The sequence below is a fragment of the Streptosporangium carneum genome (assembly GCF_027922005.1).
GTDB lineage: Bacteria > Actinomycetota > Actinomycetes > Streptosporangiales > Streptosporangiaceae > Streptosporangium > Streptosporangium carneum.
On sequence record NZ_BSEV01000005.1, the window covers coordinates 1 to 56205 of the forward strand.

The 56205-nt window shown below is 71.1% G+C and carries 54 protein-coding genes (1 of these 54 only partly in view); 37 read left to right on the forward strand and 17 right to left on the reverse strand.

Going from position 1 to position 56205, the window contains the following annotated elements; translation table 11 throughout:
* The 6 genes from infB to PKF00_RS13605 all read left to right on the forward strand — a co-directional run.
* A partial coding sequence (infB, locus tag PKF00_RS13580; RefSeq protein WP_271217835.1) for a translation initiation factor IF-2 occupies window positions 1-1975 on the forward strand: 1975 nt, incomplete at its 5' end.
* Between the two features lie 128 nt (window positions 1976-2103).
* On the forward strand, window positions 2104-2403 hold the full coding sequence (locus PKF00_RS13585) for a DUF503 domain-containing protein (protein ID WP_271217836.1): 300 nt from the start codon (window positions 2104-2106) through the stop codon (window positions 2401-2403).
* Between the two features lie 68 nt (window positions 2404-2471).
* Window positions 2472-2954 carry a 30S ribosome-binding factor RbfA gene (gene rbfA, locus PKF00_RS13590; RefSeq protein ID WP_271217837.1) on the forward strand — a complete coding sequence of 161 codons (483 nt, stop codon included), beginning with the start codon at window positions 2472-2474 and terminating at the stop codon, window positions 2952-2954.
* Complete coding sequence (locus PKF00_RS13595) at window positions 2951-3949, forward strand: DHH family phosphoesterase (RefSeq protein WP_271217838.1); 999 nt, start codon at window positions 2951-2953, stop codon at window positions 3947-3949. The genes rbfA and PKF00_RS13595 overlap by 4 nt, the downstream gene beginning before the upstream one ends.
* A 151-nt stretch (window positions 3950-4100) precedes the next feature.
* Entirely contained in the window at window positions 4101-5000 is a 900-nt protein-coding gene (truB, locus tag PKF00_RS13600; RefSeq protein WP_271217839.1) for a tRNA pseudouridine(55) synthase TruB, read from the forward strand.
* Between the two features lie 74 nt (window positions 5001-5074).
* Window positions 5075-6490 (forward strand): leucyl aminopeptidase, encoded by a 1416-nt coding sequence (locus PKF00_RS13605; RefSeq protein WP_271217840.1) that lies wholly within the window; start codon window positions 5075-5077, stop codon window positions 6488-6490.
* Window positions 6491-6590: 100 nt separating this feature from the next.
* Here the strand turns inward: PKF00_RS13605 and PKF00_RS13610 are convergent, their stop codons facing one another.
* A complete protein-coding gene (locus PKF00_RS13610) occupies window positions 6591-7403 on the reverse strand; it encodes a FadR/GntR family transcriptional regulator (RefSeq protein ID WP_271217841.1) in 813 nt (270 codons plus the stop codon).
* 132 nt (window positions 7404-7535) lie between these two features.
* On the opposite strand from PKF00_RS13610, the gene PKF00_RS13615 reads away from it, so the two are divergent.
* The 7 genes from PKF00_RS13615 (at window position 7536) to PKF00_RS13645 (ending at window position 14889) form a co-directional block, all read left to right on the forward strand.
* The gene (locus PKF00_RS13615) at window positions 7536-7859 is read left to right on the forward strand and encodes an oligopeptide/dipeptide ABC transporter ATP-binding protein (protein WP_271217842.1); all 324 of its coding nucleotides are present in this window, start codon (window positions 7536-7538) and stop codon (window positions 7857-7859) included.
* Between the two features lie 32 nt (window positions 7860-7891).
* On the forward strand, window positions 7892-8845 hold the full coding sequence (locus tag PKF00_RS13620; RefSeq protein WP_271217843.1) for a bifunctional riboflavin kinase/FAD synthetase: 954 nt from the start codon (window positions 7892-7894) through the stop codon (window positions 8843-8845).
* Window positions 8846-9117: 272 nt separating this feature from the next.
* Window positions 9118-9387 carry a 30S ribosomal protein S15 gene (gene rpsO / locus PKF00_RS13625; protein ID WP_271217844.1) on the forward strand — a complete coding sequence of 90 codons (270 nt, stop codon included), beginning with the start codon at window positions 9118-9120 and terminating at the stop codon, window positions 9385-9387.
* Between the two features lie 315 nt (window positions 9388-9702).
* Complete coding sequence (locus PKF00_RS13630) at window positions 9703-12033, forward strand: polyribonucleotide nucleotidyltransferase (protein WP_271217845.1); 2331 nt, start codon at window positions 9703-9705, stop codon at window positions 12031-12033.
* The gene (locus tag PKF00_RS13635; RefSeq protein WP_271218144.1) at window positions 12033-13340 is read left to right on the forward strand and encodes a M16 family metallopeptidase; all 1308 of its coding nucleotides are present in this window, start codon (window positions 12033-12035) and stop codon (window positions 13338-13340) included. The genes PKF00_RS13630 and PKF00_RS13635 overlap by 1 nt, the downstream gene beginning before the upstream one ends.
* Before the next feature lie 229 nt (window positions 13341-13569).
* Complete coding sequence (dapB, locus tag PKF00_RS13640; RefSeq protein WP_271217846.1) at window positions 13570-14307, forward strand: 4-hydroxy-tetrahydrodipicolinate reductase; 738 nt, start codon at window positions 13570-13572, stop codon at window positions 14305-14307.
* Window positions 14308-14379: 72 nt separating this feature from the next.
* Entirely contained in the window at window positions 14380-14889 is a 510-nt protein-coding gene (locus PKF00_RS13645) for a GNAT family N-acetyltransferase (RefSeq protein ID WP_271217847.1), read from the forward strand.
* A gap of 122 nt (window positions 14890-15011) precedes the next feature.
* Here the strand turns inward: PKF00_RS13645 and PKF00_RS13650 are convergent, their stop codons facing one another.
* Both PKF00_RS13650 and PKF00_RS13655 read right to left on the reverse strand, forming a co-directional pair.
* Window positions 15012-16793: a sensor histidine kinase gene (locus PKF00_RS13650; RefSeq protein ID WP_271217848.1), complete on the reverse strand. Its 1782-nt coding sequence runs from the start codon at window positions 16791-16793 to the stop codon at window positions 15012-15014.
* The gene (locus PKF00_RS13655) at window positions 16790-17476 is read right to left on the reverse strand and encodes a response regulator transcription factor (RefSeq protein ID WP_271217849.1); all 687 of its coding nucleotides are present in this window, start codon (window positions 17474-17476) and stop codon (window positions 16790-16792) included. Before PKF00_RS13655 ends, PKF00_RS13650 begins: the two co-directional genes overlap by 4 nt.
* Window positions 17477-17566: 90 nt before the next feature.
* Here PKF00_RS13655 and PKF00_RS13660 point away from each other — a divergent pair, with 90 nt between their 5' ends.
* The 4 genes from PKF00_RS13660 to PKF00_RS13675 all read left to right on the forward strand — a co-directional run bounded on the left by PKF00_RS13660 (window position 17567) and on the right by PKF00_RS13675 (window position 20904).
* Window positions 17567-18289: a L,D-transpeptidase gene (locus PKF00_RS13660; protein WP_271217850.1), complete on the forward strand. Its 723-nt coding sequence runs from the start codon at window positions 17567-17569 to the stop codon at window positions 18287-18289.
* A gap of 29 nt (window positions 18290-18318) precedes the next feature.
* On the forward strand, window positions 18319-18528 hold the full coding sequence (locus PKF00_RS13665) for a hypothetical protein (protein ID WP_271217851.1): 210 nt from the start codon (window positions 18319-18321) through the stop codon (window positions 18526-18528).
* A 145-nt stretch (window positions 18529-18673) separates the two neighbouring features.
* Window positions 18674-19339 (forward strand): thiaminase II, encoded by a 666-nt coding sequence (tenA, locus tag PKF00_RS13670; protein ID WP_271217852.1) that lies wholly within the window; start codon window positions 18674-18676, stop codon window positions 19337-19339.
* A 20-nt stretch (window positions 19340-19359) separates the two neighbouring features.
* A complete protein-coding gene (locus PKF00_RS13675; RefSeq protein WP_271217853.1) occupies window positions 19360-20904 on the forward strand; it encodes a PucR family transcriptional regulator in 1545 nt (514 codons plus the stop codon).
* A 232-nt stretch (window positions 20905-21136) separates the two neighbouring features.
* On the opposite strand, the gene PKF00_RS13680 is transcribed toward PKF00_RS13675, so the two are convergent.
* Window positions 21137-21577 (reverse strand): MarR family winged helix-turn-helix transcriptional regulator, encoded by a 441-nt coding sequence (locus PKF00_RS13680; RefSeq protein WP_271217854.1) that lies wholly within the window; start codon window positions 21575-21577, stop codon window positions 21137-21139.
* Window positions 21578-21655: 78 nt separating this feature from the next.
* Here PKF00_RS13680 and PKF00_RS13685 point away from each other — a divergent pair, with 78 nt between their 5' ends.
* Window positions 21656-22252, forward strand: a complete 597-nt coding sequence (locus PKF00_RS13685; protein WP_271217855.1) for a TIGR03086 family metal-binding protein — start codon at window positions 21656-21658, stop codon at window positions 22250-22252.
* A 136-nt stretch (window positions 22253-22388) separates the two neighbouring features.
* Here PKF00_RS13685 and PKF00_RS13690 read toward each other — a convergent pair whose 3' ends face one another.
* The 6 genes from PKF00_RS13690 to PKF00_RS13715 form a co-directional block, all read right to left on the reverse strand.
* On the reverse strand, window positions 22389-23390 hold the full coding sequence (locus PKF00_RS13690; RefSeq protein WP_271217856.1) for an adenosine deaminase: 1002 nt from the start codon (window positions 23388-23390) through the stop codon (window positions 22389-22391).
* Complete coding sequence (locus tag PKF00_RS13695; RefSeq protein ID WP_271217857.1) at window positions 23387-25141, reverse strand: adenine deaminase C-terminal domain-containing protein; 1755 nt, start codon at window positions 25139-25141, stop codon at window positions 23387-23389. The genes PKF00_RS13690 and PKF00_RS13695 overlap by 4 nt, the downstream gene beginning before the upstream one ends.
* 31 nt (window positions 25142-25172) lie before the next feature.
* On the reverse strand, window positions 25173-26534 hold the full coding sequence (locus PKF00_RS13700; RefSeq protein ID WP_271217858.1) for a purine-cytosine permease family protein: 1362 nt from the start codon (window positions 26532-26534) through the stop codon (window positions 25173-25175).
* Window positions 26535-26809: 275 nt separating this feature from the next.
* On the reverse strand, window positions 26810-27688 hold the full coding sequence (locus PKF00_RS13705; RefSeq protein WP_271217859.1) for a 1,4-dihydroxy-2-naphthoate polyprenyltransferase: 879 nt from the start codon (window positions 27686-27688) through the stop codon (window positions 26810-26812).
* A gap of 89 nt (window positions 27689-27777) precedes the next feature.
* The gene (locus tag PKF00_RS13710; RefSeq protein WP_271217860.1) at window positions 27778-28389 is read right to left on the reverse strand and encodes a GNAT family N-acetyltransferase; all 612 of its coding nucleotides are present in this window, start codon (window positions 28387-28389) and stop codon (window positions 27778-27780) included.
* Between the two features lie 128 nt (window positions 28390-28517).
* Window positions 28518-29054, reverse strand: a complete 537-nt coding sequence (locus PKF00_RS13715; RefSeq protein ID WP_271217861.1) for a CGNR zinc finger domain-containing protein — start codon at window positions 29052-29054, stop codon at window positions 28518-28520.
* A 167-nt stretch (window positions 29055-29221) separates the two neighbouring features.
* On the opposite strand from PKF00_RS13715, the gene PKF00_RS13720 reads away from it, so the two are divergent.
* The gene (locus PKF00_RS13720) at window positions 29222-29527 is read left to right on the forward strand and encodes a hypothetical protein (RefSeq protein ID WP_271217862.1); all 306 of its coding nucleotides are present in this window, start codon (window positions 29222-29224) and stop codon (window positions 29525-29527) included.
* A 107-nt stretch (window positions 29528-29634) separates the two neighbouring features.
* Here the strand turns inward: PKF00_RS13720 and PKF00_RS13725 are convergent, their stop codons facing one another.
* Window positions 29635-31032 (reverse strand): aminotransferase-like domain-containing protein, encoded by a 1398-nt coding sequence (locus tag PKF00_RS13725; protein ID WP_271217863.1) that lies wholly within the window; start codon window positions 31030-31032, stop codon window positions 29635-29637.
* Window positions 31033-31114: 82 nt separating this feature from the next.
* On the opposite strand from PKF00_RS13725, the gene PKF00_RS13730 reads away from it, so the two are divergent.
* The 3 genes from PKF00_RS13730 (at window position 31115) to PKF00_RS13740 (ending at window position 33048) form a co-directional block, all read left to right on the forward strand.
* Window positions 31115-32002 carry a DMT family transporter gene (locus tag PKF00_RS13730; protein WP_271217864.1) on the forward strand — a complete coding sequence of 296 codons (888 nt, stop codon included), beginning with the start codon at window positions 31115-31117 and terminating at the stop codon, window positions 32000-32002.
* 154 nt (window positions 32003-32156) lie between these two features.
* Window positions 32157-32627 (forward strand): peroxiredoxin, encoded by a 471-nt coding sequence (locus PKF00_RS13735; RefSeq protein WP_271217865.1) that lies wholly within the window; start codon window positions 32157-32159, stop codon window positions 32625-32627.
* A 118-nt stretch (window positions 32628-32745) separates the two neighbouring features.
* Window positions 32746-33048, forward strand: a complete 303-nt coding sequence (locus tag PKF00_RS13740; RefSeq protein ID WP_271217866.1) for a putative quinol monooxygenase — start codon at window positions 32746-32748, stop codon at window positions 33046-33048.
* On the opposite strand, the gene PKF00_RS13745 is transcribed toward PKF00_RS13740, so the two are convergent.
* Window positions 33045-33410 (reverse strand): hypothetical protein, encoded by a 366-nt coding sequence (locus PKF00_RS13745; protein ID WP_271217867.1) that lies wholly within the window; start codon window positions 33408-33410, stop codon window positions 33045-33047. The genes PKF00_RS13740 and PKF00_RS13745 overlap by 4 nt on opposite strands.
* Before the next feature lie 654 nt (window positions 33411-34064).
* Here PKF00_RS13745 and PKF00_RS13750 point away from each other — a divergent pair.
* Both PKF00_RS13750 and PKF00_RS13755 read left to right on the forward strand, forming a co-directional pair.
* Entirely contained in the window at window positions 34065-34472 is a 408-nt protein-coding gene (locus tag PKF00_RS13750) for a helix-turn-helix domain-containing protein (protein WP_271217868.1), read from the forward strand.
* On the forward strand, window positions 34472-34912 hold the full coding sequence (locus PKF00_RS13755; protein ID WP_271217869.1) for a DUF6941 family protein: 441 nt from the start codon (window positions 34472-34474) through the stop codon (window positions 34910-34912). Before PKF00_RS13750 ends, PKF00_RS13755 begins: the two co-directional genes overlap by 1 nt.
* A gap of 78 nt (window positions 34913-34990) precedes the next feature.
* On the opposite strand, the gene PKF00_RS13760 is transcribed toward PKF00_RS13755, so the two are convergent.
* Complete coding sequence (locus PKF00_RS13760; RefSeq protein WP_271217870.1) at window positions 34991-35716, reverse strand: GntR family transcriptional regulator; 726 nt, start codon at window positions 35714-35716, stop codon at window positions 34991-34993.
* Window positions 35717-36147: 431 nt separating this feature from the next.
* Here PKF00_RS13760 and dapA point away from each other — a divergent pair, with 431 nt between their 5' ends.
* From dapA to PKF00_RS13800, 8 genes are all read left to right on the forward strand, one after another.
* Entirely contained in the window at window positions 36148-37074 is a 927-nt protein-coding gene (gene dapA / locus PKF00_RS13765; protein WP_271217871.1) for a 4-hydroxy-tetrahydrodipicolinate synthase, read from the forward strand.
* A 151-nt stretch (window positions 37075-37225) separates the two neighbouring features.
* Entirely contained in the window at window positions 37226-38911 is a 1686-nt protein-coding gene (locus PKF00_RS13770; RefSeq protein ID WP_271217872.1) for a ribonuclease J, read from the forward strand.
* A gap of 237 nt (window positions 38912-39148) precedes the next feature.
* Window positions 39149-41674: a DNA translocase FtsK gene (locus PKF00_RS13775; protein ID WP_425582272.1), complete on the forward strand. Its 2526-nt coding sequence runs from the start codon at window positions 39149-39151 to the stop codon at window positions 41672-41674.
* Between the two features lie 82 nt (window positions 41675-41756).
* Window positions 41757-42500 (forward strand): helix-turn-helix domain-containing protein, encoded by a 744-nt coding sequence (locus tag PKF00_RS13780; protein WP_271217873.1) that lies wholly within the window; start codon window positions 41757-41759, stop codon window positions 42498-42500.
* Between the two features lie 69 nt (window positions 42501-42569).
* Entirely contained in the window at window positions 42570-43979 is a 1410-nt protein-coding gene (gene rimO, locus PKF00_RS13785; protein WP_271217874.1) for a 30S ribosomal protein S12 methylthiotransferase RimO, read from the forward strand.
* Window positions 43980-44004: 25 nt separating this feature from the next.
* A complete protein-coding gene (gene pgsA, locus PKF00_RS13790) occupies window positions 44005-44610 on the forward strand; it encodes a CDP-diacylglycerol--glycerol-3-phosphate 3-phosphatidyltransferase (protein WP_271217875.1) in 606 nt (201 codons plus the stop codon).
* Complete coding sequence (locus tag PKF00_RS13795; RefSeq protein ID WP_271217876.1) at window positions 44607-45110, forward strand: CinA family protein; 504 nt, start codon at window positions 44607-44609, stop codon at window positions 45108-45110. Before pgsA ends, PKF00_RS13795 begins: the two co-directional genes overlap by 4 nt.
* Before the next feature lie 204 nt (window positions 45111-45314).
* Window positions 45315-45674 (forward strand): helix-turn-helix domain-containing protein, encoded by a 360-nt coding sequence (locus PKF00_RS13800; RefSeq protein WP_271217877.1) that lies wholly within the window; start codon window positions 45315-45317, stop codon window positions 45672-45674.
* Window positions 45675-45682: 8 nt separating this feature from the next.
* On the opposite strand, the gene PKF00_RS13805 is transcribed toward PKF00_RS13800, so the two are convergent.
* From PKF00_RS13805 to PKF00_RS13815, 3 genes are read right to left on the reverse strand one after another with little or no spacing between them, the layout of a single operon-like run.
* On the reverse strand, window positions 45683-46462 hold the full coding sequence (locus PKF00_RS13805) for a DNA-formamidopyrimidine glycosylase family protein (protein ID WP_271217878.1): 780 nt from the start codon (window positions 46460-46462) through the stop codon (window positions 45683-45685).
* Window positions 46463-46472: 10 nt separating this feature from the next.
* On the reverse strand, window positions 46473-46922 hold the full coding sequence (locus PKF00_RS13810) for an RrF2 family transcriptional regulator (protein ID WP_271217879.1): 450 nt from the start codon (window positions 46920-46922) through the stop codon (window positions 46473-46475).
* A gap of 20 nt (window positions 46923-46942) precedes the next feature.
* Window positions 46943-48619 carry a condensation domain-containing protein gene (locus PKF00_RS13815; RefSeq protein WP_271217880.1) on the reverse strand — a complete coding sequence of 559 codons (1677 nt, stop codon included), beginning with the start codon at window positions 48617-48619 and terminating at the stop codon, window positions 46943-46945.
* A 315-nt stretch (window positions 48620-48934) separates the two neighbouring features.
* Between PKF00_RS13815 and PKF00_RS13820 the strand changes: the two genes are divergently transcribed.
* The 3 genes from PKF00_RS13820 (at window position 48935) to PKF00_RS13830 (ending at window position 52175) form a co-directional block, all read left to right on the forward strand.
* Window positions 48935-50113, forward strand: a complete 1179-nt coding sequence (locus PKF00_RS13820; RefSeq protein WP_271217881.1) for an ROK family transcriptional regulator — start codon at window positions 48935-48937, stop codon at window positions 50111-50113.
* 191 nt (window positions 50114-50304) lie between these two features.
* A complete protein-coding gene (locus tag PKF00_RS13825) occupies window positions 50305-51465 on the forward strand; it encodes a class I SAM-dependent methyltransferase (RefSeq protein ID WP_271217882.1) in 1161 nt (386 codons plus the stop codon).
* The gene (locus PKF00_RS13830; protein ID WP_271217883.1) at window positions 51465-52175 is read left to right on the forward strand and encodes a PIG-L deacetylase family protein; all 711 of its coding nucleotides are present in this window, start codon (window positions 51465-51467) and stop codon (window positions 52173-52175) included. The genes PKF00_RS13825 and PKF00_RS13830 overlap by 1 nt, the downstream gene beginning before the upstream one ends.
* Window positions 52176-52434: 259 nt before the next feature.
* Here the strand turns inward: PKF00_RS13830 and PKF00_RS13835 are convergent, their stop codons facing one another.
* Window positions 52435-53985, reverse strand: a complete 1551-nt coding sequence (locus tag PKF00_RS13835; protein WP_271217884.1) for a glycoside hydrolase family 3 protein — start codon at window positions 53983-53985, stop codon at window positions 52435-52437.
* A 210-nt stretch (window positions 53986-54195) separates the two neighbouring features.
* Here PKF00_RS13835 and PKF00_RS13840 point away from each other — a divergent pair, with 210 nt between their 5' ends.
* Both PKF00_RS13840 and PKF00_RS13845 read left to right on the forward strand, forming a co-directional pair.
* A complete protein-coding gene (locus PKF00_RS13840; RefSeq protein ID WP_271217885.1) occupies window positions 54196-55593 on the forward strand; it encodes a condensation domain-containing protein in 1398 nt (465 codons plus the stop codon).
* Window positions 55590-56205, forward strand: partial view of a non-ribosomal peptide synthetase gene (locus PKF00_RS13845; protein ID WP_271217886.1) — the beginning only. The gene runs 3656 nt beyond the window's last position; only the first 616 of its 4272 coding nucleotides appear in the window; it begins with the start codon at window positions 55590-55592; its stop codon lies off the right edge, out of view. The genes PKF00_RS13840 and PKF00_RS13845 overlap by 4 nt, the downstream gene beginning before the upstream one ends.

A 56205-nucleotide genomic window follows, 5' to 3' on the forward strand; every position in this document is an offset into this window, starting at 1 on the left:
CTTCGCCGGTCGTCCCGGTGGCGGCGGTGGCCGTGGCCGTGGCGGCGGCACCGCGGGCGCCTTCGGTCGTCCCGGAGGCCGTCCGACGCGTGGCCGCAAGTCCAAGCGTCAGCGGCGTCAAGAGTTCGACAACATGCAGGCCCCGGCGATCGGCGGCGTGCAGGCTCCGCGTGGCGGCGGTCAGACGATCCGCCTGTCGCGTGGCGCCTCCCTGGCGGACTTCGCCGACAAGATCGGCGCGAACCCCGCGTCCCTGGTGCAGATCATGCTGCACCTCGGCGAGATGGTGACCGCCACGCAGTCGGTCAACGAGGAGACGCTGCAGCTGCTCGCCGCCGAGCTGGACTACAACCTGCTCGTCGTCAGCCCGGAGGAGGAGGACCGCGAGCTTCTCGAGTCCTTCGACATCGAGTTCGGCGAGGACGAGGGCGACGAGGGCGACCTGGTCGCGCGTCCGCCGGTGGTGACCGTCATGGGTCACGTCGACCACGGTAAGACCAAGCTGCTCGACGCCATCCGGCACACCAACGAGGTCGCGCGCGAGGCGGGTGGCATCACCCAGCACATCGGCGCCTACCAGATCGCCACCGAGCACGAGGGCGAGGACCGGAAGATCACCTTCATCGACACCCCGGGTCACGAGGCGTTCACCGCCATGCGTGCCCGCGGTGCCAAGGTGACCGACATCGCCGTCCTGGTGGTCGCGGCGGACGACGGTGTGAAGCCGCAGACCATCGAGGCGCTCAACCACGCCCAGGCGGCGGACGTGCCGATCGTGGTCGCGGTCAACAAGGTCGACAAGGAGGGCGCCGACCCCAACAAGGTCAGGGCCCAGCTCACCGAGTACGGCCTGGTCGCCGAGGAGTACGGCGGCACCACGATGTTCGTCGACATCTCCGCCAAGAACGGCACCGGCATCGACAACCTGCTCGAGGCCATCCTGCTCACCGCGGACGCCGAGCTCGACCTGCGGGCCAACCCGACGATGGACGCCCAGGGCGTCGCGATCGAGGCGCACCTCGACAAGGGCCGTGGCCCGGTCGCGACCGTGCTGGTCCAGCGCGGCACGCTCAGGGTCGGCGACTCGATCGTCTGTGGCGAGGCCTTCGGCCGCGTCCGGGCGCTGCTCGACGACAACGGCAAGCTGATCGACGAGGCGGACCCGTCGCGTCCGGTGCTGGTCCTCGGTCTGACCGCGGTGCCGGGAGCCGGTGACAACTTCATCGTCGTCACCGACGACCGGATGGCGCGCCAGATCGCCCAGCAGCGGGCGGCTCGCAAGCGCATCGCGGACATGGCCAGGTCCGGCCGCCGCCGCACCCTCGAAGAGCTCTTCAGCGAGATGGAGAAGGGCCAGGTCGACGAGCTCAAGCTCATCATCAAGGGTGACGTCTCCGGTTCGGTCGAGGCTCTCGAGGACGCCCTGCTCAAGATCGACGTCGGCGACGAGGTGCGCCTGCGGGTGCTCCACCGCGCCGTCGGTGCGATCACCGAGTACGACGTCAACCTCGCGGTCGCGGACGACAACGCCGTCATCATCGGTTTCAACGTGCGTCCCGAGGTCAGGGCGCGCGACCTGGCCGAGCGCGAGGGCGTCGACATCCGCTACTACTCGGTCATCTACCAGGCGATCGAGGAGATCGAGGCGGCCCTCAAGGGCATGCTCAAGCCGGAGTTCGAAGAGGTCCAGATGGGCACCGCCGAAGTCCGCGAGGTCTTCAAGGTGCCGAAGATCGGCAACATCGCCGGTGCGCTGGTCCGTTCGGGCACGATCGTCCGCAACAGCAAGGCACGCCTCATCCGTGGTGGTGTCGTCATCTCCGACAACCTCACCGTCTCGTCGCTGCGTCGTTTCAAGGACGACGCGACCGAGGTCCGCGAGGGCTACGAGTGCGGTATCGGTGTCGGCTACAACGACATCAAGCTCGACGACGTCATCGAGACGTTCGAGATGCGGGAGAAGCCGCGCGTCTGATGCTCCGATCCGGCGAGGAGGACCGTTCGCCGGCCGTCGGAACCGCCCACGATGTGGGCGGGGCCTTCGGTCGGCGGGCGGCCTCCGCGCCGTCGGCGCACGGTGACGTCCGTGGCGAGTGACTCAACATGTATGTAGGTGCCCTGACACTGGACATCCTGCTCGGCGACGTTCATTCGCTGAAGCAGAAGCGCTCCGTGGTGCGTCCCATCATCGCCGAGGTGCAGCGACGGTTCCCGGGTGTGGCCGTCGCGGAGACCGGCCATCTGGATCTGCACCGCCGTACCGAGATCGGGATCGCCGTGGTCTCAGCGACCGCCGCCAACTGCGGCGCGGTGCTGGACGACTGCGAGCGCCTGGTCGCCTTCCACCCGGAGATCGAGCTGCTGTCCGCCAGACAGCGGCTCTACAACGAGGACGAGGACTAGCCACAGGACGGCCGGTCGCGGAGTGAGCCTTCGTGTCCGGTCGTTACTGTGAGAAGGGGGGAGCGAATATGGACGCCGCACGCGCACGTAAGATCGCCGACCGGATCCAGCAGGTCGTGGCGGAGATGCTGGAGCGTCGGATCAAGGACCCGAGGCTGGGCTTCGTGACCGTCACCGACGCGCGGATCACCAACGACCTGAGCGAGGCCACGGTGTTCTACACCGTGTTCGGCTCCGAGGCGGAGCGGGCCGACTCCGCGGCGGCGCTGGAGAGCGCCAAGGGGCTCATCCGTTCCGAGGTCGGCCGTCAGACGGGGCTGCGCCACACGCCGACGCTGACCTTCACGCACGACCCGCTCCCCGACAGCGCCCGCCATCTGGACGGCCTGTTCGCCGAGGCCAAGGCCAGGGACGCCGAGATCGCCCGCAAGGCCGAGGGCGCGCAGCACGCCGGGGACGCCGACCCGTACCGCAGGCCGGAAGAGGACGAGGACGGGTTCGAGGACGGCGAAGAGGAGCCGTCTGAGCACGCGGGACGCTCCGCGACGTGACGCCCGACGTGCGTGGTGGAGGCTCGGTTCCAGGTCGTGACTGGGACCGGGCCGTCGGGCTGGTCTCCTCCGCCGACGAGGTCGCGCTGGCCTGCCACATCTCGCCGGACGCCGACGCGCTCGGCTCGATGCTCGCCCTCGGGATGGCGTTGCGCGCGCGGGGCAAGCGGGTCACCGCCTCCTTCGGGGAGCGCAGGTTCAGGGTGCCCCGGCTGCTGCGCTTCCTGCCGGGGCAGGAGCTGCTGGTCGAGCCCGGGGCCTATCCGCCCTCACCCGAGCTGATGATGACGTTCGACGTCCCCATCGCCGACCGGCTCGGCGTCCTGGCCGCGAACGCCGGCAAGGCGCGAGAGCTGGTCGTGGTCGACCACCACGCCTCCAACACCGGGTTCGGCACGCTCAACCTGGTCGACCCCGGCGCGGCGGCCACCGCCGTGCTCGTGGAGGAGCTGCTCGACCGGCTCGGCCTGCCGGTCGACAGGGACGTCGCGACCTGTCTGTACGCCGGGCTGGTCACCGACACAGGTTCGTTCAGGCACTCCTCGACCACCCCCGAGGCGCACGCCATGGCCGCCCGGCTGCTGGCCACGGGGCTGGATCCCGAGGAGATGGCCAGGGAGCTGTGGGACCGCTCCCCGTTCGGCTACCTCAGGGTGCTCGGCGCCGCTCTGGACAGGGTCGAGCTCGACCGCTCCACGGGGCAGGGGCTGGTCTGGACGTTCGTCACCCGGGCCGACCGGGCGGCGTACGGCCTGCCGTACGACGAGCTCGAGGGGATCATCGACGTGGTCAGGCGCACGGACGAGGCGGACGTCGCCGTGGTCCTCAAGGAGGACGACGACGGGGCCTGGCAGGTCTCGACCCGTTCGAAGGGCGGGGTGGACGTCTCGCGCGTCTGCGCCGCGCTGGGCGGCGGCGGACACGCCAAGGCGGCGGGCTTCACCTCCCACCTGCCGGTCGAGCAGACCATGGCGAGCTTCCGCGCCCTGCTGTAGCACCCGCGGAGTCCGCGGCCAGGGCTTCGCGCCGCCACGCGTCCTTCGCCGGGGCGGATGGCCGTCGCCCCGGCGCGGGCTCCCCGGCTCCCGGAGAGCCCGCGCCCGGGTTCCCCGTTCACTTCCACAGCTTCTTTGATGAGGACCTCCCATGAGCACGCCTCGCGCCAAGCGCACCCCGCCGCCGAGCGGACTGATCATCGTGGACAAGCCCGCCGAGTGGACCTCGCACGACGTCGTCGGCAAGATGCGGGGCGTCGCGGGCACCCGGAAGGTCGGTCACGCGGGCACCCTCGACCCGATGGCCACCGGGGTGCTGGTGCTCGGCGTGGAGAAGGCGACCAGGCTGCTGGGCCACCTGGCGCTCACCGAGAAGGGCTACGACGGGACGATCAGGCTCGGCCAGTCGACCAACACCGACGACGCCGAGGGGGAGATCACCGCCTCGGCCTCGGCGGCGGGGGTCGGGGAGGACGACGTCAGGAAGGGCGTCGCCGCCTTGACGGGACGGATCATGCAGATCCCTCCGCAGGTCAGCGCCATCAAGGTGAACGGCGAACGCGCGTACAAGAGGGCGAGGGCGGGTGAGGAGGTCGCCCTCGAGGCGCGTCCTGTGACCGTCTCCGCCTTCGAGGTCACCGAGGTCCGCCGCGAGGGCGACCTGGTCGACGTCGACGTCTCGGTGACCTGCTCCAGCGGCACCTACATCCGGGCGCTGGCCCGTGACCTGGGGGCCGCGCTGGGCGTCGGCGGCCACCTGACCTTCCTGCGGCGCACCCGGGTGGGACCGTACGACCTGTCGACGGCCCGGACGATCGAGCAGCTCTCCGCCGACTGCGTCATCCTGCCGATGGCGGAGGCGGTCGCGGCGGCCTTCCCGCGCCGTGACGTGACCGAGGAGGAGGCGGTCCTCGTCGCGCACGGCGGGCGGCTGCCGTCGCTGCGTCTCGGCAAGGGGCCGATCGGGGTGTTCGGCCCGGACGGCACGCTGCTGGCGCTGGTCGAGGAACAGGGGAGAATCACCAAATCCCTGGCGGTCTTCGTTCCCTGACCCGACGCTTCGCGCGGCGAGATGGTGCTTTATGGTTCATGAACCGAACCATTTAGCGCTGTTAGGAGTGCCTCATGGAGGTGTCCCTCTCCTGTCTGCCCGCCGCCGAGATCACCGCCGACCTGCTCGTCGTGCCGGTGCGCGAGGGGCACGACCCGGGGCTGGGCCTCGGCGGAGTCCTCGAGCAGGTCAGGTTCACCGGCCAGACCGGTGAGGAGCTGTTGCTGCCCCGCAGGGACGGCGACGCCTTCACAGCGGGCGCCGTCCTGCTGGTCGGCGTCGGCGCGGGCGGCGACGAGCACGCGGTACGGCGTGCGATCGGCCGCGTCGCGCCCAGGCTGGCCGACTTCCCCACGGTGGCGATCGCCTTCCCCCACGTTCAGGCGGTCGTCGAGGGCGTGCGCCTGGGCGGCTACCGTTTCGACGGCTACAAGAGCGCGCCGCCGCGGCAGGCGCTGCGAGAGGTGATCGTCCTGGCCGGTGAGGAGGGCGGCGCGGAGCGGGACGGGCTCGCGCGGGCGCGGGTCGTCGCCGACGCGGTGACCTTCGCCAGGGACCTGGTCAACACCCCCGCGGGCGACCTGGTCCCGATGGACCTGGCCGAGCGGGCGCGCGCGATGGCCGAGACCTGCGGCCTCGGCGTGCGGGTGCTGGAGGCGGCGGAGCTCGGGGAGGGTGGTTTCGGCGGGATCCTCGGCGTCGGCGCGGCCAGCGCGAACCCGCCGTGCCTGATCGAGGTGAGCCACCCCGGTGACGGCGTCAGCGGCACGGTCGGCCTGGCGGGCAAGGGCATCACCTTCGACTCCGGCGGGCTGGCCATCAAGAGCCTCAAGGGGATGTCCACCATGAAGTGCGACATGGCGGGAGGCGCGACCATGCTCGCGGTCGTCCAGGCGGCCGCCCGCCTCGGGCTGCCGGTCGGGGTCACCGCCGTGGTGCCCGCGGCGGAGAACATGGTCAGCGGGACGGCGACCCGTCCGGGGGACGTGCTGACGCACCGCAACGGGCGCACGACCGAGGTGACCGACACCGACAGCGAGGGCCGCCTCGTGCTGGCCGACGCGCTCGCCTACCTGGCCGAGGGCTCTCCCGACGTGCTGATCGACGCGGCCACGCTGACGTATTCGGTGATGCACGCGCTCGGCGAGGAGGTCACCGGGGTGCTCGGCAGCGACGGGGAGCTGGTCGGCGAGCTGGTGGCGGCCGGCGCGCGGGCCGGGGAGCCGATGTGGGAGCTGCCGCTCTGGGAGCCGTACGCCGAGCGTCTCAGGTCCGAGGTGGCCGACGCCAAGAACGAGGGCGGCAGTTTCGCGGACGCGACGATCGCCGCGCTGTTCCTGCGTCCCTTCACCGCGGGCCTGCCCTGGGCGCACCTGGACTTCGCCGCGACCGCCTACCGCGACAGGGCGACCGACCTGGGGCCCGCAGGGGCGACGGGTGTGATGGTCCGCACGCTGATCGGCTATCTGGAGTCCCGTTCCGGGGCCTGAGCCGTACGCGGGCGGCCCGGGGCTCTCCTGGACCGCCCGCGCCCAAGGCCCGGCCCCCGGCGGCCTCGGCGGGTCGCCTGCCGGGTCTTCCTGCCGTGTGTCAGCCGGACGGGCGTCCCTGGGCGCGTCCGAGCATGGCGCGCATCATGTCCGAGGTGAGGGTGAAGTGCTCCTCGGCCAGGGAGCCCGCCTGCTCGGCGTCGCCCGCCTCGATGGCCTCGTAGATCTTCCTGTGCTCGATCAGCGCCCGCTGGTAGTCCTCGGGGTCGTCCTCCCCGTACGGTTCGACGGGGAAGCCCAGGCTCACCCGCGTCAGCATGTCCCTGCTCAACTCGACGATCTTCGGATTGCCCGTCGAGGCCAGCACGGCGGCGTGGAAGGCGGCGTCCGCGGCCTGCTCCTCGCCCAGCGTGCGCGCCCTGGCGTAGCCGTCCAGCGCCACGCGCATCGCGGCCAGGTCCTCCTCGGTACGACGCAGCGCCGCGGCCCGCGCGACCATCCCCTCGACCAGGCAGCGCAGGTCGAACAGCTGCTCCAGCTCGGGCCAGCGGGGCAGGAGCGTCCGGCGCACCGCGGAGGCCGTCGCCTCGGTCCAGCTCGTCCTGACGTACGCGCCGCCGGTCCGGCCGCGTTTGATCTCCACGATGCCGACGGCCTGGAGTCTGCCGATGGCCTCGCGGACCGTCGCGCGGCTCACGTCCAGGATCGAGGCGAGCTCGCGCTCTCCGGGGAGCCGCTCGCCGGGCAGGTAGTCGCCTGTCGCGACGGCGGTCATCAGCCGGTCGGCCACCTCGGTGGCCACCGAGTGCACCCTGACGGGGCCGAGGGCTGCGGGCCGGGGGGCGCCGTCCAGCACCTGGTTCAGCATGCGGGAGAGGTCGTCGGTGGTCGGGGGGGTCGCGTCGGGGGGCACACCCGGCACGTTACACAACCTGGTGATCCTATAAAAGGTATTATGTTCAGGCCATTAATCCTTAATATGTCTACAAGCGGACATTCGCCGCATCTGGCGGCATGCTTCCCCCTTGCTGTATGGAGGATCGCGGTGGCCACCCCTGAACCGACCACCCAGGGCTTCGCCCCCTTCGGAGAGTGGCGGACCTGGTATCGCGTCACCGGCGACCTGACCGCGGGCAGGGCCGCGGGCGGTGTGGCGGACAAGGCCCCGCTCGTCGTGCTGCACGGCGACGTGCCCAGCCCGATCGACCGGCCGACCGGCTGTTCCCTCCGTCCCCGCTGCCCGATCGCCCAGGAGCGCTGCCGGGTGGAACGCCCGGCGCTGAGCCGTGTCGGCGGACGTCAGGTGGCCTGCCGCTTTCCAATGCGCTCCCCGATTGGAGCCGAAGCCGGGGAGCATGGCAGGCTTTAGGGGTCGATCCGCTACAACGGGAAGAGGTCGCGGTGCGAGCCTGGCACGGATTGGACGACGTGCCCGAAGACTGGGGCAGGTCCGTCGTCACGATCGGCGTCTTCGACGGGGTTCACCAGGGGCACCAGCAGATGGTGGCCAGGGCCGTCTCGATGGCGGGGGAGCTCGGGCTCCCCTCCGTGGTCGTGACCTTCGACCCGCATCCGGAGGAGGTCGTGCGGCCCGGCACGCATCCGCCGAGGCTGACGACGGCCAGGCACCGCACCGAGCTGCTCGCCGGTCTCGGCGTGGACGCGGTCTGCGTGCTGCCGTTCACGCTGGAGTTCTCCCGGATGAGCCCGGACGAGTTCGTGCAGACCGTGCTGGTCGACCGGCTGCACGCGGCGGGGGTCGTCGTGGGGGAGAACTTCCGTTTCGGCCACAAGGCGTCCGGTGACGTCGAGACGTTGCAGACCCTCGGTGAGAAGTACGACTTCGTGGCGGAGGCGGTCCCCCTGGTGAGCAACGGCGACACCATCTCCTCCACCCTCATCCGCGAACGGCTCGCCGCCGGCGACATGGAGGCCGTCGCCGTCGCGCTCGGCCGTCCGCACCGGGTCGAGGGCGTGGTCGTGCGCGGCTACCAGCGCGGCAGGCAGCTCGGCTTCCCGACGGCCAACGTGGAGTCGCCGGAGTTCACCGCGATCCCCGCGGACGGTGTGTACGCCGGCTGGCTGCAGGGCGTCTCCAACGGCAACCTCCCGGCCGTCTACGGCGGCCATCGCTGGCCCGCCGCCATCTCCGTGGGCACGAACCCCACCTTCGAGGGGGTGCCCCGCACCGTCGAGGCCTACGCCCTCGACCGCGACGACCTCGACCTCTACGGCGCCCACGTGGCGGTGGACTTCGGGCGCAGGCTCCGCGCCAACCTCAGGTTCGACTCGATCGAGGCGCTCATCGCGCAGATGCACGCGGACGTCGACGAGGCCCGCCGCCTCACCTCCTGAACCTCCGCTCCCGCCGCGGGGCGCGTCCGCCCGCCCTGCCGCCCGCCCCGCCGCACGCGGGGTCCACGCCCGGCGCGCCCGCGACGATTCGCCCGCGTCGCGGAGCGTCCTCGCCGATGTGCGAGTTTCTGAGGCCTGATGGTAATCTGGCGTGTCAGCTCTGTAACCGGTGGTGTCGAAGCCCCGGCGCTGATCCCGCCACGGCGACTGTAGGCACGCACGGTCGTTCGGGCATCTGAAGATCCGCGTGCCCGTAGAGTCCAAGGAGAGATGTGTCGCTCGACACCGCCGCCAAGAAGCAGATCATCGGTGAGTACGCCAAGGGTGAGACCGACACCGGTTCCCCCGAGGTGCAGATCGCGCTGCTGAGCAAGCGCATCAGCGAGCTCACCGAGCACCTGAAGCTGCACAAGCACGACCACCACAGCCGTCGCGGGCTGCTGCTGCTCGTCGGCCGCCGCCGCAGGCTGCTGAAGTACCTCCAGAGCAAGGACATCGAGCGTTACCGTTCGCTCATCGAGCGGCTGGGTCTGCGCCGATAAAATTGTGAGGGAGCGGCGGCCGCGCCGCTCCCTCATCTCATACGGGGTGTCGGCGCGTCGCGCCGTCAAGACACGTCCCGATGAGCAAACTGAATAGCCGAGACAGTGCCCCGCGTCCGCACAGCAAGCGCGCCCCACGGCGTCGGAGGGCCGGTCCTCGGTAGTGGCCCCCGGTCATCATGGCTTCAGCCATACGGAACCGGGCGCTTCGATCGAAGACCGGCGCTGCACCTACGGGGAGCCGGCAAGCAGACGACTCAGGCGCGAGACGCGTGCCTGAGTGGACGCGGGCGACCGACCACAAGGAGGTCCCCCGTGGAGGGTGTCCACAGCAGTGAAGCCGTCATCGACAACGGCTCCTTCGGTACGCGCACCATCCGGTTCGAGACCGGGCGGCTCGCGCGCCAGGCGGCGGGTTCGGCCGTCGTCTACCTCGACGACGAGACGATGATCCTGTCGGCGACCACGGCGTCCAAGAGCCCCAAGGAGAACTTCGACTTCTTCCCGCTCACGGTGGACGTCGAGGAGCGCATGTACGCCGCGGGCCGCATCCCCGGCTCGTTCTTCCGGCGTGAGGGCCGTCCCTCCGAGGACGCCATCCTCACCTGCCGCCTCATCGACAGGCCGCTGCGCCCCTCGTTCGTCAAGGGGCTGCGCAACGAGATCCAGGTTGTCGCCACCATCATGGCGCTCAACCCCGACCACCTCTACGACGTGGTCGCGATCAACGCCGCGTCCCTGTCGACCCAGCTCGCCGGGCTGCCCTTCTCCGGGCCGATCGGCGGCGTGCGCGTCGCCCTGATCGAGGGCCAGTGGGTCGCCTTCCCGACCCACTCCGAGCTGGAGAACGCCACCTTCGACATGGTGGTCGCGGGCCGCGTCCTCGACGACGGCGACGTCGCGATCATGATGGTCGAGGCCGAGTCCACCCGTGACACGCTCAAGCTCATCGGGGAGGGCGCCGTCGCGCCGACCGAGGAGACCGTGGCGCAGGGCCTGGAGGCGTCCAAGCCGTTCATCAAGGTGCTCTGCGAGGCGCAGTCCAAGATCGCCAAGGTGGCGGCGAAGGAGACCCGCGAGTACCCCGTGTTCCTCGACTACCAGGACGACGTCCTGGAGGCCGTGACCAACGCGGTCAAGAGCGAGCTCGCCGCCGCGCTGACCATCGCGGCCAAGCAGGAGCGCGAGACCGAGCTCGACCGCGTCAAGGCGCTGGCGGCCGAGAAGGTCGCCCCCGACTTCGAGGGCCGCGAGAAGGAGATCGGCGCCGCGTTCCGGTCGCTGACCAAGAAGCTCATGCGCGAGCGGGTCATCTCCGAGGGCGTCCGCATCGACGGCCGGGGCGTCAAGGACATCCGTCAGCTCAACGCCGAGGTCCACGTCGTGCCCCGCGTGCACGGCTCGGCCCTGTTCGAGCGCGGCGAGACCCAGATCCTGGGCATCACCACCCTCAACATGCTCCGCATGGAGCAGATGATCGACACGCTCAACCCCGAGCGCACCAAGCGCTACATGCACAACTACAACTTCCCGCCCTACTCCACCGGGGAGACGGGCCGGGTCGGCTCGCCCAAGCGCCGCGAGATCGGCCACGGCGCGCTCGCCGAGCGGGCGCTCCTGCCGGTCCTGCCGACCCGCGAGGAGTTCCCCTACGCCATCCGCCAGGTGTCGGAGGCGCTGGGCTCCAACGGCTCGACCTCCATGGGCTCGGTCTGCGCCTCGACCATGTCGCTGCTCGACGCCGGAGTCCCCCTCAAGGGCATCGTCGCGGGCATCGCGATGGGCCTCATCAACGAGGGCGACCAGTACGTCACGCTGACCGACATCCTCGGCGCCGAGGACGCCATGGGCGACATGGACTTCAAGGTCGCGGGCACCAAGGACGTCATCACCGCCCTCCAGCTCGACACCAAGCTCGACGGCATCCCCGCCTCGGTCCTGGCCGCCGCGCTGAAGCAGGCGAAGGGCGCGCGCCTGGCCATCATCGACGTGATGCAGGAGGCCATCGACTCCCCGGCGGAGATGAACGCGACGGCTCCGCGCATCATCACGATCAAGGTCCCGGTCGACAAGATCGGCGAGGTCATCGGCCCGAAGGGCAAGATGATCAACCAGATCCAGGACGACACCGGCGCCGAGATCACGATCGAGGACGACGGAACCATCTACATCGGCGCCACCGACGGCCCGTCCGCCGAGGCGGCCAGGTCGGCGATCAACGCCATCGCCAACCCGCACATGCCGGAGGTCGGCGAGCGCTACCTGGGCACGGTCGTCAAGATCGCCGCCTTCGGCGCCTTCGTCTCCCTCATGCCGGGCAAGGACGGCCTCCTGCACGTCTCCCAGATCCGCAAGCTGCACGGCGGCAAGCGCATCGAGAACGTCGAGGACGTCATGAACGTCGGTGAGAAGGTCCAGGTGGAGATCGCCGAGATCGACTCGCGCGGCAAGCTCTCCCTGGTCCCCGTCGAGGTCATCGAGAAGGAGGCCGCGGCCAAGGCCGAGAGCGGCGCGGCCGAGGAGGAGCCGCAGGCTCCTGCCGAGGAGCGTCCCCGCGAGGAGTCGCGGCCCCGCCGCACCCGCACCCGCAGCAGCAGCGGCGGCGGCGGTGGCGCGAGCCGCGGGGGAGAAGACCGCAACTCGTGATCACCACCACTCTGCACCCCGGCAAAGACGGTGCCGGGGTCGTGCGGCGCACCGTCCTCCCCGGTGGCCTCCGGGTGGTGACCGAGTCCATGCCGACCGTGCGTTCCGTCGCGGTCGGCATGTGGGTCGGCATCGGATCGAGGGACGAGGCCCCCGAGCACACGGGGGCCTCCCACTTCCTTGAGCACCTGCTGTTCAAGGGCACCCCCACGCGGGACGCGCTGGAGATCTCCGCGGCGATCGAGGGCATCGGCGGTGAGATCAACGCCTTCACCGCCAAGGAGTACACCTGCTACTACGCGCGGGTCCTCGACGAGGACCTGCCGCTGGCGGTCGACGTCCTCGCCGACGTGATCACCTCCTCGCTCATCACTGCCGAGGACGTCGAGGCCGAGCGCGGCGTGATCCTCGAGGAGATCGCCATGCACGACGACGATCCCTCGGACGTGGTGCACGAGCAGTTCTCCGCTGCCCTGTACGGCGACACGCCCGTCGGCCGCCCCATCCTCGGCACGGTCGACTCGATCAAGGCGCTGTCACGCGACCGGATCGCGGAGTACTACCGCCGTTACTACCTGCCCTCGCACACGGTCGTGGCCGTCGCGGGCAACGTCGATCACGAGCGGGTGGTCGAGCTGGTGGCGACCGCCTACGAGCGGGCGGGCGCGCTGGGCGGCGACGAGCAGCCCATCGAGCCTCGGCTCGGCGGCGCGGAGGTCCCCTACCTGTCCGGCGTCACGGTGCTCGACCGGGCGACGGAGCAGGCGAACCTGGTGCTGGGCACCGCCGCCCTGTCGCGCAACGACGACCGTCGTTTCGCGCTGGGCGTGCTCAACGCCGTGTTCGGCGGAGGCATGTCGTCCCGGCTGTTCCAGGAGATCCGGGAGAAGCGCGGGCTGGCCTACTCCGCCTACAGCTACACCTCGGCCTACTCCGACACCGGCCAGTTCGGCATCTACGTCGGCTGCCTGCCGCCGAAGATCGACGAGGTCCTCAAGGTGGCGCGGGCCGAGCTGGCCCAGCTGATCGCGCACGGCATCACCGAGGAGGAGATCGTCCTCGGCAAGGGACAGATGCGAGGCGGTCTCGTGCTCGGTCTCGAGGACACCGGGTCGCGGATGTCCAGGCTGGGCAAGAGCGAGCTGGTGCACGAGAAGCTGATGTCGGTCGACGAGGTGCTCGGCAGGATCGAGGCCGTCACCCTCGAGGAGATCCAGACCGTGGGCAGGGACATCCTGACACGACCCATGACCCTGGCGGTCGTGGGTCCCTACGGTGACAGGGACTTCTCCTCGGCACTGGAGTGAGAACGCCGTAGCCAGGCGCAGCCGGGGAGCCGGGGCCGTGCGGACCATCCGCACGGCCCCGGCTCTCCGCGTTCTCACGGGTCGCGCCCGCGGTGTTCCCGCCGCCACCGGCTGATCCGCGCTCTCACGTCGCGCGTCGTGTTCCGCGGTGCCGGCAGGCGACCTACGACGGCGCAGCGACAGAGGGTTGCGTCGGGTTCCCCGGTCCAGGTGAGGATAGGCTGGCCGGGTGATCAGGGTTGGAGTTCTCGGCGCCAGAGGGCGCGTGGGCATCGAAGTGTGCAAGGCCGTCGAGGCGGCGGAGGATCTTGAGCTGGTCGCGGCCGTCGACAGGGACGACCCGATCGAGGAGCTCGAGGGCTGCGAGGTGGTGGTCGACTTCACCCACCCCGGCGTGGTCATGAACAATATCGAGTGGTGCGTCTCCCACGGCATCCACGCCGTGGTCGGAACGACCGGCTTCGACGCCGAGCGCCTGGCCGCGGTGCGCGGCATGCTCGACGCCAACCCCGGCGTCAACGTGCTGATCGCCCCCAACTTCGGCATCGCGGCGGTGCTGATGATGCACTTCGCCCAGCAGGCCGCCCGCTACTTCGACTCCGCCGAGATCGTCGAGCTGCACCACCCGAACAAGGCGGACGCGCCCTCGGGGACCGCCCGCCGTACGGCGGAGCTGATCGCCGACGCGCGGCGCAAGGCCGGGGCGGGGCCCATGCCCGACGCGACCAGCGCGGAGCTGGAGGGCGCGCGGGGAGCCGACGTGGACGGCGTCCACGTGCACGCCGTACGGCTGGCCGGGCTGATCGCCCACCAGGAGGTGATCATGGGCGGCGACGGGGAGATCCTCACCATCCGCCACGACACCATGAACCGCGCCTCGTTCACGCCGGGCGTGCTGCTGGGCGTGCGCAGGATCGGGGAGATCCCGGGCCTGACCGTCGGCCTGGAGCACCTGCTGGACCTGTGAGCCCGCGGGCCTGAGACGCCCGCCGGATTCGCCGGGCCGGGCCGTTCCCGGGCCGCTGTATGCTCCGCTTCCATGACAGACACCCACTCTCCGTCCTCGGACGAGGTCCGCTGGGCGGAGCCGGGGGAGCTCGCGGGACTCGTGGCGGTCGAGACCGCGGCCGACGGGATGTTCGCCCAGGTGGGGATCACCTTTCCGGCCGGGACCACGATGGTCGAGGAGACCGACGACCCGTCGCGCGTGCTGGTCGCGGGGGATCCGCCGGTTGGGTTCGCCATGATCGGCTGGGTGGACGGCCACGTCCATCTCGACCAGCTCGCGGTCCGTCCCGACCGCGGTCGGCGGGGCGTCGGCAGCGTTCTGCTGGAGGCGGTCTGCGACCACGCGGCCTCCACAGGGGCGGCGGCCGTGACACTGACGACCTTCCGGGACGTGCCCTGGAACGCGCCGTGGTACGCCCGGCGCGGCTTCGCCGTGCTCGGGGAGGAGGAGTGGGGACCCGAGCTGGCCGCGCTGGTGGTCCACGAGCGGGAGCTGGGCATCGAGCTCGCCCCCAGGGTCGTGATGCGCAGGATCCTTTGACCCTGTGACGCGGAGGGCGCGTCGTTCCGGTTCGGGAGAGCCTGGCCGGTGCCGGTGCCGGTGCCGGTGCCGGTGCCGGTGCCGGTGCCGGTGGCTCGGCGGGCCTGACCCGCACCGGCCCGCTACGACGGAAGGCGCAGGGTGAACGTCGTGCGGACCCCCGGCACGCTGGCGACCGTGGCCGTGCCACCGTGCGCCTCGGCCAGGTTGCGCACGATGGCGAGCCCGAGCCCGCTGCCGCCGGTCCGGCGGCTGCGGGACTTCTCCGCCCGCCAGAACCGGTCGAAGACGTGGGGAAGGTGCTCGGCGCGGATCCCGATCCCCGTGTCGGTCACCTCGACGACGACCTGGTCGCCGTCCTGGCGGGCGCCCAGCGTGATGTGCCCGCCGCGTGGCGTGTAGCGCAGGGAGTTGGTCACCAGGTTGCCGACGGCCTGGCGGAGTCGTACCGGATCCGCGGTCAGCAGGGGGTCGCCGACGACCGCGCTGGTCAGCGTGAGCCCTGCGGCCTCGGCCCGGCCTCGGTGGGCGGTCGTCACCTGGTCGAGAAGGTCGCCGAGGTGGACGGGTTCGAGGTGCAGACGGAGCTTGCCCGCGTCGGCGAGGGCGAGCTCCTGAAGGTCGTCGACGATGTGCTGCAGGAGCAGGATCTCCTCGACCAGTGAGGCGATCAGCGCGGGGTCCAGTTCGGCGACGCCGTCCTGGGCGGCCTCCAGCCAGCCCCTGAGGTTGCTCAGCGGTGTGCGCAGCTCGTGGGAGACGTCGCTGACCATGGCCTTGCGTTGCTCCTCCATGCGGTGGAGGTGTTCCGACATCTCGTTGAAGGCCGTGGCGAGCTCGCTGATCTCGCCGGTGGTCCTGACCGTGACGCGGGCGGAGCTGTCCCCGTCGCGCATCCGCCGCGCGGCGTGGGTGAGCGCGTTGACGGGCCCGACCAGGCGCCTGGCCGCCATGACGCTCACGCCCACGGTCAGCACGAGCACGAGGAAGGCGGCGCCGGCGATCGAGGACAGCGGGATGCGCTGGCCGGTGGCCTCGGTGGGGGAGCCGATGTACAGGTATGCCGCGGGGGCGACGTAGGGGTCGAGTTGTTCTCTGCGGGCGGTGACGACGCAGGAGGAGATCCTCTGGTCGGGTGCGGCGACCGGCGGCGTCGGCTGTTTCTCCCCGGAGACCCAGGTGAAGTCGAGACCGACCGAGCCCTTTTCTGTGCCCTTGTCCTTGAGGCACCTGCTGACCAGGAGGTTGAGGTGTCTCAACGCGGCTTTCTCGGTACGCGTCGGGGCGCTGAAGGGGGTGGCGTCGCAGACGCCGACAACGGCGGGGGCCGGAGCCGGCGTCGGGCTCGTCTGCCGAGCGACCCCCTGGCTGAGCGGTGTGACGAGGGGCCTGCCGGTGTTCGAGACGGTCACCTGTACGGTCTGCCCGGTGCGGCCCAGGCAGGCGGCGTAGGCGTCGGCGGCCTTCCTCAGCCGGACGCGATCGCGGGCGGACAGCAGGAAAGGACCCGTCGCGCGGGGATCGATACGGTCCTTGGCCGCCCCCGGCACCAGGGTCACATCCACGGCCAGCGGGTCGACGACGGCCGACACCCTGGCGGGCAGTGGGGTCCCGGCGGTCGCCGAGTCCGCGATGAGGGCGCCGTTCTCGGTGGCCAGCGCGATGCGGCGGCCGTTCTGGGCGGCGAGGTCGCGCAGGGTGGCGGCGACGCCCGACCAGTTCGGGTGGCGGGAGGCGTAGCCGAGCAGACTGTCGTTGATCCGGGCGTCGCTGGCCAGCGTCTGGCCCTGCTCGCGCTGGATGGCGCCGGAGGTGCTGCTGGCGGCCAGCCACGCGGTCGCCGTGATCGAGCAGACCGCCACGACAGCCGAACTCGTGAGCAGCCTGACGAACAACGACCTCATGCGCGGGTCAGTTTGTAGCCGACGCCGTACACGGTCAGCAGCCGGACCGGGCGGCGCGGATCAGGCTCGATCTTCCTGCGCAGGTTCATCACGTGCACGTCGACCGTGCGTTCGGTGATGAACCTGTCGAAGCCGTGGATGCGCTCCAGCAACTGCTGCCTGGTGAACACCCGTTCCGGCTCGGCGGCCAGCGCCTCGATGATCCGGAACTCCGCGAGCGTGCAGTCCACCGGCGTGTCCGCCGCGGTGACGGTGTGCCTGACCGGGTCCACAAGGAGATCGCCCGCCTGGAACACCCGCCGATCGGCGTCCTGGGACTTCCCGCTACGGCGCAGCAGGGTCCGCACGCGGGCCATCAGCTCACGCGGGCTGTACGGCTTGGCGACGTAGTCGTCAGCGCCGAGGTCGAGCCCCAGCAGCAGATCGTCCTCGGTGGACCTGGCGGTCACCATCAGGATCGGCAGGTCGGACTCGGCGCGCAGCACCCGGCAGACGTCCAGCCCGTCAACCTTCGGCATCATCACGTCGAGCACCACGAGGGCGGGATTCGCCCGCCTCGCCTCGTCGATCGCGGAACGCCCGTCGTGCACGACGACGACCTCGTGGCCCTCCCGCTCCAGGTACCGCCTGAGCAGTTCGGCCTGTTTGGGGTCGTCCTCGGCGACCAGCACGTACGCGCACATGGGCTGAGGCTATGCCCTTGTCAGGGGTGCACATGGGATCCGCACGACAACCAAACAGGTTCCAAACATTCTGCCGTCAGGCTGCGGCAGGTGAGAACCAACCTGCTTCGTACGGCTGCCGCGACGGCACTCGCCCTCCTGCTGACCGGCTGCGTGGGCAGCGCGAGCGGCGCCGGCAGCGTGAACGGCGCCGTACGGCCCGAGTCGGTGACCGCCGCCAGTTCGAAGATCGCGACCGTCAGGGGATCTCGGATCACGGTCTACGGAAACAGGGGAGGGGGATCGCGCAGGACGATCACGAGCCCCAACGACTACGGCGTGGCGCGTGTCTTCCTGGTGGAACGCGACGAGGGCGAGTGGCTCCAGGTGCTGCTGCCGATCCGGCCGAACGGCAGCAAGGGCTGGATCAAGGCCGCCGACGTGACGCTCGCGGAGACCTCCTATCGGGTGGAGATCGATCGCGGGGCGTTCAGGTTCACGGTCTATGACGGCGACAGGGCCGTCAGGACGGGCAGGGTCGCGACGGGCGAGGCGGGCACGCCGACACCTCCAGGTCGTTACTTCTTCACCGAGCTGGTGAGGCCCGCCGACCAGGGCGGGGCCTACGGCGCCTACGCCTTCGGGCTGAGCGGCTTCTCGCCGGTGCTGAAGAGCTTCGCCGGCGGCCCAGGCCAGCTGGCGATCCACGGGACGAACAAGCCCTCCGCCATCGGCACGCGCGCCAGTCACGGCTGCGTCCGGATCGGCAACGACGACATCACCTGGATGGCGAAGAACCTGGCGATCGGCACTCCGGTCGTCGTACGGGGCTGAGGCCCGACATGAATGAGAAGGGGAACCCTATGAAGATCAAGTCCATGCTCACCGGCATCGGCGCGGCGCTGGTCCTGGCTGCGGGCCTCGCGGGCTTCGCGGGCACGGCCGCGGCCGAGCCCAAGCCCGTGAAGCCGTCCGCCAGCCCCGCCCCGGTGCCGGCCGAGGACCGGCCCACGGCCAAGTCGACGGCGGGTCCGGAGGAGCCCGTCGTCGTCAGGCCGGCCTACACCGGCTGATCGCGGTGCGGCCGCAGGCCTCGGGCCCGCGGCCGCGCCTTGGCACCCACGGCCCCGCCGTGAGACGCGCCACCCGGTGGGGAGCCGGCCGGTTCTGGGGCCCGGCCGGCTCCCCACCGGCCACGGGGCGGATAGCATCGCTGGCGTGAGCCGGTTCCGAGATGAGTTGTGGCAGGTGGTCGACGGTGTCTACGGCCAGATCCTGGCTCACCCGTTTCTCACGGGGCTGACCGACGGGACACTCCCGCGGGAGGTCTTCCGCCGTTTCGTGGTGCAGGAGACCCACTTCCTGCCGGACTACGCCCGGGCGCTGGCGGCGTGCGGGGTGAAGGCCGCCGATCCGGCCGCGCTCCAGCGGTTCGCCGGGGACGCCGCGCGCACGGTCGAGGTCGAGCACAGCCTGCACGTCGAGCTGCTGGCCGCCTTCGGCATGGACGAGGACGACGCGCGCCGCGAGGGCGCGACCCCGACCACCGTCGGCTACGCCTCCTACCTGCTGCGCGCCTGCCACCTGGGCGCCTTCCCCGAGGCGCTGGGCGCCATCGTGCCCTGCTACTGGATCTACGCCAGGGTCGGCGAGGCGCTGCTGAAGCAGTCGTCGCCCGATCCGCTGTACGCCTGGTGGATCGAGACCTACGGCGGCGAGCACTACCAGGAGACCGTCGCAGGGGTGCTCGACCTGCTCGACGACGTCGCCGCGACGCTTCCTCCGGCCGACAGGGAAAGGCTGTGCGAGCACGCGCTGACCACCGCTCGCTACGAGTGGCTGTTCTGGGACGCGGCGTGGCGGCGGGAGTCATGGCCGATCTGAGCTGCGGCTAACCTACTGGTATGCGCCTGCGGGACCTGTGCCAGGTCGATCACCTGGGACTGAAGGTCCTCACCGGTCACGATCTGCTCGATCGCCGGGTCCGTGGCATCACGACCACCGACCTCATCGAGCCGGGTCGTTTCCTCAAGCCCGCCGAGCTCGTCCTCACCGAGCTGACCTGGCACGAAGGCCCCGGCTCCGCCAGGCGGTTCGTGGCCGCGCTGGTCGAGGCCAAGGCGGCCGCGCTCTGTTCGGGCACCGCGCTCAAGGTCCCGCCCGCCGACCTCGTCGACGCCTGCGCGGAGGCCGGGCTGCCGATGCTCGCGCTGGGGGTCGAGGTCTCCTTCGGCTCGCTCACCGAATACGTGCTGCGCGCCCTGATCGAGGAGTTCGGCTCCGCCCCGAGCAGGCCGTACGGCCCCCGCAGAAGGCTGGCCAGCACGCTCGTGGACGGCGGCAGCCTGAGCAAGGTCGTCACCACGGTCGCGGGGGAGCTGGACGTGCCCTGCTGGGTGATGTCGGCCACGGGGCGGGTGGTCGTCGGCTCGCAGCCGCTGCCCGAGGGGGCCGGCGGGCGGCTGGCGCACGCGTTCCTGTCCGCTCGTTTCCTCCCCGGCACGGCCCCGCAACCCGACGGCACCGTGCTGTCGGTGTTCCCGGTCAGCAGGGGGGCGCCCCACCGGATCGCCAACTGGTTCCTGGCCTACGCGGGCGAGCAGGTGCGGGCGGGGGGCGAGCACGAGGACCTGATCGTCGAACTGGCCGCCCTGGTGGCGCTGGAGCGCTCCCGTCTGGAGGCGGCGCAGCGCATCGAGCGCCGGGTGCTGGACCAGCTGCTCGCCCTGCTCGCCTCCGGCGACGCCAACCTGCCCGGTGTGGTCTCCCGGCTGCACACCCTGCACATCGAGACCGAGGACGGCCTGCTGGCCGTGGCGCTCGCGGTCGAGGGGGCCGAACGGGCCGACGAGGTGGGCGTCGCCGTGCTCGACGAGCTGCTGCGGCCGCTGGCGCCCGGCGTGGCGACCGCCGTCGGCGCGCAGGCCGTCGCGCTGGTCCCGCTGGCGGGCAACACCGCCGACGAGCTGACCGCTCATCTGCTGGCCGGGGCCGCCACGCTGGAGGCGGGTCTCGGCCAGGCCCGGATCACGATCGGCGTCAGCAGCGTGACCAGGGGGCCGGCCGCGCTGAGCAGCCTGATCGAGGAGGCCAGGCACGCCCGCACGCTGGCGGAGCTGGGCGAGGGCCGGGTCTCCGCGATCACCGGGGCCGACGTCAGCTCGCACCGCTCACTGATCGCCGCTATTCCGGGGGAGCTGCGGCGTTCGTTCAGGACGCGGCTGCTGGGCCCGCTGGAGGAGTACGACACGGCCCACCAGACGGGTCTGCTGGAGACGCTGGAGACCTTCCTCGAGGAGTCGGGCTCCTGGGCGGCGACCGCCGACCGGCTGCACGTCCACGTCAACACGTTGCGCTACCGGTTGAAGCGGATCGAGGAGCTGACCGGCAGGTCCCTCAACGCCCTCGACGAACGCGTCGACTTCCTCCTGGCCCTCAGGATGCGCTAGTCGCGGTGACCGCATGCCTTCACCGGGTTCATGGTGTCTCTGCGCGCCGGTACGGCGAGTGCCGACACGGGCGTGCCCGGCGCCTTCGAACGGCGCGCACCCGGTGAACGTTCCCGGTCACAGCACCAGGGCCGTTGTGCGGCTCGGTCACCATCCGCGCAACATGCCCCGGGGTGGTGACTCAGGGCACCGTCGCCCATGATCGTGTCGGCGCGGGCGTCGCCCAGGGGCGTCACCGGGGGTCGGCGATCTCTTCGGGGGGCAGGGCGGCGAGCGCCTGGAGGGCGCGCAGGAAGCCGCGCCGGTCCTCGTCGGGGAGGCGCGCCAGCAGGCGTTCCTCCTTGCTCTGGATGCCCGCCTGCGCGGAGTCGCGCACGCGACGGCCTTCGGCGGTCAGCGACAGGAGACGGACGCGCCGGTCGGTGGGGTCGGGGGTCCGCTCGATGAGGCCCCTGCGCTGCAGGTCGTCGAGGAACCCGATGATGCGGGTCTTGTCCGCGCCGATGGACTCCGCGAGCGCGGCCTGGGTCCGCAACGGCCGTTCGTCCAGGGCGAGCAGGACCGCGTAGGCCCACATCGACAGGCCGTGCTCGCGCAGCACGGGCAGCTCGGCGTCGATCAGCGCCCGGCTCAGCGGGATGATCATCGCAGCCAGGTCGGGACGATCGGTCACGGCATCCCATTATATGGATTGACCGATAATAAGCTCATATAGATAATCTGCATGAGCTTATCAATTGGGAGATCACTCATGGACATCAGGGAACTGAACCGGCGGGCGGTGCGCGCCAGCGTGGACGTGGTCGCCAAGGTGACGGCCGAGGACCTCGGCAGGCCGACGCCGTGCGAGGGCTGGACGCTGGCCGACCTGCTCGCTCACATGATCGCCCAGCACCGCGGCTTCGCGGCCGCGGCACGGGGAACCGGGGCCGATCCGGAGGCCTGGCGGGTCCGGCCGGTCGGAGACGACGCCGTCTCGGTCTACACCGAGGCCGCCGAACAGGTGCTGGAGGCGTTCGCGGAGGAGGGCGTGCCGGATCGCGTGTTCACGCTGCCCGAGTTCGCGCAGCCCGGGTCCGGCCGGGAGCCGACGTTCCCCGGGACGCATGCCGTCGGCTTCCACTTCATCGACTATCTGGTGCACGCCTGGGACGTCGCCCGGTCGCTCGACGTCGACTTCGCGCCGGACCCGGAGCTGGTCGAGGCGGCCTGGCCGATCGCGCTGGCGGTTCCCGACGACGAGCGCCGCCTCAGGCCGGGGGCCGCCTTCCGGCCGAGCGTGGCCGTTCCGCAGGACGCCTCCTCCTTCGACCGGATCCTCGCCCTGCTCGGCCGCGCCGTCGCCTGAGACGCGTCCAGGGCCGCCCGCCCGCCGCCTCCCCGGGGCACACGGGGTCCCCGCGGCCAGAAAGCACGCGAAAGCCCCCGGGAGGTCCGGGGGCTTTCGAGGCTTTCGAGGGCGGCGGGCTCAGCGGGCGGCGGGCTCAGCGGGCGGCGTAGGCGTCCAGTTCGGCCAGGTAGGCGTCCTTCACGTGGCGGGGAAGCCAGGTGATCTCGAAGGCGTTGCGCTCCAGCTGCACGAGGTCCTCGCGGGAGAGCGAGAGCGCGTCGGCGAGGGCGACCAGGTTCTCCTGGACGTAGCCGGCGAAGTAGGCCGGATCGTCGGAGTTGACGGTGACGCGCAGGCCGAGGTCGAGCATGCGGCGGATGGCGTCGGCCTTCATCGAGTCGGTCACGTAGCCGTTGGAGATCGGGCACACGGTCAGGCCGAGCCCCCTGGCGCGGATCGCCTCGACGAGCGCCGGGTCCTCCAGGGAGTTGACGCCGTGGTCGATGCGGTCGACGCCGATCTCCTCGATGGCCTGACGGATGTGCTCGGTCGAGTTCTCCTGGTCGACGTCGCAGTGCATCGTCAGCAGGTAGCCCTCCTGCCGGGCCCGCTCGTAGACGGCCTTGAACTTGACCGGCGGGTTGCCCTTCTCGTCGGAGTCGAGGCCGACGCCCACGATCCACTCACGGTAGGGCAGGGACGAAAGCAGCGTCGCCATGGCGTACTCCGCCTGGAAGTCGCGCAGGAAGCACATGATGAGCTGCGCCTTGATCCCGAGCCGGTTCTCGGCGTCGATCAGCGCGCGGCGCAGGCCGCGGATCACGATGTCGAACGGCACGCCGCGCGAGGTGTGGGCCTGCGGGTCGAAGAAGATCTCCGCGTAGCGGACGTTCTGCGAGGCGGCCTTGCGCAGGTAGGCCATGGCCAGGTCGTAGAAGTCGGGCTCGGTGCGGAGCACGTCCATGCCCTCGTAGTAGATCTTCAGGAACGAGGGCAGGTCGTCGAACGAGTAGGCGGCCCTGATCTCCTCGACGGAGGCGTAGGGCAGCTCGATGCCGTTGCGTTCGGCGAGCTCGAACTTGAGCTCCGGTTCCAGGGTGCCCTCGATGTGCAGGTGGAGCTCGCACTTGGGCAGCCCCGCGATGAAGTCCGTCATGCTCGGCTCCAGGAGAGAATCGGGTCGACGACCTCGAGCTTGACGCAGTCGACGAGACCGAGGTCGGTGATGGCGTAGTCGGGAATCGCGGTGATCGACAGGAAGAAGAGGTACATCAGCGGCGCGGGCAGCGCGCAGCCCAGCTCGCGGGCCAGGTCGTCCAGCCTGCTCTCGGCCTCCGCCATCTCCCGCGCGGGCAGGTCGGAGACGATGCCGCCGACAGGCAGCGGCAGCAGTTGCAGGACCTCGCCGTCCACGACGACGACCTGGCCGCCGCCCGCCCTGACGACCTCGTTGACGGCGATCGCCATGTCGGAGCGGGACGCGCCGACGCAGATGACGTTGTTGTCGTCGGGGGCGGCGCTGGTCGCGATCGCGCCCCTGGTGATGCCGAAGCCGTTGACCAGGGCGACCGGCCTGTTGGCGGTCTTGCCGTACCGCTCGACGACGGTGATGTAGAGCGCGTCCTGTTCCACCGAGGGTTCCACGATCCCGTCGGTGACGGGGAGGGTGACGTCGTGCCGCTTGCGGACGAAGACCTGCTCCGGGCTCATCCTCATGGCCAGCGCGGTGACCGTGGCGGCGCCCTCCGGGGCGCGCAGCACGATGTCGTCCGCGGTCAGCTCGGCGACGGGGAAGGGGCGCACCGTGCCCCGGGAGGGCGGCGTGGAAGGCGTGATCATGGCGTTGTCCCTGGCGACCAGCGTGCCGCCCGCCACGACCTCGCGCACCCGGAAGTCCGCCAGGTCGTCCACGATCAGCACGTCGGCGAACCGCCCGGGGGCGATGCTGCCGACCAGGTGGTCGATCCGGTACATCTCCGCGCAGTTGACCGTGGCCATCTGGATGGCGGTCACCGGGTCGACGCCCGCCTTGATCGCCATCCGGACCAGTTTGTCCATATGCCCTCCGGCGAGCACGTCGGCGGCGTGCACGTCGTCGGTGCAGAAGGCCACCCGGCGCGCGCCCACCTGGGAGACGATCTTGATGTTCTCCTCGAGGAAGTGGGCGACGCTGGACTCACGCACAATGGCGTAGATGCCCCGGCGGAGCTTCTCCAACGCCTCCTCGGCCGAGTACGACTCGTGGTCCAGGCGGATCCCGGCCGCGGCGAGGCCGCTGATCCGGCGCGGGTCCGACAGCGGGGCGCAGCCGAAGACGGGCAGCCGACGCCGCTCGGCCAGGTCGAGCGCCTCCATGACGGCCTCGTCGCCGTGTTCGACGAACTCCTGCACGGTCTCCCAGATGCCGACGCACTCGGGCCACTCGTGGGCCTGGCGGTGCTCGGCGGGGCCGAAGGCGTGCCCGACGGTGGACTCGGGGACCGTGTAGGGGGCCTTGGCGGGCGCGCCCCACCAGACGCGCATGCCGGTGGCCGCCGCCTCGTCCAGGAAGCCCCGCACGCCGGGCAGGCCGTCGACCACGAGGATCTGGTCCAGTCCCGAGACGACGCTGGTGGTGCCGTACGGGACGACCAGGTCGGCGAAGCTCGTCACGGAGAGCTTGCTGCACTCGATGTGCAGGTGGCCGTCGATCAGGCCGGGGACGAGGTGGCCGCCCCGGGCATCGATGATCTTCGTCTCGGGGCCTCGGGGGAGGTCGGGGCCGACGACGGCGATCCGGGCGCCGCTGATCCCGATCTCGGCCGGGTAGGTCTCGCCGGTCAGGACGTTGACCAGGGTTCCGTTGGTGATGATCGTGTCGGCGGGACGCCGTCCGTATGCGACGTCGAGCAGGGTGCGGTCGACCATTTTCTCTGCCGGCCTTTCCGGTCGGGGCCTGTCAGGCGGGGACGGGGACGGGGACGGGACGGCGGTCGAGCGCGGCGTACACCAGGCCGGCCACGACGAAGCCCGCGAAGATGCTGAAGTCGGAGCCGCCGGTCGCCTGGGAGATCGGCCCGGTGAAGGCCGTCGAGTTGATCCAGAGCGCCGCCGCGACCATGCCCGCGACCTGCGCGACGATGCCGTTCCAGCGGATGCCGCCGCTGCCGTGGTAGGGGCCGCCGTCGGCGAACAGTCCTTCCGCGTCGTAGGAGCCCCCGCGCCTGCGCCAGTCGGTCAGGTAGATGCCCGCCCACGGCGCCAGCCAGAGGATCAGCAGGCCGAGGAAGGTGTTGAGCATCGTGTTGAAGGAGTCGGAGAACACCGCGACGCAGGTGATCGCGACACAGATCACCAGGTCGAGCACCACCGCGGCCGACCGGTTCATCCTGATCCCCGACGCCTGGAGGTTCAGGCCCGAGGAGTAGAGGTCGGTGGTGTTCACCGCGAACAGCGTGACGATCGCCAGCACCAGGTAGGGGACGACGAACCAGGAGGGCAGCGCGCCGGGCAGCCCGGAGATCGGGTCGCCGGCGTCCTTGACCACGGTGGCGACGGCCGCGCCGAGGGTCATCAGCAGGATGTACGGCACCAGCCCGCCGAGCGCCGCGTAGCCGAAGACGGCCTTCCTGCTGGAGGCCGCGGGCAGGTAGCGCGAGTAGTCGCTGCCCAGCGGGGCCCACGAGAGGCCGCCGCACGACATGACCAGCGCCACCGCGACGGTGAACGTGGCGAAGTCGGCGCCGCCGCTCGAGGCGAGCTGCACCTTCGGACCGATGAGCGCGGCCATGACGGCGAACATCGCGACGAACACCCAGGTGAAGTACTTCTGCGCCCTCATCACGGCGGCGTGCCCGATGAGCGGCAGGACGAGCTGGATCAGCGCCGCGACGACGATCACGCCGATCTTCAGGCCCGCGCTCTGGTCGGTGATCCCGGCCTGGTCGAGCAGGGCCAGCGAGGCGAAGGTGATCAGCACCATGCCGCCCGCCTCGAAGCCGACCATGTTGACCCAGCCGAAGAAGCTGAGCACCCGCGCGCCCTTCGGCCCGAACGCGGCGCGGGAGATCGCCATCGTGGAGGTGCCGACCGCCGGTCCCTGCAGGCTGGTCAGGCCGACCAGCGGGAAGGACAGCAGGTTGCCGATCACGATGGCCAGGACGGCCTGCGGGAAGCTCAGCCCGAGGGAGACGACGACGGTGCCGTAGACCAGGGTGAAGACGCCCAGCGTTGTGCCGGTCCAGAGGAAGAGCAGATCACGCGGTCTGCCGTACCTCTCCGACGGCGAGACCAGCTCGATCCCGCGTTGCTCGACCGCCACGACGCCTCCACCTCTGCCTTGGACATTCACGTTCAGTGAACCAAACAGGAAGGAGTGGACCTGTTGTCGGAGAACACGAGCCGGGGAGTCCCGGTATGTGACGGTCTCCAAGGTGATCGTCGCGTGAGCCCGCACGGCGTCACGCTTCCGGGAGCTCACGGAGCCGGGACGGCGCCCCGCGCTCCGCCGCGTCCGGTCTCGTCAGGGCGCCGGCACGGGGTGCGCCGGTCGTCGCCCTGTCCGGCGCGACCCCGTGAACGTGCTCCGAGGTGGGGCTAGAGGGCGTTCAGGGCCAGGCCGATCGTGAACAGCAGGCCGTAGACGAGCTGGAAGCGACCTGTCTGCTGGAGCGTCGCGATCAGCGCGGGGCCGGTGACGCCCCTCCTGACGGCCTTGACCGGGGTGATCGCGAGCGGGGCGGAGAGCGCGGCGAGCGCCGTGAACGGCTGCCACGGCGTCATGGCCACCGCGACGGCCAGGGGCAGCACCAGGCAGAGGGTGTAGAGCGTGCGGGTCCTGCGGTCGCCGAGCACCACGGCCATGGTGCGCTTGCCCGCGGGGCCGTCCGTCACGATGTCGCGCAGGTTGTTGACCACCAGCATCGCGCAGGCCAGCAGGCCGACGGGGACCGAGGCGACGAGCGCCGCCCACGGCAGCCATTCGAGCTGCACGAACGAGGTGCCCGTGACCGCGACCAGGCCGAAGAACACGAACACCGAGATCTCGCCGAGCGCGCGGTAGCCGTACGGTCTTGAGCCGCCGGTGTAGAACCAGGCCGCCGCGATCGACAGCGCGCCGACCAGCAGCAGCCACCACGCCCCCGTGACCACGACCAGGACCAGCCCGGCGACGGCGGCGGCGAGGAAACAGCCGAGAGCCGCGGACAGCACCTCGCGAGGCGAGGCGGCCTTCGAGCCGACCAGGCGCATCGGGCCGACCCGCTCGTCGTCCGTGCCGCGCACGCCGTCGCTGTAGTCGTTGGCGTAGTTCACGCCCACCTGCAGCGCGAGCGCGACGAACAGGGCGAGCAGGGCCCGCCACCACACCGCGCCGCCGTGGCCGATCGCGACACCGGTGCCGACGGCGACCGGGACGACTGCGGCGGGAAGGGTGCGCGGACGGGCTCCGGCGATCCACTGGCTCGGGGTGGCCATGGCGTTGCGGGTTTCCTCTCGGGGTCTTACCGGCGCCGGGTCCAGCCGACGCCCGGCTCTGACCGATGCCGGGCCGGCTGGGCTCGGGCCTAACTGATGTCGGTGGCCAGGCGGACCATCCGTACGGGACGGCCGATGTTCAGCACCCGCTCGGCTCCGTCCTCGCCCCAGCCCGCCGACTCCAGGAAGCCGAGAACCGCGTGGTTGTCGGCGAACACCCAGGTCACGATGGTGCGGTAGCCGTCCTCCCTGAGGTGGTCGACCGTGGCGTTGAGCAGGCGGCTGCCGTGGCCGCGCCGGACGTGGTCGGGGTCCACGAGGAAGGTGAGCATCTCGCCCGTCGTGGACGGGTCGAGGTCGGGGTCCTCGGCGGGGGCGTGCGAGGCCAGGCCCGCGACCCGCTCGGCGCCCCGCATCGCCGCGGCGGCCTCGATGCCGCCGGGCCCCAGGGCGGGGAACGCGTCGGTGTCCAGGACGACCTGCTCGACCGCGACCAGCACCCGGTGGCGGGAGCTGGGCGGGGAGACGATCGCCTCGTCCCACTGCCGTCGCCAGAGGTCCTCGGCCGCGGGGCCGGTCATCTGCTCCAGCGGCCCCTCGGGAAGGAAATCCCGGTAGCCGTACTTCCAGGCGCGGATCTGGGTGCTCGTCACCGCGGCGACATCATCGTGCCGAGCCGCCCGCACGCCTACGTCTGCCATCTCAGCCCGCTCCTTCTCTACCGTCGTCGCCTCAGGGATCGCCGCCTCGCGGGTCTCGTGCCACGCGAGCGGGCGTCAGGCGGGTGGATCCGTGAGGCAGGCCCCTACACCGTATCGGGGAATCCGACTCAGAGACGACGTGAGTCCGTCTCGGTCTGACGTCGGGCCCGATATGCCCTGGTCTTGGTGCGGTTTCCGCAGACCTTCATGGAGCACCACGACCGTGAGCGGTTCTTCGACGAGTCGACGAACGCCCACTGGCAGGTGCTCTCCGTGCAGACCTTCAGCCTCGGCCACATGCCGTCGGCGTGCACGCTCATCACGGCGGCCGCGATCCGGGCCAGCCCGCCGGGGACCCCGGTCGCGACCGGCTCGAGGACCGGTCCGGCGGCCGTCAGGGAGACCCTCAGCGGGAGCTCGGCGAACGACCTGGGCGGCCCGGCCTCCTGGTCGCGGTCGTGGTTGTGGCGCAGCGCCGCCCGCAGGGACTCGCGCAGCTCGACGGCCAGGCCCACGTCGTCGTCGCCCGCCGCGTCGGCGGGGCCGATCAGGTCGCGCCTGCCGAGCCAGGCGGTCAGCGCGGCGGGTGACGGGATCGAGTCGGTGTCGGTTTCGACGTCGTAGGTGTTCACGAAGTCGCACACCAGGTCGGAAGGGTTGGTCATGTGGTCGCTCACCTCTTCGAAACCACTGTACGTCAATAGGGGGTTGTGTTTCTCCAGACACCGGCATACGGTTTTAAGTGGTGTCGTATTGGGGGTCGTCGTGTGATACCAGGCCTTCCTCGCATTCAGGGAGAGTCGTGGGGACGAGCCGCATCGGAGGAAAAATCATGATCATGCGGGTGTGGCGCGGCTGGACGCGGACCGAGGACGCCGCCGCCTATGAGAAGTACCTGCTGGGCACCGGCTACGTGGGCTACACCTCGACGGAGGGCAACCGGGGCGTGTGCTTCACCAGGAGGGACGAGAACGGCCTGAGCGAGTTCCTGCTGACCTCGCTGTGGGAGTCGTGGGAGGCGGTCACCGCCTTCGCGGGCGAGGACCCGTCACGGGCCGTCTTCTACGACGAGGATGACCGCTTCCTGGTCGAACGGGAGCTCACGGTGACCCACTACGAGGTGTTCGCCGCCGCCTGAGCGAGCTCTCGCGGCGAGGCCTCCTCCGGTGGAGGAGGCAGGAATCGCCCGGCGGACGGCGGCCGCTCGGCGTCGCCCGGACGTCCCCGGACGGCCGGTGACGTCGCTCAGACGCCCTGGAACGCCGCCGCCAGCCGCCTGACGCCCTCGGCCAGCTCCGCCTGGTGGACGGCCGCCGAGTGGGTCACCCTGATCCGGGGGCCGGGGGGCTCGGCCGGATAGTAGATGTGTCCCGGGCTCACCAGGACGCCCGCCCGCCTGGCCGCCTCGACCACGGCGTCCTCCTCGAGCTCGGGCGGGAGCCGTAGCCACAGGTGCAGGCCGCCGGAGGGGACGAGGTGGATCTCGGCGGCGGGCGCCCGGGAGGCCAGCGCGGCGGCGAGGGCGTTCCTGCGGGCGGTCAGCTCGGCGCCCAGCGCGCCGAGGTGGCGTCTCCACGCGGGGGAGCCGACGAACTCGAGCGCCGTCTCCTGCAGCGGCCTCGCCACGAAGAACGACTCCACGATCTGGCTCGCCCGCAGCCGTCGCGCGGCGGGGCCCCTGGCGACGACGCCCGCGACGCGCATGCTGGGAGACAGGACCTTGGTGAGCGAGTTGATGTGCACGACGGTGCCGTGGGCGTCCAGTGCGGTCAGCGGCGGCGGGACCGGCGCCGTCGTGAAGTATCTCGCGTAGTCGTCCTCGATGACGAACGCCCCCGCCGCCCGCGCGATCGCGAGCACCTGCGTGCGCCGTTCGAGGGGAAGGGTCGCGCCGGTGGGATTGTGCAGGGTCGGCTGGCAGAGGAAGACCCGCGCGCCCGTGACGGCGAACGCCTCGGCGAGGAGCTCGGGCCGCACCCCGTCCCGGTCCATGGGCACGGCCGTCGCCCGCAGTCCGGCGGCGCGGGCCGCGGCGAGCGCGCCGGGGTAGGTCGGGGTCTCGACCAGCACGGGCGTGCCCGGGGCCGCGAGGGCGCGCAGGGCGTGGGTGAGAGCGGCCTGCCCGCCGCTGACCACGAGCGCGTCCGAGGCGGTCACGTCCCCCCCGACCTCCTGGGCGAACCATCCGCGCAGCTCGGGAAGGCCCGTCAGCGGCGGCATCTCCCAGACGCCGGGGCGTCGCAGGGCGCGGGAGGCGGCGCCGGACAGGGCCTTCGAGGGACGCAGGAGCGGATTGAGATAGCCGCCGGTGAGCGGGATGACGCCCTCGGACGGAGGGGTGAGCAGGCCGATCACGTCGGAGTCGTCCACGACCCGGTCGCCGAGCGCGACGGTCTGCCAGGAGAGGTCGGCGGCGGCGTCCGCCCTGGCGACCGCGGGGGCCACGTAGGTGCCGCTCCCCGGCCGGATGACCACCCGCCCCTCGGCGGCGAGCCTGCCCAGGGCCCGGGACACCGTCACCGGGCTCACGCCGTGCCGCCGCATCAGCTCGCGGCTCGAGGGCAACCGGTCTCCCGGGAGCAGCCCGTCCATCTCGTCTCTGATCATGGCCGCCAGACGGACGATACTGCTATCGTCGTTCATGAGAGACAAGAATAGCGCTATCGTCACAAACGAAGTAGCGGTCCGCCCCGTCCTCTCGCGGGGCACGTCGGCCGTGACTCCCGTGACTCCCGCCCCTTCCGAGGGGACGGCGTGGCGGGGGACCCTGCTCGCCGGCCTCGGAGTGCTGTCGTTCTCGGGGTCGTTCCCGGCGACGGTCTTCGCGATGGAGGGGTTCGACCCCTACCTCGTGGCGATCGGGCGCGCCGTGGTCGCGGCCGCGGCCGCGACGGTGTTCCTGCTGGTGGCGAGGGCGCCGCTGCTGCCGCCCCGATCCCACCTCCGGTCATATCTCGTCATCGCCGCCGGAGTGGTGTTCGGCTTCCCGGTCTTCAGCGGCCTGGCCCTCGACGGCGGGGCCGACGCCTCCCACGCCGCCGTCGTCGTCGGGCTGCTGCCCGCGGCGACCGCCGTCTGCGCCGTCCTGCGCGGAGGGGAACGGCCCAGGCCGCTGTTCTGGGTCGCCTGCGCCATGGGAGCCCTGTCGATCACGGCCTTCACCGTCGGCCGCGGCGGCGGCCACGCCACCGGGGCGGACCTGCTGCTCGTCGCGGCGCTGCTGTCGGCCGCCGTCGGATACACGGAGGGAGGGCGTCTGGCCCGCGAGACCCCCGGCTGGCGGGTGATCTCCTACGCTCTCGTCGTCGCCGCTCCGCTCGCCGTCCCCGTGACGGTCGTGCTGGCGCTGACCACCGAGGTGCGGCCGGACGCCGCGTCACTGGCCGGGTTCGCCTACGTGGGCCTGATCTCGATGTTCCTCGGCTTCATCCCCTGGTACGCGGGCCTGGCCATGGGCGGCATCGCCCGCGCGGGGCAGACCCAGCTCGCCCAGCCGCTGCTCACCCTGCTGTGGGCCTGGCTCCTGCTCGGCGAGCCGTTCGACCCGGCGACGGCCGCCGCGGCGCTGGCCGTGCTCGTGTGCGTCGCCGTGAGCCAGCGGGCGCGCTCCTGAGAGCCGCGTTCGTCCTGTCGGCGCCGTACCTCAACGGACAACGGCTCACAGGGGGGACGACGAGGTCGACAATGGGATCGGAACGCCGTCCTTCGCCCTCCGCCCGTCACGAGCGGGAGGCGGGGGCCCTTTCGAGGACACAGGGAGGACAGTCGTGGGTGGAGGCCTCAGAGTCGGGGACGAGGTCGAGGACTTCGAGCTTCTCGACGAGACCGGTACGGCACGGCGGCTCGGCGACCTGCTGGCCAAGGGGCCGGTGGTGCTGTTCTTCTATCCCGCCGCCATGACCTCCGGGTGCACGGCGGAGAGCTGCCACTTCCGGGACCTGGCGGAGGAGTTCGCCGCGGTCGGCGCGAGCCCGGTCGGGATCAGCCGCGACGCCGTCGCCAGGCAGAAGCGGTTCGCCGACACCTACGACCTGGGCTTTCCCCTGCTTTCCGACCCGGACGGCGTGGTGGCCCGCAAGCTCGGCGCGCGCCGCAACTTCGCGGTCGGGCCGTTCCTCACCCGCAGGATGACCTTCGTCATCGACGTCGACCGTCGCGTCCTCGAAGTGATCCACAGCGAGACCGGCATGCAGGCCCACGCCGACCAGGCCCTGGAGGTCCTGCGGGCGCGGCGGTGAGCGTCGGCCGCGCATCTTTTTAGAGGCCCCGGGCGAGCACACGGTGTAGCCGTGGTCATGAGGCGGAGACGCTGGGTGGAGAGACAGCGAAACCTTCGCTGAGCCGGCGGGAGGATACATGGTCGCCCTGGGACTGTTCGTGCTGCTCGAGGCCAAGCCGGGCAAGGAGGACGAGGTGGAGGTCTTCCTCAAGGAGGCGCTCCCGGAGGCGGAGGCGGAGGCGGGGACCACGGCGTGGTTCGCGATCCGTCTGGGACCGACGACCTTCGCCGTGTTCGACGCCTTCCCCGACGAGGCGAGCCGCGACGCGCATCTGTCCGGCCGGATCGCCGAGGCGCTCGAGGAGCAGACCCCCCGTCTGTTCGCCAAGCCCCCGGCGGTCAACAGGCTGAACGTCCTGGCCGCCAAGCTGCCCGGTTAGGGGCCGGGTCGCCGGGTCGGGGAGGCGGGCGACGTCTCCCCGCCACCCCGGTGCGGGGCGACCAGGTCCGCCGCGTGCCGCAACTCGGCGACGAGATACTCGGTGCCGCCTCGCCCGTCGGACTTCTCGATGATCGTGGCCAGAGTCCGGGCCGCGCCGGGTGACAGTTCCACGGCGGGCCTGGCGTTCGAATGCGCCATCGTCAGACAGATCAACGGCCCGTCCGGCCCGTCGGGGGAATGACGCCGTTCGATCTGGCTGGCCGTGATCGTAATTTGCAGTCCTTTCCAGACGGTCGCGCCGTGAACCGTCACGAGCTCGTCGTGGGCGTGGCTGCGGTCGCACCAATTGGGACATTCCACTGCAAAATTATTATTCATCGCCGAACCATAGTCGTCGGTTATATGCGTCTCTGCCAGCATCTTCGGGAAGGACGCGAGGTGTCAAGAAAGGGCGCTGGGCGGCTTCGGATCGGCCGCCGAAAACAGAGTCTCGCCGACTCGGAACGGATTTTCGCTCGACCGTTGATATGTCACACCTAATGGCAGTGGATTTGCGCCGGACGGTGGTGTTGTTTCGGTCTGTGGAATTCGATGTCTTTTCGGTCCGCGACGTCGGAGAAGGGGTGTCGAGCGCCTCGGCCGGTCGCGCCGAAACCGGGGAGGCGGGGCTCGGCGGCCGCCCGGTGGCTCCACGGGACCCTTGCGGTGATCGTGCTCGCCGGCGCTCTTCGGGCATGCCGTGCCGTTCCCGCCCCGGGGCGGAACCCGCGGGGGCGCAGCCCCGTCATACCGGTGCAGACGCCATGACCGGCGACGGGGGTTCGACGAACGGGAGTCACGACGGAAGCAGGGCCTGGTCTCCTCCAGGACGGGTTCCCCGGAAAAAGGGGCGGGGCCCGGAAGGAGGGAACGGGCCGGAGAAGCACGTCGTGAGGTCCGCTCGGCAACGGCTGTCCGGTCGGTCGCGTCGGAACGATCCGAATACAGGATGAAGCCGATACGAGGGGGCCGTTCGTGATCGACCCGCACATCGCCGAGTTGCTCGGCATCGATCCGGACGCTCCCGGGACACGGCGCGAGCTCAGGGCCGTCGAGCGCGACATGCGGCTCATCGAGGCACTGGTCCGGTTGCGCAGGGCGAGGGGGCTCACCCAGGCGCAGGTCGCCGAGCGCATGAACCGCAGCCAGCCTGCCGTCTCGGACTTCGAGCGCCTCGGCGGCGATCCCCACCTGTCCACGATCCGGCGGTACGCCCTCGCCATCGGCGCCGACGTCACCCATGTCGTCCACATCTCGGGTGACGAGCGGGCGGAGACGCGGGCCTGCGGCGTGGCGCGAGTCCGCTTCGACGACGAGGACGGCGTGACCGCCGCCGTGACGGGCGGAGCCGTCATCCTGGACCTCGTGCCGGTGGTCGCCTGATGCGGGGGTTCCTGGTGCTCTGTGACTCGGCCACCGTCGACCAGGCGACGGGAAAGGTCAGCATGCTGGGCGCGGGGTGGTCGCTGACCGGGCCGCAGGTCCCTTCCATGGCGGTCGCGGGCTTCCTGCGCGTGCCGTGGATCGAGGCGAGGACGGAGTACGCCTTCACGCTCCGCCTGGTCGACGAGGGCGGCAGACCCGTCACGACGCCCGCCGCGGAGGAGGGCCGGCCGTTGAGGTTCGGCGGCAGGCTCGCCGTCGACGTCGGAGGAAGGGCGGCAGGAGAGGCCGTCGTGCCCCCCGAGGTCCACTCGAGCTTCGTCGTCGGGGTGCCCCCGCTCCCACTCGCCCCGGGGAGGTACACCTGGACGCTCGAGGTGGACGGCGAGGACCTCACGTCGGTGACGTTCGGCGTCCGCGCCGGCCTCGGGGATCGGTAGACCCCCGGACCGGCCCTCGTCCGCCGCTCCGAGCAGGGGCCCCGGTCGCCGTGGTCGCGCGAGGCGTCGTGGGAGGCGTCAGGAGGGCAGGGGATGGTTGTAGACCAGACGGAAGCGGTCGCCGGGGATGACGATGTCGCTGGTCTCGACCGGGCGTTCGCCTGACCAGTGCGTGCGCTCGACGTGCAGGACGTGGACGCCCGCGGGCAGGGCCAGGACGTCGCTCTCCGCGGGCTGGGGCACACGGGTGTAGACCTGCTCCACGATCTCGGTGACCTTGACGCCCAGGGCGGACAGGCGGGAGATCAGGCCCCGGGAGGTGTCCTCGGGGGCGGGCTCGCCGAACTCGGCGGGCTCGTAGGAGGTGGCGAGCTGGACCGGCTTGCCGTCGCCGCGGAAGACGTAGCGGGTACGGGTCACGGGCGCGGAGTCGTCCAGGCGCAGGCGCTGGGCGATCTCGGGGGGCGCCTCGGCCTGCTCGGCCCGCCACTCCCAGGTGGCGCGGGCGCCCTGCGACTGGATGTCCGCGCCGAAGGGGGCGTGGTGGTCGGGGAAGCGCCAGCGGTGCAGCGGCAGCAGCACGGGCCTGGCCCTGACGTAGTGGCCGGAGCCGACGCGGCCGACGATCAGGCCCTCGGCGGCGAGCACTCGCAGCGCGTGGCGGGCGGCCGTCTCGCCCACGCCGTACTTGCGGGTCAGTTGGGCGCGGGAGGGGATCGGCGCGCCGGGGGGAAGGGAGCCGTCGACGATCTGGCGGCGGATATCGGCGACGACGCGCAGGTAGACCGGATCGGAGCTTGCCACGTGTCCATCCCTGGGTTCGACAGGCGTCGCCCCATCCTGACGTATTCGACGGACGACTCACGGTAATGGCGGCAATTTGGAGCTCCAACTTTGCGGCGTTTCCAAGGGAGCCTGAAAATCTCTCAGAGACCGTGTAACGCCCGTGTAAGCGTCCGCGATTCACCTACAGAGGCCGTCGATGTGTGTACCCCCGAGCACATATCGGCGGCCTCTTTGCTTTTCGCCGGAGCCCCGCGCGGCCCATCCCGTTCGCGCCCCGGTTCGCCGCGAGACGGGACGTCCCGTACAACCAGGACGGCGCACACATATCTCCGTGTACGGTGTGCGACGGGCAGCACGGGGGGATGTTCGCCCTTGTGTCCATCGGGGTACGGAGGCTAGGCGGGGTGGCGGGGTCTACCGTTTGTGCGGATCCGGGTACCGTTCGGTCTATGGCAGCGCCAACTGGAACCTCTGACGCCCCCTTCGGCCGCATGCTGACCGCCATGGTCACGCCGTTCACCGGCGACGGCGCGGTCGACTACGACGGGGTGCGGCGGCTGGCCACCTATCTGGTGGACGAGCAGCGCAACGACGGTCTCATCGTGAGCGGCACGACGGGTGAGTCCCCGACCACCTCGGACGACGAGAAGGAGCGCGTCCTGCGCGCCGTCGTCGAGGAGGTGGGCGAGCGCGCCACGGTCGTCGCGGGAGCGGGCACCAACGACACCCGCCACAGCGTCGAGCTGGCCAGGGCCGCCGAGCGCGCCGGGGCCCACGGTCTCCTGGTGGTGACGCCCTACTACAGCAAGCCCCCGCAGGAGGGGCTCTACCGGCACTTCACCGCCGTCGCCGACGCCACGGGCCTGCCGGTCATGCTGTACGACATCCCGGGCCGCAGCGGCGTGCCCATCGAGACCGCCACCCTCCTGCGGCTGGCCGCCCACGAGCGGATCGTCGCGGTGAAGGACGCCAAGGCCGACCTGTTCGCGGGGTCGCAGGTGATGGCGACGACCGACCTGGCCTTCTACTCGGGCGACGACACGCTCAACCTGCCGTGGGTCTCGGTCGGGGCCGTGGGGTGCGTCAGCGTCGTCGGGCACGTCGTGGGCGCCGAGATCGCCGAGATGATGCGGCTGTACCGCTCCGGCGACGTCTCCGGGGCGCTCGCCGTCCACCGCAGGCTGCTCCCCGTGGTGTCGGGGATCATGACGCGGGCGGGCGGTGCGATCATGACGAAGGCGGCGCTGACCCTGGTGGGGCGGTCCGCGGGACCGGTGCGGGCGCCGCTGGCGGAGGCCACGGCGGAGCAGGTCGCGCGGCTGAGAGAAGACTTGATCGCGGGTGGCGTGAAGCTGCCCGACGGAGTTGTGTCATGAGCAAGGAACGTGGCGGCCGGTGACGGCCGCAGTGGGGAGGAAGCTTGAGTGACAGAGGACACAGCGGTCCGCTGACGATCGGAGTGCTCGGCGAGGGAGCAGTCCTGCCGTTCCGGGGGGCCATCGTCACCTACCAGAGAGGCGTGGCCGGATGAGTCACCCCCATCCCGAACTCGGGCCGCCGCCCGAGCTTCCCGAGGGCGCGCTGCGCATCGTCGCACTGGGCGGTCTCGGTGAGATCGGCCGCAACATGGCGGTGTTCGAGTACGAAGGCCGCCTGCTGATCGTCGACTGCGGGGTGCTCTTCCCCGAGCCCGACCAGCCAGGCGTCGACCTGATCCTGCCCGACTTCGAGTACATCCGGGACCGTCTCGACGACGTCGAGGCGGTGGTGCTGACGCACGCGCACGAGGACCACATCGGCGCCGTGCCGTACCTCCTGCGGGAGCGCCGCGACATCCCGATCGTGGGCTCGAAGCTGACGCTGGCGCTGATCGAGGCGAAGCTCACCGAGCACCGCATCCAGCCGGTCAAGATCGAGGTCGTCGAAGGGGAGCGACGCACGTTCGGGCCGTTCGAGACCGAGTTCCTCGCCGTCAACCACTCGATCCCGGACGCGCTGGCGGTGGCGATCAGGACGCCCGCCGGCATCGTGCTGCACACCGGCGACTTCCGGATGGACCAGCTGCCCAGTGACGGGCGGCTGACCGACCTGGGCGGGTTCGCCAGGCTCGGCGCGGAGGGCGTCGACCTGCTGATGTCGGACTCGACGAACGCCGAGGTGCCGGGCTTCGTCACCAGCGAGCGGGAGATCGCCCCGGTCATCGACGAGGTGGTCCGCACCGCGGAGAAGCGCGTGATCGTGGCGAGCTTCGCCTCCCACATCCACCGCGTCCAGCAGGTCATCGACTCGGCGGAGAAGCACGGCAGGAAGGTCGCGCTGGTCGGCCGCTCCATGATCCGCAACATGGGCGTCGCCAGGGACCTCGGCTACCTGAGGGTCTCGCCGGGCGTCATCGTCGACTCCAAGGAGATCGAGGGCTGGCCGCCGGAGGACGTGGTGCTGATCTGCACCGGGTCCCAGGGGGAGCCGATGGCGGCCCTGTCGCGCATGGCCAACCGCGACCACCCGATCAGGGTGGCCGAGGGCGACACCGTCCTGCTGGCCTCCTCGCTGGTGCCGGGCAACGAGACCGCCGTCAACAAGGTGATCAACGGGCTGAGCCGGTGGGGCGCCCGCGTGGTGCACAAGGGCAACGCCAAGGTGCACGTCTCGGGGCACGCCGCGGCGGGTGAGCTGCTCTACGTGCTCAACCTGACCCGTCCCTCCAACTTCATGCCGGTGCACGGGGAGTGGCGGCACCTGCGGGCCCACGCCAAGCTCGCCGCACTGACCGGCGTGCCCGACGACCACATCGTGATCGCCGAGGACGGCGTCGTGGTCGACCTGCTCGACGGCCGCGCGAGGATCGTGGGAGCGGTCCCCGCGGGCTACGTCTACGTGGACGGCACCTCGGTCGGCGACGTCACGGACTTCGCCCTGAAGGACCGGCGGATCCTGGGCGAGGAGGGCTTCATCTCCGTCGTCGTGGTGGTCGACACCGGCACCGGCAAGCTGACCGGCGGCCCCGAGATCCACGCCCGCGGATCGGGCATCGACCCCGACCGGCTTCTCGAGGTCCTCCCGCAGATCGAGAAGGCGATCGAGGACCACGCGGCCGACGGCGTGGTGGACATGCAGCAGATCCGCAGGGTGGTCCGCAGGACCGTCGGGCGCTGGGTGAGCGACACCTACCGTCGCCGCCCGATGATCATCCCCGTGGTGATCGAGGTCTGACCCGCCCACCGTACGGCGGCCCGGCGGCCGCCGTACGGTCCGTCCCCGCTCGCCCGCCCGGCTTCCCCGGCAGGGGCGGGGACGAGCCGGCGCCGACGGCGTTCACCGCGCCGCGCGTGGACGTCGAGGAGTCGAATACGGGAAAAGCGGACTTCTGGGGGGTTTATCCCTTCTGGCTGATTTGGCTCCCGGCGAGCCTACGCGCCATCCGCCGCCCGCCTCGTTAGCCTCCCTAGCATGGCCACCCGTACGTCCAAAGGCGCCTCAGACAAGCCCCCCGCCAAGGGGTCATCGGGCAGGTCCGGGTCTCCCTCGTCCCGCACGACTCCCGTGAAGCGGGTCACCACCACGCGGGCGAAGCCCGCGAGTCAGGCCCGCAGGCCCTCCACGCCCCAGCACGACCCGATCGGCTGGCTCTTCACCATGATCGGCAAGCTGTTCATGGGGATCTGGATGCTGCTCGCGGGCGGCGTCGGCAGCGCGGCGCGCGCCCTGGGGCAGAACGCCAGGGAGCTGGACCCGGTGCACCGCCGCGACGGGCTCGGCCTGGCGGTGTTCTCCGGGGCGATCGCGCTGGCCGCCATCCTCTGGCGGGACACGACGGGCACGGTCTCCGAGGTCGTCAACGGGGCGATGCGCGGGATCTTCGGGTCGCTGGCCTGGCTGATCCCCGTCCTGCTGGCGCTGCTGGCCTGGCGGCTGCTGCGCCACCCCGACCAGAACGCCGACACGGGCCGGATGAGCATCGGGTGGTCCGCGCTCATGGTCGGCGTGCTCGGGGTCGTGCACGTCGTGCACGACACGCCCTACCCGTCGGGAGGCCCCTCCGACGGCATGGACAAGGTCTCGGCGGCGGGAGGCATGGTCGGCTTCATCGTCTCCGCGCCCCCGGCGAGCATCCTGCCCGCCTTCGTCACCGTCCCGCTGCTGCTGATCCTGTCCGGGTTCGGCGTGCTGGTGATCACCGCGACCCCGGTGCACCGGATCCCCGAACGGCTGGCCGAGATCAGGCACATGCTCTTCGACCGCGAGGCCCAGCCCAGGACCGGCAGGCCCGCCAGGCGGCCCGCACGCAAGAAGTCCTCGGGCGGCCAGGACGCGGGCGAGACGGTCAAGCCGTACGACACGCCCGTCGTCACCGAGTCGCGGAACAAGCCGGCCGACCACTCGCCGGAGATCGTTCCCGGGCTCGCGGAGGAGCCTGAGGAGGAAGAGGCCGTCACCCCCGTCAGGGCGGAGCCGCCGGCCCCGACCCCGGCGCCGCGCAAGGTGGAGCAGCTCGTCCTGTCCCCGCAGGCGGGTCCCTACACGCTGCCGGACACCCAGCTCCTGCGTCCCGGCAGCGCGCCCAAGCCGCAGACCAAGGCGAACACCGTCGTGGTCAACGCGCTGACCAGCGTGATGGAGCAGTTCTCCATCGACGCGCAGGTCATCGGGTTCACCCGGGGGCCCACGGTGACGCGCTACGAGATCGAGCTGGGCCCGGCGGTCAAGGTCGAGAAGGTCACCGCGCTGACCAGGAACATCGCCTACGCCGTCAAGTCGGCCGACGTCCGGATCCTGAGCCCCATCCCCGGCAAGTCGGCGATCGGCGTCGAGATCCCGAACACCGACAAGGACCTCGTGTCGCTGGGCGACATCCTGCGCTCGCAGGTGGCCCAGGCCGACCACCACCCGATGATCGTCGGCCTGGGCAAGGACGTCGAGGGCCGCACGATCGTGGCCAACCTCGCCAAGATGCCCCACCTGCTCATCGCGGGCGCCACCGGCGCGGGCAAGTCGGTCTGCGTCAACGGCCTGATCTCCTCGATCCTGATGCGGGCCACGCCCGACGAGGTGCGGATGGTCCTGGTCGACCCCAAACGGGTCGAGCTCAGCGTCTACGAGGGCATCCCGCACCTCATCACGCCGATCATCACCAACCCCAAGAAGGCCGCCGAGGCCCTGGAGTGGGTGGTCGGCGAGATGGACCGCCGCTACGACGACCTGGCCGCCAGCGGCTTCCGGCACGTCGACGACTTCAACAAGGCGGTGCGCGCGGGCAAGCTCGTGCCGCCGCCCGGCAGCGAGCGGGTCTACCAGCCCTACCCCTACCTCCTGGTGATCGTCGACGAGCTCGCCGACCTGATGATGGTCGCCCCGCGCGACGTCGAGGACTCCATCGTCCGCATCACGCAGCTCGCCCGCGCCGCCGGCATCCACCTGGTCATCGCGACCCAGCGGCCCAGCGTGGACGTGGTCACCGGCCTGATCAAGGCCAACGTGCCCTCCCGCCTCGCCTTCGCCACCTCCAGCCTCGCCGACAGCCGCGTCATCCTCGACCAGCCGGGCGCGGAGAAGCTGGTCGGGCAGGGCGACGCGCTGTTCCTGCCGATGGGCGCGAGCAAGCCCATGCGGCTGCAGAACGCCTTCGTCTCCGAGAAGGAGATCACCGAGGTCGTCACGCACTGCAAGGCGCAGATGCAGGTCGAGTACCGCGACGACGTGGCCGCCTCGACGTCCGCGAAGAAGGAGATCGACGAGGACATCGGCGACGACCTCGACCTGCTGGTCCAGGCGGCCGAGCTGATCGTGACCACCCAGTTCGGCTCGACCTCGATGCTCCAGCGCAAGCTGCGGGTCGGCTTCGCCAAGGCGGGCCGTCTGATGGACCTGCTGGAGAGCAGGAACGTGGTCGGGCCGAGCGAGGGGTCCAAGGCGCGCGAGGTCATCGTCAAACCGGACGAACTTCCCGGGCTTCTCGCGGACCTGCGCGGCCAATGACGCCCCCGCCGTACGGGACACACCCGATTACTGATTGAATAGTACCCACTACGCAGCGTCGGGGGCTTTGGGGGCGTGCGGCATGAGCATTGGCAGCAGTTTGGCGGAGGCACGTCGGTCGGCGGGGCTGACCGTGGCGCAGTTGAGCGAGCGCACGCGCATTCGCGAGGCGCTGATCCACGCGATCGAGCGGGACGACTTCTCCCAGTGCGGAGGGGACTTCTACGCCCGGGGGCACGTCCGCAACATCGCCAAGGTCGTCGGGCTCGACCCGGAGACGATGGTGCACGAGTACGACGAGCTGCACGGGGGCGTGCCGCTGCCGGTCAGGGCGGCCAGCGTCTTCCAGGCGGACACGCCCATCAAGATCCGGGAGAGCCGCTCGCCCAACTGGACGACGGCCATGGCGGTCGCGCTGGCCATCGTCGTGGTCTTCGCCGTGGTCAAGACCATGGGGGGCGGGGAGGAGACGCCGACGGCCGACGTCAGGCCCGTCGTGCCGTCGCCGTCCATGCCCGCGGAGGCCCCGACCCGCAAACCGGCGTCGCTGTCGGCGGGAAAGGCGAGCAACCCCGTGGTCCTGCAGATCAGGGCGAAGCGCTCGTCCTGGCTCGATGTGAAGGACATGAGCGGCAAGAAGCTCTTCTCGGGCACCCTTGAGGCGGGTAAAACCTCCGTGTGGCGGGCGGAGAAGGGGATGAAGGTCATCTTCAGCGACGGAGGAGCCGTCTCGCTGCAGCTCAACGGGAAGGACCTCGGGACTCCCGGGCGCAGAGGACAGGTCCTCAACCGCTCGTACGGGGCTCCCACGCCCGCGCCGAGATAGTCGCGAGGCCGCCCGGGAACGGGGGAGGTGCATCGGTGGTGGCCAACTCCCGATACCGTAGTGTTCACCATGTCATCCCGCCGAACCGCATCGCTGATCACGCTGGGCTGCGCGCGCAACGAGGTCGACTCAGAAGAGCTCGCCGCGCGTCTTGAGGCTGCCGGTTGGCAGGTGGGTGACGACGACCCCGATGTCATCGTCGTCAACACCTGTGGCTTCATCGACTCAGCGAAAAAGGACTCCATCGACACGCTGCTCGCCGCGGCCGACTCCGGGGCCAAGGTGGTCGCCGCGGGCTGCATGGCCGAGAGGTACGGCGACCAGCTCGCCGACGCCCTGCCAGAGGCGGCGGCCGTCATCTCCTTCGACGACTACACCCAGATCGGCACGCGTCTGGACGACGTGCTGGCGGGCAAACCGCTCGTCCCGCACAGTCCGCGCGACCGCAGGACACTGCTGCCGATCTCACCGGTCGAGCGCGCCACGGCTCCCAAGACCAACATCCCCGGCCACGGCGAGCTGCCCGAGGGGGTGGCCCCCGCCAGCGGGCCCAGGCCGCTGCGCAAGCGCCTGGGAGACGGCCCGGTGGCCTCGCTGAAGCTGGCCTCCGGGTGCGACCGGCGCTGCACGTTCTGCGCCATCCCGGCCTTCCGCGGCGCCTACGTCTCGCGTGACCCCGCCGACCTCGTCGCCGAGGCCGCCTGGCTCGCTGGGGAAGGGGTCAAGGAGCTCGTGCTCGTCAGCGAGAACTCCACCTCCTACGGCAAGGACCTGGGCGACCTGCGGGCGCTGGAGAAGCTGCTGCCCGCGCTGACCGCGGTCGAGGGCATCGAGCGGGTGCGGGTCAGCTACCTGCAGCCGGCCGAGCTCCGTCCCGGGCTGCTGGAGATGATCGCCTCGACCGACGGGGTCGCCCCCTACTTCGACCTGTCCTTCCAACACGCCAGCGGAACGGTGCTGCGACGGATGCGCCGCTTCGGCGACCCCAGGCGCTTCCTCGACCTGCTGGAGACCGTCAGGGCGGGCGCCCCGGAGGCAGGCGTGCGCTCCAACTTCATCGTGGGCTTCCCCGGCGAGACCGAGGAGGAGTTCGGTGAGCTGGTGGCCTTCCTCGAGGAGGCCAGACTCGACGTGATCGGCGTCTTCGGTTACTCCGACGAGGAGGGCACCGAGGCGGCCTCGCTTCCCGGCAAGCTGGACCAGGAGACCGTCGACGCCCGGGTGGCCGCGCTCACCGAGCTGGCCGAGGAGCTCATGGCCCAGCGGGCCGAGGAGCGGATCGGCACCGAGGTCGACGTCCTCATCGAGGAGGACCTCGGCGACGGCGGCTACGAGGGGCGCGCGGCCCACCAGGGCCCCGAGGTCGACGGCTCCGTCACGGTCCAGGGCATCGGGCTGGTCCCCGGGCAGATCGTCAGGGCCGTGGTGGTCGACTCAGAGGGAGTCGACCTGATCGCCCGCATCAAGGCCGCCCCATGAGTGCGCCGCCGGGCCGGGAGAGCGTATGACCAACACGCCAGAGACCGGCACCGACCCGACGCCGGCGACCACGCGCCCCAAGGTGAGCGCGTGGAACATCGCCAATGTCGTGACGGTGATACGGCTGGCGATGGTTCCGCTCTTCGCGGTCTGCCTGTTCGTGCCGGGCACGGGCTGGCGGGTCACGGCCCTGGTGGTCTTCCTGGTGGCCTCGCTCACCGACCTGCTCGACGGCGAGCTGGCCCGCCGCTACGGCCTGATCACCGACTTCGGCAAGATCGCCGATCCGATCGCGGACAAGGCGTTGACCGGCGCCGCGCTGATCAGCCTCTCGGTCCTGGACGAGCTGCCCTGGTGGGTCACCATCGTGATCCTCGGCAGGGAGGCGGGCGTCACCCTGCTGAGGTTCGCGGTCATCAGGCACGGTGTCATCCCCGCCAGTTACGGCGGCAAGGTGAAGACCGTCCTGCAGATCGCCGCGATCGTGTCCTACATGTGGCCGGGGGTGCCGGGGCCGATCCGCTGGGTCGTCATGGGCGCGGCGGTCGTCGTGACGGTCGGCACCGGGCTCGACTACGTGATCCGCGCGGTCCGGCTGCGGCAGGTGGCGAAGCGGGCGAGGGCCCGATGAGCCACCGCCTGCTCGCCGCGACCAGCGTGCTGTCCCTGCTCGTCCGCAGGGGCGAGACGGTCGCGGTCGCCGAGTCGCTGACCGCGGGGCTCATCGGCGCGGCGCTCACCGCCCCTTCGGGGGCCTCCGCGGCCTTCGCGGGAGGCGTCCTGTCCTACGCGACCGAGGTCAAGCACCGCCTGCTGGGCGTCTCCGCGGACCTGCTGAGGCGTGAGGGGGCCGTGCACCCCCGGGTCGCCGCCGAGATGGCCGACGGCGTCCGCAGGCTCGTCGGCTCCACGTACGGCCTGGCGGCCACCGGAGTGGCCGGTCCCGACCCGCAGGACGGCAAACCGGTGGGCACCGTGCATCTGGCCGTTAGCGGTCCCGACGGGCGGGTATGGCACCGGGATCTGCACCTGGCAGGCTCGCGTGAGGAAATTCGCCAATCGACAGTCAATGAGGCCGTAGACCTGCTTTTAGGTGTGCTGGAGTCGAACTTGGGGGAACATTCCGGGTGATTACCGCGTTACGTCCCCAGCGAACATGCTCACCACGGTCTGCCGCAGGGTTGGTGGATACAGGTACGGTGGAGCTGTGAGTGAGGTAAAGGTCAAGTGATGACGGCGAGGAGTATGTACGAAGGGTCGCGTTCGAAGAACGGGCGGCACGAACCGATCGCGCGGGGTGTCGTGAAGGCGCCCGCGCCGGGGAGGGAGCGACAGATGGTCCTGCTGCGTCAGCTGCTCGGTGACGTGCTGCGGCGGCTGAGGGTGCGGCAGAGTCGCACCTTGCGTGAGGTGTCCACACTGGCTCGTGTTTCCCTCGGATACCTGTCCGAGGTGGAGCGGGGTCAGAAGGAGGCCTCCTCCGAATTGCTCGCGTCGATCTGTGGTGCCCTCGGTGTGCCGCTCTCACAGGTGCTGCGCGAGGTTTCCGACCAGTTCGCGCTGGCCGAGCTTCAGCACGCCCCGGTGCTCGCCGGCGACGTCCCCGAGCGGGAGCGCCTGCCGATCGCCGAGACGGTGCCCGGTGCCATCACGGATTCGGTGTTTCCTGAGGTCAACGACATGGTGGCCGCCTGACAGGGCGTTCACTCCGGTTGGCAGCGACGGCACCAGACGATCAGCCGTTCCTGTTGCCTCGTCCCCATCTCGCCACGACTGACCCGCCCCCCGCAGCGCAGGCAAGGTCGTCCCGCTCTGCCGTAGACCCACAGGTCCCGGCCGGGACGCGCGTCGCCGGTCGTCACCCTGCTGGGACGCTCCCTGTTGGCGTGCAGCAGCCGCTGCGCGACTCCCACCACCTTCTCCAGATCCTCGATCGCGCCCACGGGCCGCCACGGCCAGATCCCCGTCAGGAACAGGATCTCGGCCCGGTAGATGGCGCCGATCCCCGCCAGGTTGCGCTGGTCGAGCAGCGCCTCTCCGATCGTCACTCCCGGATCCGCCGCGAGGCGTCGCACCGCCTCCTCCGGATCCCAGTCGGTCCCGAGCAGGTCGGGCCCGAGATGTCCGACGACCCTTTCCTCATGGCCGGTCGGCAGCAGGTCGACCATGCCGAGCCTCACTCCCGCCGCCTGCCACTCGGCGTTGGCCAGCAGCAGGCGGACGACGTCGCCCGGGGGCGGCCTGCGCCCCGCGGGCGAGATCTGCCAGCTTCCCTCCATCCGAAGATGGGTGTGCACGGTCAGGCCGCCGTCGACCCTGGTGAGCAGGTGCTTGCCGCGTGAGACGGTCTCCAGCACGGCCCGGCCCGTCAGGTCGGCCGTGGCGTGCCTGGGCACGCGAAAGTCGGAGCGGGTGAGGATCCTGCCGTCGAGCGCCAGGCCCAGCCGTCTCGCGGTGCGGTAGACGACGTCACCCTCGGGCACGGGAGGAGGCTCAGTCCCAGGCGGAGGGGTCGGCGGCGAGCTGCCGGACCCGCTCGGGAAGCGCACCCGTGGCCACGCTGTCGAGCGTGACCTCCTCCAGGATCGCCCGCTCGCTGGCCCGGAGCGCGATCCAGACCTGCTGCAGCGCCTCGGCGGGGCCACGGTAGCCGACGTGCTCGGGGCGCTCGCCCCGCACGTTGGCCAGCGGGCCGTCCACGGCGCGGATCACGTCGGCCAGGGTGATCTCCGAGGCCGGACGGGCCAGCACGTAGCCCCCTTCGGGGCCGCGCTGGCCGCGGACCAGACCGGCCCGCCGCATCTGCAGGAGGATGTTCTCCAGGTATTTGGGCGGCATGTCCTGCTCCTTGGCCAGCTCACCCACAGTGGTAGGTCCGTCACCCGCGGCAGCGAGTTCGGCGGCGGCACGTAGGGCATAGTCGACACGAGCGGATAGACGCATGTAATCGATTATCCCGCCTGCTATTGACTGCTTACGCGCGAGGTCCCAGAAAAATCCAACTCGCGGCCGTGACCTTCGGTGACGACAGGGGTCCGCAGCCAGGCGTCGCCGGGCGCGGGCCGGTGGACCACGTAGTGGTGCGGGGCCATCGCGGAGGTGCGGCCCGGCAGCAGCGCCAGGCACGCGGCGTGGATCTCCTCGGGGGTTCCGGAGGCGACGTGGCAGGTCAGACGCCCGTCGGCGTCGTGGACCACGTGATGCGGCCGCCCTCTCACGGCCTCGCGGACCAGCCGGTCCACGGCCTCCAGGTTCACCCAGCAGGAGTCGGTGTACACCCAGCCGGGACCGTGTTCGACGGGCGTGACCCCGGAGACCTCCGGAACCTCCGGCAGGGAAATCACCCGCTTGGCAGCCTCGATCAGCAACCTGACGAGACCGGTCCCGAACGTCTCCGCCTCGGCGCGCGACATGACCCGGGGGTCGATCCAGAACGTCAGGTCGACCTCGTCCTCGAGGCGGTTGGTCCACAGCGCCAGGTGGGCGGGGAAGGAGGCCTCCGGCAGCCAGCGGCACTCGACGTCGCCGGAGGGCGGGGGCTCCCGCTCGGCCAGGGCGACCCCGCTCATGTCGCTGAAGACGCAGTCACGCGCGAAGTTCACCCCCCGTTCGGCGTTGACGGCCTCGATGAGCTGCCAGAGCGCGGTCGAGTCGAACCGGCTGTGCTGGTATCCGGTGAGGGAGGCGGTGCGGAAGCGGCGGACCGCCTCGTCGAAGGTGGGCACGTCGAGGTCGGCGGCGATCAGCGCGTCCTGGGCGAGCGGGCCGACGTAGTCGCGCACCTCGGGGCGGATCCTGTTGCTCGTCAGCGAGGCGACCACGCAGGTCCGCTGGGAGGCCCGCATGCCGATCAGCGTCCCCAGCGCGGCGAGCGTGACCACGGACCTGCTGGCCCCGGTACGGCTCGCGACGGCGCCGAGGGCCTCGCCCGCCACCGCGGAGCGGACCCTGAGCCGGGGGCGGAGCGCCTGCGGGTCGGCCGTCTCGTCGATCGCGAACATGGACTGCGGCACCCGCGCGAGCTGGGTTCCCCAGTGCCGCAGGGCCGCCGCGGTGCGCAGCCGGGCGGACGGAGCCTTCTCCTCGAGTGCCATCTCGAGGGGCTGCGTCGGGCACGGCTCGGGCACGGCCTCGCCCCTGACCAGCCGTTCCCACTCGCGCATGACGGTGGCCAGCCCGACCTCGTCCACGCAGGTGTGGGACAGGACGAAGACGATCCGCAGGGGCGTGTCCTCATGGGTGACCACCGCGACCCGGATCGGCAGCTCGTTCTCCACGTCGAACCGGACGCCCTGGATCCGCAGGCCGATCTCCTCCGCCCGCTCGTCCAGGCCGTGCTCGTCCAGCTGTTCCTCGATGACGTGCACCTCGACGGGCAGCGTGCCCGAACCGGACACCAGCTGGGTGCCGGAGCGGATCGTGGCCCGCAGGCTCTCGTGCCGGGAGAGCAGCCGCCCGACCGCCTCGACGACGGAGGCCAGGGGGGTCTCCGGGGGAAGGGGTCTGGTCTCACGGAAGTTCATGTGCAGTGGCGGGTCGCGCAGCACGCAACGCGCCATGTTCGCCTGGCCCATCGTGACGGGTCCGTGTCGGGTCGGTCGCCCCGCGTAGCAGGCCGTGATCCTGATGACGGTTTCCATGTCGAGACCTGCCTCGCCACACGCCGCAAGAGTCTTACTGAAAAGAATCTTTACCATTTCCCGTTTCCCGGAGTGTTCCACGCGATGACGGGGCGTCGCAAGCCCTGATTTCACGGGGATCCCGCGCTGTGAGGGCGGGGAGGCGGCGACGGCGAGGCGCTGGCGAGGAGGGATGACGTGGCCCAGGGCACCCCCGGGACCCCCTGCGGGCCCCCCACGGGGCTAAACTATCAGGAAGCTTTATTAATGAATAGAACCGCTATTCTTACCTGAATGTAATTGCGACGGGGAAACGGCGAACAAGAGAGCATGCGTATGGAGCGACGTCCTGGCGTGCCCAGGCTGCTGAGGGAGATCAACGACCGGGCCGCCCTGGAGCTGTTGCTTGATTCGGGACCGCTGACGCGGGGCCAGATCGGGGAGCTCACCGGCCTTTCCAAGGTGACGGCGTCACAGACGCTGGCCCGGTTGGAGGAGCGCGGTCTGGTCGAGGTGGCAGGAGAGCAGGCAGGGGGGAGAGGCCCCAATGCCGCACTTTATGGGATCATTTCTTCCTCAGCCTATGTGGCGGGCCTGGATGTCGGCCCGGAATTCGTGACGACGGCCATCGCCGATATCCACGGAGAGATCGTGGCGGAGGTCGCGGTCGCGCCGCACGGGCACGACGATCCGGTCGCCCTCGTGCACAGCGCGGTCGTCAAGGCGTGCCGCTCGGCGAAGGTCGCGCTGTCCAAGCTGCGGGCGGTCGTGATCGGCACCCCCGGTGTCGTCGACCCCCGCACGGGGGACGTGCGCTTCTCCTTCGACCTGCCCGGCTGGCACGAGGGAATCCACGAGGCCCTCGCCCGTGACCTGCGGCGCGACGTCCGGATCGAGAACGACGTGAACCTCGTCGCGGTCGCGGAGCGCGCCCGCGGCGCGGCCAGGGGCGCCGACGACTTCGTGCTGCTCTGGGTCGGCCGGGGCATCGGTCTCGGCGTCGTGCTCGGCGGCAGGCTGCACCGCGGCCTGTCCGGCAGCGCGGGCGAGATCGGCTACCTCCCGGTGCCCGGCGTGCCGCTGGCCGAGGACGTGCGGGCGGTGCCGGGAAGGCTGCCCTCGCTCGCCGGAGGTCTGCAGTCGCTGGTCAGCGCGGAGGCCGTGACGGAACTCGCCGGGACCTACGGGTTCGTGGGTGGGAGCGCGGCCGAGTGCGTGGCGGCGGCCGTGGAGGCGGGGGAGCGGGGAGAGCCGCTGCTGAACGAGATCGCCGGACGGCTGGCGCTGGGCGTGGCGTCGGTGTGCGTCGTGCTCGACCCCGGGCTCGTGGTGCTCGCCGGAGAGGTCAGCCAGGCGGGCGGCGACGTGTTCACCACCAGGATCGAGGAGGCGGTCGCCCGCATCTGCCCGGTGCGCCCCCAGGTGGTGCCCAGTCAGGTGAGCGGCAACCCGGTGCTGCGCGGAGCCGTCATCGCCGCGCTGGACCAGGCGCGGGAGGAGATCTTCGCCTCCTGAGAATGTTATGGATCGCTCCTACGCGTGTTATGGAGCGGTCCTGTGAGCAGGAGTGCGCCGGAACGCCGTCAATTGCCCGACAGAACAGACGATCTTCCCGTTCCCCCCGTTGCGAGGGCGGGAAGATCGTCTATGCTGGCGCGGAAATGTCATGGAAATGACACTCATCCGTGATCGGGGATCGGGGAGCTATGGCGGCTGTCATCGCCGTTCTGCATGCCGAGGACGTCGTCCTCGAGTTCGCATCCGTTCTGAGACGCCATGCCGACCGGGACGTCGGGGTCCTGGTCGGTCACTCCGGAGCGCGTGTGACCCTGCCCGGAGGCCTGTCGCTGAGGGAGCGGTTCGAGCTCCTCGCGCCGCTCGTGCGGGCGGGGGGCAACACCGAGGCGCTGCCCACGCCGGAACAGGTGGCGGCCTGGCTCGACGGCCCGCCGGAGGAGGTGTGGACCCACTCTCCGGCCGACCACCGCATCCGCAGGGCCAGGTTCGGCTGGATCGTCTCCAGAGCCGTTCCCGCCCTGGCGGTGACCTACTCGGTCGGCGACAACCTGTTCCTGCAGACGGTTCCCGACGAGGCGGTCGCGATCACCGCGCCCGAGGCCGAGGCGAAGATCGACTTCATCAACCGGCACGCCGGGGAACTGCTGCGCAGCCGGGTGCCCGACCGGCTCGTCACCACCGACCGGGTGCCGGTGGTCGAGCGCTTCTTCGCCGCTGACGCGACCCGGGCGAACCGGCTGTACGCGCTCATCTCCAGCCTGGGGGAGGACGCCGCCGTGGCGGACGACCCCTGGGAGTTCGGCCGCTCGCCGTACGAGGCCGACAGACTCGACGCCACGGCGGCCTGGGTCACCCGGTGGGTCTCTCCCGCCGACGGGCCGATCGTGGAGGTCGGGGCCTGCGAGGGCGAGCTGACCCGCAGGCTGGCGGGCAAGGGGTACGCGGTCCAGGCGACCGAGCCGAACGACTCGTTCAGGGACAGGCTGATCGCACACGCGCCCTCCGGGGCCGAGGTGTCGTCCGAGAGCCTGGAGGACCTGGCCGAGGACGGGAAGCGTCCCGCCGCCGCCTACCTGCTGATCGAGATGCTCTACTACGACCAGGACCTGGCGCTGCTCGACGCCCTGCCGACCGATCTGGTCCTTCTCGCGCTGGAGACCGGGCAGCTCAACGACGTGGTCTGGCCTTGGCTCAGGGAGCAGTCGACCTGGCGGGTGGCCGAGCGGGTCGAGCTGGCCCCGCCGACGCTGGAGTTCGTCTGCGACGGACTGGCCTACCTGCGCAAGCGGGGCAGCCGAGGACTCGTGCTGACCAGGAACCCCGTGCCGACCGGAAACGGAGACGTGTGATGAGCTGGCGCACGATCGTGGTCTCGCCGCATCTCGACGACGCGGTCATGTCCGTGGCCGGGGTGCTCTCCAGGAGCGAGGGGCCCGCGGTGATCGTCACCGTGCTCGGCGGCGTCCCGGCCGAGGGGCACTCGGCGTGGGACAGGCTCTCCGGCTTCGCCTCCGCCGAGGAGACGGTGCGGGAACGGCGGGCCGAGGACGCCAGGGCGTGCGAGATCCTCGGCGTCGACCAGGTGGTGCTGGAGTATCCCGACGTCCCCGCCAGGGCGCTGCGGTTGCGGGGACTCGAGGACTTCCTCGCCGAGCACGTCACCGGGGAGACGCAGGTGCTGCTCCCGATGGGCATCGGCAACGCCGACCACGAGGCGGTCCGCGACCAGGCGCTCGACGCGTTGGGCGGACTCGACGCCGCCCGGCCGCAGATCTACGCCGACCTCCCCTACGCCTCGGTGGTCCGCGAGTGGGGCGCGGACTCGGCGGCGGAGGCCCTGGCCGCCAAGCCGCCGGTCCGGACGCTCGCCGAACGGCACCGGATCCGCCCCGAGCCGCGGATCCGGCTCGAGGAGGACGAGTGGGCGCTCAAGCGGCGCGCCGTGCTCTCCTACGCCTCGCAGCTCGCGCCGCTCGCCTGCGACTACGGGGAGTTCCTCGCCATGCCCGGGCCGCTCCAGCACGAGCTGGTGTGGACTGTGTCGCCTCGCGACGCCTGACGGCGCCGCCCTGCTTGTTTGCGACGCTGCGCGTCGCGGGCTTGGGCGCTTCCGCGTCGGCGTCTTCCCCTCGTCACTCCGTCGCTTCGCTCCTGCTGTCTCATTGCGACGCTGCGCGTCGCGGGCTTGGGCGCTTCCGAGTCGGCGTCTTCCCTCGTCACTCCGTCGCTGCGCTCCTGCGTTCCTCAGTCCAGACACCGACGCGCCCAAGCCAGGCCTCAGTCCAGACACCGACGCGCCCAAGCCGGAACCTGACTTCTCAGACGGCCGGTGTGGTGAGGCCTGCGAGGGGGGCGGCCGTCGGGGTTCCGCCTGACAGGAGTTCGGCCACGGCCTGGCCTGAGACGGTCGTCGCGCCGTGGGTGGTGATGTGCGTGCCGCCGGGCGTCAGGGGGCCCGGCAGGCCCATCTCGACCACGACCGCGTCCGGACGCCGCGCCAGCAGGGCGTCGAGCCCGGCCGAGACCCAGGCGTGCCGGTGGGCGTCCCGCACCACGATCACCAGGGGACGCCCGTCGGCCGGGGTGGGAAGCGGATCGTCCGCGCCCAGCCGCACTCCTTCCGTGCCGGGGAGCAGCGCGGCCAGCGGCGCGGCGACGCCCCAGGGGGTCGCCCTGTCGATGGCGATGTTGGTTTCGGACACGAACTCGATCACCTGCGGGGCCGAGGTCAGCGGAAGCCCCTCGCCGCGGACCCGCAGGGCCCGCCTGGCCGCCGCGAGCCCCGCGGGGTCCGCGGAGTCTGTGGAGTCGGGGCCGGCCCCGCCCGTCGCCCACGTCACCCGGCGCTGCTCGGCCGACCAGGCGGCCAGGCGGCGCACCCGGGCCGCGGCCTCCGCCAGGCGCTCCTCGGGCAGCGTGCCGTCGATCACCGCGGCCATGATGGCGTTGCGCATGAAACCGACCACGCCCGCGCCCTTGCGCTCGCCGCCGACGCAGATCGCGTCGGCGCCCGCGGCCAGGGCGCGCACGGCCGCGCCGGTCACGCCGTACCGCTCGGCGACCGAGGGCATCTCGACGGCGTCGGTCACGATCAGCCCGTCGAAGCCGAGCTCCTCGCGCAGGAGGCCGACCAGGAGACGGCCGCTCATCGTGGCGGGGGAGTCGGGGTCGTAGGCGGGGACGAGCAGGTGACCGGTCATCACGGCCTGGACCCCCGCCTCGATGGCGGCCCGGTACGGCGGAAGCGTCGTCGCGGCCAGCTCCTCCACGGAGTACGACACCGTCGGCAGGTCGTTGTGGGAGTCGACGGCGGTCGCCCCGTGCCCGGGGAAGTGCTTGGCGCAGGCGGCGACCCCGGCGGACTGCAGCCCCGTGACCCACGCGGCGGTGTGCCGGGCGACCAGCCAGGGGTCGGAGCCGAAGGCGCGGGTGCCGACGACGGGGTTGTCCAGGTCGGAGTTGACGTCGACCACGGGGGCGTAGTTGAGGGTGATGCCCGCCTCCGCCATGTCGGCCCCGATCCCCCTGGCCACCCGTTCGGTCAGCTCGGGGTCGTCGACCGCGCCGAGCGCGAGGTTGCCGGGGCGCGAGCTGCCGGTGAGCGCCTCGAGGCGGGTGACGTCACCGCCCTCCTCGTCCGTGGCGATCACCACGTCGGGGTTCTCCGCCCGCAGGGCGGCGGTCAGGGCCCTGACCTGCGCGCTGTCTACAAGATTTCGGGAGTAGAGCGCAACCCCGCCAAGCCCCTCCGCGAGCCGTCTGCGCAGCCAGTCGGGTACCTCGACCCCCACGAAGCCCGGCTGCAGCACGGTGTCGGCAAGCCCGGCCAGTTCGGGGCTCGCGCCACTCAGGCCCCCGCGAACGATCATCAACGCCTCCGGCTCGATTCATTACATGTCGCTTGTTTCAGACGTACCACATGTGTAGCATTCGGGTTGCGCAAATAAACAAGAAACTTTCCTAATAAATTATTTCGGGGGCGACTTATGCCCTCTGTCACCCTGCCCGAAGAGAAGTCACCCAAGAGGGAGACGGACAGGATGTCGCACGCCTCCTTCGCTTTGCGAGGGATTCCGTTGGTGCTCCACCTCAACGGCCCCCTGGATGTTCCCGCGCTGCTGCGCGCGTGCGCCGCCGTAGCGGAGCGGCACCCCGTGCTCGGCCCGGTCAGGGTGGCCAGGGTCGAGTCGTCGCCCGAGCGCTACCCGGGGGTCGCGGCGGCCGAGGTGGCCCGACCCTTCGACCTGGAGAACGGCCCGCTCGCCCGGTTCACCCTGGTCAGGGTGGGGCGGGACCGCAACAGGCTGATCTTCACGGCACACGGCAGGGTGTTCGACGGCTGTTCGAAGGACGTCCTGGTCCACGACCTGGCCGACGCGTACTTCTCACGCGCCGCGCCGCCCGGGCCCGCCGTGCCGTACGGCGAGCGGGGCACGGCCGCCGAGGCGGCGGAGGCGGACAGTACGGCGGCACGGACGTTCTGGCGGGACAGGGGACACGCCCCGCAGGGACTCGTCCTGCCGGGGCTGCGCGCGACCGCCCACGGCGTCGGCCCCGGCGAGATCGTCGAGATGGTGCTCGCGGGGGCGGAGTTCCAGGCGTTCGCCGCCGCCGCGACCACCCTGGGCGCCACCAGGTTCGAGCTGCTCGTGGCCGCCGTCGGCGTGCTGCTGCGCCGCTACGGCAACACGGGCTCACCGCTCGCACTCGCCCTCGGCACCCGCACCGACCACACCCGCGACCACATAGGCCCCTTCGTCGCCGAGATGCCGTTCGCCGCCTGCCCGAGCCTCGACGAGACCCTTCCCGTCTATCTGCGCGCGGTCAGATCCGAGCTGCGCGAGCTCTACCGGCACCGGCACGCGCCGCCGGAGACCGTCCTGCGCCCCGTCCTGCTCGGCTACCGCAGGAGGGCGGCGGCGCCGTACTTCCCGGGAGTCGGCACCGGCGTCGAGTGGACGGTCTTCAACGGCGCGGCCCGTGGCGTGCTGCACCTCGAGGCGGTGGACGGGGACATGAGCCTCACCCTCGGCCTCCGCTTCAACCCGCTCGCGATCGGCCACGACGACGTGGCCCGCGTGGCGGGGCACCTGCGCGCCCTGCTGCGCGCGATCGCCGCAGAACCGCGCGCGAAAGTCGCCGACCTGGCCGCGCCGGTCCACCCAGAACCCGACGAGGAGCCCCCAGTGACCGAGCTGTTCTCCCCGGCAGAAAACGCCGCCTCCCCGTCCTCGGAACAGGAGGACGAGGTGGTCGCACAGGTACGCCAGATCTGGCAGGAGGTCCTCCGCCTCGACGACATCGGCCTCGACGAGGACCTCTACGACCTCGGCGGCCACTCGCTGACCATCACGCAGATCATCGCCAGGGCCCGTCGCAGGCTGGGCGTCGAGGTCTCCCTCGACGTCTTCTTCGACACCCCCACCATCGCGGGCATGGCCGAGGAGGTCTCGCGGCTGCGGGGAGATAACGCGTGAGCGCGCTCTCCCCCGCGCAGGAGCGCCTGTGGTTCCTCGACCGGCTCACGCCGGGAGACGGCGCCTACAACATAGTCGTCTGCGAGCGGCTGACCGGGCGGATCGACGCCGACGCCCTGGAACAGGCGCTGAGCGAGATCGTCGCCAGGCACGAGGCGCTGCGCACGGTCTTTCCCGAGGCGGGCGGCGCCCCCGTCGCCAGAGTCCTCGACCCGACGCCCGTGGTGATGGAGCGTCTCGACGCGCCCTCCGAGGACCAGGCGCTCCAGGAGGCGCTCGCCGAGCGGAGCAACCAGCCGTTCGACCTGGCCGCGGGACCGCTGCTGCGCGTGAGCCTGCTGCGCGTCGGGCCGCAGGAGCACATCCTCCTGCTGGTCATGCACCACATCGCCGGGGACGCCTGGTCGATCGAGGAGATCCTGTTCGCCGAGCTGGCCGAGCTGTACGCCGCCTTCGCCGCGGGACTGCCCTCGCCGCTCGCGCCGCCGTCCCTGCAGTACGGCGACCATGTGCGCGGGCAGCACGAGCGACCCGCGGACGTCGCGGGCCCGGCGAGGGAGCTCGCGGGCGTCTCGGTGCTCGACCTGCCGACGGACAGGCCGCGCCCCGCCG

Excerpts from the sequence above, each read along its gene's own strand:
- PKF00_RS13675 (WP_271217853.1), top strand. The coding sequence starts at position 19,360 with ATGCGCCTGCGGGACCTGTGCCAGGTCGATCACCTGGGACTGAAGGTC.
- rbfA (WP_271217837.1), top strand. The coding sequence starts at position 2,472 with ATGGACGCCGCACGCGCACGTAAGATCGCCGACCGGATCCAGCAGGTC.
- PKF00_RS13725 (WP_271217863.1), bottom strand. The coding sequence starts at position 31,032 with ATGAACGACGATAGCAGTATCGTCCGTCTGGCGGCCATGATCAGAGAC.
- PKF00_RS13795 (WP_271217876.1), top strand. The coding sequence starts at position 44,607 with ATGAGCCACCGCCTGCTCGCCGCGACCAGCGTGCTGTCCCTGCTCGTC.
- dapA (WP_271217871.1), top strand. The coding sequence starts at position 36,148 with ATGGCAGCGCCAACTGGAACCTCTGACGCCCCCTTCGGCCGCATGCTG.
- PKF00_RS13775 (WP_425582272.1), top strand. The coding sequence starts at position 39,149 with ATGGCCACCCGTACGTCCAAAGGCGCCTCAGACAAGCCCCCCGCCAAG.
- PKF00_RS13645 (WP_271217847.1), top strand. The coding sequence starts at position 14,380 with ATGACAGACACCCACTCTCCGTCCTCGGACGAGGTCCGCTGGGCGGAG.
- PKF00_RS13755 (WP_271217869.1), top strand. The coding sequence starts at position 34,472 with ATGCGGGGGTTCCTGGTGCTCTGTGACTCGGCCACCGTCGACCAGGCG.
- pgsA (WP_271217875.1), top strand. The coding sequence starts at position 44,005 with ATGACCAACACGCCAGAGACCGGCACCGACCCGACGCCGGCGACCACG.
- PKF00_RS13720 (WP_271217862.1), top strand. The coding sequence starts at position 29,222 with ATGATCATGCGGGTGTGGCGCGGCTGGACGCGGACCGAGGACGCCGCC.
- PKF00_RS13825 (WP_271217882.1), top strand. The coding sequence starts at position 50,305 with ATGGCGGCTGTCATCGCCGTTCTGCATGCCGAGGACGTCGTCCTCGAG.
- PKF00_RS13820 (WP_271217881.1), top strand. The coding sequence starts at position 48,935 with ATGGAGCGACGTCCTGGCGTGCCCAGGCTGCTGAGGGAGATCAACGAC.
- PKF00_RS13695 (WP_271217857.1), bottom strand. The coding sequence starts at position 25,141 with ATGGTCGACCGCACCCTGCTCGACGTCGCATACGGACGGCGTCCCGCC.
- PKF00_RS13665 (WP_271217851.1), top strand. The coding sequence starts at position 18,319 with ATGAAGATCAAGTCCATGCTCACCGGCATCGGCGCGGCGCTGGTCCTG.
- PKF00_RS13800 (WP_271217877.1), top strand. The coding sequence starts at position 45,315 with ATGGTCCTGCTGCGTCAGCTGCTCGGTGACGTGCTGCGGCGGCTGAGG.
- PKF00_RS13770 (WP_271217872.1), top strand. The coding sequence starts at position 37,226 with ATGAGTCACCCCCATCCCGAACTCGGGCCGCCGCCCGAGCTTCCCGAG.
- truB (WP_271217839.1), top strand. The coding sequence starts at position 4,101 with ATGAGCACGCCTCGCGCCAAGCGCACCCCGCCGCCGAGCGGACTGATC.
- PKF00_RS13740 (WP_271217866.1), top strand. The coding sequence starts at position 32,746 with ATGGTCGCCCTGGGACTGTTCGTGCTGCTCGAGGCCAAGCCGGGCAAG.
- PKF00_RS13810 (WP_271217879.1), bottom strand. The coding sequence starts at position 46,922 with ATGCGTCTATCCGCTCGTGTCGACTATGCCCTACGTGCCGCCGCCGAA.
- PKF00_RS13780 (WP_271217873.1), top strand. The coding sequence starts at position 41,757 with ATGAGCATTGGCAGCAGTTTGGCGGAGGCACGTCGGTCGGCGGGGCTG.
- PKF00_RS13585 (WP_271217836.1), top strand. The coding sequence starts at position 2,104 with ATGTATGTAGGTGCCCTGACACTGGACATCCTGCTCGGCGACGTTCAT.
- PKF00_RS13605 (WP_271217840.1), top strand. The coding sequence starts at position 5,075 with ATGGAGGTGTCCCTCTCCTGTCTGCCCGCCGCCGAGATCACCGCCGAC.
- PKF00_RS13655 (WP_271217849.1), bottom strand. The coding sequence starts at position 17,476 with ATGTGCGCGTACGTGCTGGTCGCCGAGGACGACCCCAAACAGGCCGAA.
- PKF00_RS13705 (WP_271217859.1), bottom strand. The coding sequence starts at position 27,688 with ATGGCCACCCCGAGCCAGTGGATCGCCGGAGCCCGTCCGCGCACCCTT.
- PKF00_RS13690 (WP_271217856.1), bottom strand. The coding sequence starts at position 23,390 with ATGACGGACTTCATCGCGGGGCTGCCCAAGTGCGAGCTCCACCTGCAC.
- PKF00_RS13715 (WP_271217861.1), bottom strand. The coding sequence starts at position 29,054 with ATGACCAACCCTTCCGACCTGGTGTGCGACTTCGTGAACACCTACGAC.
- PKF00_RS13685 (WP_271217855.1), top strand. The coding sequence starts at position 21,656 with ATGGACATCAGGGAACTGAACCGGCGGGCGGTGCGCGCCAGCGTGGAC.
- PKF00_RS13835 (WP_271217884.1), bottom strand. The coding sequence starts at position 53,985 with ATGATCGTTCGCGGGGGCCTGAGTGGCGCGAGCCCCGAACTGGCCGGG.
- PKF00_RS13830 (WP_271217883.1), top strand. The coding sequence starts at position 51,465 with ATGAGCTGGCGCACGATCGTGGTCTCGCCGCATCTCGACGACGCGGTC.
- rimO (WP_271217874.1), top strand. The coding sequence starts at position 42,570 with ATGTCATCCCGCCGAACCGCATCGCTGATCACGCTGGGCTGCGCGCGC.
- PKF00_RS13650 (WP_271217848.1), bottom strand. The coding sequence starts at position 16,793 with ATGAGGTCGTTGTTCGTCAGGCTGCTCACGAGTTCGGCTGTCGTGGCG.
- PKF00_RS13710 (WP_271217860.1), bottom strand. The coding sequence starts at position 28,389 with ATGGCAGACGTAGGCGTGCGGGCGGCTCGGCACGATGATGTCGCCGCG.
- PKF00_RS13815 (WP_271217880.1), bottom strand. The coding sequence starts at position 48,619 with ATGGAAACCGTCATCAGGATCACGGCCTGCTACGCGGGGCGACCGACC.